Genomic DNA, 57,074 nt, shown 5'->3' with positions numbered 1-57,074 from the left:
GCTAAGCGGCCGTTTCTGAAGGCCCATATCAGCCCGGTGATTTCACCGCTGCGCTATGGCGAGGATGCGGTGGATGTTGTCTATGAATGTATCGCACATAATATCCCGATGTCCTGCATTACCGCCGCACAGGCGGGCGCCACAGCACCCGCGACACTCGCCGGGTTTCTGGCGCAGTCTTTGGCCGAGACACTGGCCAGCCTTGTTATGGTCAACGCGATCAAGCCTGGGTTTCCGATGGTGTTTTCGAACTGGCCTTTCATTGTTGATTTACGCACAGGATCCTTCGCAGGTGGCAGCGGTGAGACCGCCATCCTGAACGCTGCGTCGGCACAGATCACTAACGCACTGGGGCTGCCTTCGGGAGTGGCCGCCTCGATGACTGATGCCAAAGCTATCGACGCACAGTACGGGGCCGAGAAAGGAATGACCTCGCTCGCTGCGGCGCTGGCTGGCGGCAATCTGATCTACGAAAGCTCGGGCATGACCGCTTCGTTGCTGGGCGTCAGTTTCGAAGGGTTCGTCCTTGACGACGAAATGCACTCTCACACCTATCGCGCTTTGCGCGGCATCGAAGTGACCGACGAAAACCTGGGATTCGACGCCATTTGTCATGCGGTACTGGGCGACGGTCATTTTCTGGGAAGCGCCCACACCTATGCTGCGATGGAACGGGACTACTTCTATCCAGCGCTGGCTGACCGGAACGAACCCCGGACATGGCAGACCGAAGGAGCCGCAGATGCGTGGACGGTTGCCCGCCGGCACGCAAAGGACATCCTGGCACGACATCATCCGCAATACCTGACCGAAGAACAGGACGCTGAAATCCGCAGACGGTTTCGCATTCTCTATTAGACTTACGTCGACCGACTCTAGCCAGTAGGCTTGCAGCACATACACTCAGATGAGGCCCTCATGACAAATCCCTTCTTTCAGCCGGTCTCGGCAATGGAGCTTGCGCGTTTCGCAGGTGTCCCCACGTTCATGCGCCTTCCCGAACTGACCCCCAAGGACGACCGGATCAACGAAGTTGATATTGGGATCATCGGGATCCCGTGGGATGGCGGCACCACAAACCGCCCAGGCGCGCGGCATGGGCCTCGGCAGTTGCGCGACTATTCGACCATGATCCGCGCAATGAACCCGGTCACCGGTGTAGCCCCTTTTGCCATGGTGAATTGCGCCGATCTGGGTGATGTCGCGCCGAACCCGGTGGACATCGAAGACACCATGAACCGAGTCACGTCTTTCTATGACGATCTGACCGAACGGGGCATAACGCCGCTAACCGCGGGCGGTGACCACCTGACCACCCTGCCCGTCTTGCGCGCTCTGGCCAAGTCGGAGCCATTAGGCCTTATTCAATTCGACAGCCACACCGACCTGTTCGACAGCTATTTCGGTGGCTACAAATACACCCATGGCACACCGTTTCGTCGTGCCGTTGAAGAGGGCCTTGTGGACCCCAAGCGCTTTGTCCAAGTCGGCATACGCGGGACGGCCTATAACACAGACGATATCGATTGGGCCGAGGCACAGGGCATCCGCATCATCCGCATCGAAGAACTGTTCGACCGCGGCATTGACGATGTCATGGCCGAGGTGCGGGAGATCGTCGGAACAGGTCAGACCTATTGCACCTATGACATCGACTTTGTGGACCCCACCTATGCCCCCGGCACTGGCACGCCGGAAATTGGCGGGCCAAACAGCTTTCAGGCGCAGCAGGTGATCCGCCAGTTAAGCGGTGTCAATCTGGTTGGTGCTGATCTGGTCGAGGTCGCACCCCCCTTCGATGCCGCTGGGGGCACGGCCTGGCTGGGCATCTCACTGATGTTCGAGCTACTGTGTGTTCTGGCACAGGCCGTAGACGCCCGCCGCTAGTCGGTGTTTTCGGCAATCATCGAGATCATCTCGAACATCACCGCCGCCGCGGTCAGGGCGGTGATATTGTTGGGGCTGTCCTTAGTGGGCATCATGCAAACAACGTCACCGCCGACAATGTTCAAGCCGCGCGCGGCACGCAGGATACCAATGGCTTCGTCAATGTCGAACCCCTTTTCGCCCGGCTCCAGATTGGACACCGCCGGAGCGATTGTCGGGTCAAGGCAATCCAGATCGAAGGTGATATAGACCGGGCGGTCATCTAGAACCTCTTTGGTCTGCGCCACTACATCCGCAAGCCCGCGCTGACGAAATTCGCGCATGGTGACGATGTTGTACCCATAGTCGTAAGAAGGCTGCAACCAGTCCAGGCTGCGCGGATGGCCTCGCAGGCCGATCTGCATCGACCGGGTTGGGTCAACCTGCCCCTGATCCGCCAGATAGGCCCCCCAATGGGCGGCGGATTTCTTTGCCCCCAGAAAGTGGTCGACCTTGGTGAACACATCCGTATGCGCATCCAGATGCAGAAAACTGATCGGCCTTCCTCCGGCCAGCTTCCCACATCCCAGCGCCTGTACGATCCCGCCGGTAATGGAATGGTCACCGCCAACGGATACCGGGCGCGCACCTGCCGCATCTATGTCCTTGTAAAAGGCGGTAATGCGTTCGATGCAGTCTTCGTTATCGTTGGCGCGCGGAAAGGGTACATCGCCGACATCGGCAATCTTCGCGCGGCTCCAGGGGTCGATCTCAAAAACCGAATGGACCCTGCGCTGTACCGCCGAGACATTCCGCAAGGCGCGCGGGCCCAGATGCTGATCCCTTTCGGTTGTCCCGTTTCCGGTCGAATGCGGCACACCGACAAGTGCAATATCCTGCCCCTCGGGTCCGATATTGGGGCAGCGAAACATCGTCGGTATGCCCCACCAGTACAAATTGTCCATCATGGACTGCTCATAGCGGTCGACCATTTCATCCTCCGGTAAAAAAATGCCCCCGGCCTGAGCAGAGGGCATAGAAGTTCAGATTCTTTCGTCTTCTCGCCGGAATGCGCCCTGAACAATACGGTCCATGACCATAGCAAGGAACAAAATGGCAAAGCCGCCCAACAGGCCGGGCCCCTTGGCTGCATATTGCAACGCCTCAAGGATTTCCTTGCCCAGCCCTCCGCCACCGATCAGCGAAATGATCACCACCATCGATAGGCACATCAGGATAGTCTGGTTCACCCCGGTCATGATCGACGGCAAGGCCAGAGGTATCTCGACATCCTTCAGCAATTGCCATTTCGAGGCCCCAAAAGCCACAGCAGCCTCTTTGATACTGTCGGGCACTCCGCGCATGCCCAGCGCGGTCAGTCGGATGACCGGCGGCATGCCAAAGATGATCGTGGCCAGAATGCCGGGCGGGTTGCCGGTGCCAAAGAAGGCGATAATCGGGATCAGATAGACGAAGGCCGGCAAAGTCTGCATCAAGTCCAGCACGGGCTCTGCCGCGCGGTAGGCACGCCTGGACTTGCCAAACCAAATGCCCAGTGGAATGCCAAAAACAACGCATAACAGCACCGCCGCACCGACCAGCGCCACGGTTTCCATCGCCACATCCCAATATCCCAGCAAGGCGATATAGGCCAATGAAGACGCCGTGAAGATCGCCACTCGGGGGCCTGCAGCCCGCCAAGCCGTCACACATATCACCAGCATCACAACCGGCCAAGGCGACCCGATCAGCGCAATGGTCAGGGCATCCAGAACCGACCGAACCCCAGCGACAATCCCATCGAATACGTCCCCGCCAGCAAGAGCGGCCGCATCTATCTGCGCCTCCATCCAGCTTGCAAGGTTTGAAAACAGGGTCCCGCCGCCCTCACCCAATATCAGTGCGGACACTTCTTTTTCGGGGAATGCATCCAACATGGCCAGCGAAGCATTGACCGTGAATTTGTAGACGATCAACGGCCCAATCGCCGCAACAAGCACAGCCCCCAGCACCATATTTCGCCTGGACTGGCCACTTTCGGTACTGTCCGGATCGGTCCGCCATTTTGAATACTGTTTTTCATAGACGCGGTCGGCATAGAAGCCCTGTGCCAGTTTGAAGACCAGCAGCATCAGCAATCCGGTGATCATGATGCTCAGCGCTTCAGACTGCGCTGCCGCGGCTTTTCCAAAGCTGGCATCGGCGGCTTTCTGTATATTCGCTGCCAGCTTGGTGAAACGGTCAATATCGGCCTTCTCTGTCGCATCGGCCGCCCGCGCCAGCAGCTCGTCGGCGCGTGCCTGCTGACGTTCGGCACGTTCCACCATGTCAGCGCCCGGATTGCCCCAGGCACCACGCCCGATCTGAACCCAAGCGATGATTTCCAGGATCAGAAAGGTCCAGAACATCCCCCAGATGGCTCGTGATGCTGACCACAAAGGCCCCAGAACCCCGGCCCAGAGATTGAACGTATTCGGAACCGCGCTGGTTGCATCATGGATCTTGTGAAACGCCTTGACGTAATAGTCCCCATTCGGACCAGCAAACTCGTGAATGGACCGATCCAGTGCCTCATGGTCGACCTCGATATCCGAGGCGGCGGTGACTTTCACTTCGGTGGTTACATCAGTCATTCTTGCCCCCCTGAATTCCGCGCAGCAGGCGCGGTTTGGTCACGACGCCCACGTCCTGTCCTGCATCGGTGATGATCACCGGCAGGTCCGTGTCGACAGCCAGGTCGATCAACTGATCCAGATCGGCCCCCTCATCCGCGCGCGGCGCGCCGTCGGTCGGGCCGGAATAGCTGTCCAGTGGCTCCATGATTGAATGCGCCTTGACCAGTTTCAGTTTGGATATGCCCTGAACAAACTCGCGCACATAGTCATCGGCCGGATTCATCACGATGTCTTCCGGTGTGCCAATCTGAACGATGACACCATCTTTCATGATCGCAATTCGGTGGCCAATGCGGATAGCTTCGTCCAGATCATGGGTGATGAACAATGTGGTCTTCTGCAACTGGGCGACCAGCGCTTTGAACTGGTCCTGCAGCTGCAGCCTGATCAGCGGATCGAGCGCAGAAAAGGGCTCGTCCATTAACAGGATTTCCGGATCAGAGGCCAGCGCGCGGGCAATTCCAACACGCTGCTGCATCCCGCCCGACAATTCTTTGGGCAGGCGATCTTCGTACCCGGTCAGGTCCACCAAACCCAGCGCATGGTCCGAGACGGCCCAGCGCTTGGATTTGGACACTTTTCGAATTTCCAAAGGATAGGCCACATTGTCTCTGACAGATCGGTGCGGCATCAGCGCCATATGCTGGAAAACCATCCCGATCTGCTGCGCGCGAATACGGCGCAGCTCAGCCTCGGATATTTTGGATACGTCCTGGCCCAGAATCTCGATCTTGCCTGAGGTCGGCTCGATCAAGCGGTTCACGTGGCGCACCAGCGTGGATTTCCCGGATCCCGAAAGACCCATAATGCAGAAGATTTCGCCGCGCGGGACTTCGAAAGACGCACCCTGTACGCCGACCACACAATTATACCTTTCAAGAACTTCAGGCTTTCCAATCCCTTCATCCCGTACTGCGGTCATGGCCTCTTCTGCCCGCGCACCGAAAATCTTCCAGACATCTGTCAGCTTAACGACTGTTTCGGTCATACTTGCCCCTTCAATGCAAAACAGGCCGCCAGGCATTCCCGGCGGCCTATCTGTAATTCAGTTCCGAGCGTTACCGATCACTCTGACATCCAGTTCAGAACTGCATCTTCGTTCGCACCGACCCATTCTTCGGCATATGCGAGCGGCTCTTTGCCATCTATGACAAGCGCATAAGTCATGGCCGAGACAGCGGCAGTATCCAGTTTCATGTTGGACAACAGCCGAGCAACTTCGGGGTACTCATCCTCAAGAGATTTGGCATAGTGAAGGTGCAGATAGGCCAAATCCCAGGCGACACCTGCTTCGGATTTCTCCAGCCAATCCGGATCATCCGTGGGCTGCAGGACATTCCATTTTGCCGCGTCATAGGCCGGCTCTTCCAGGATCTGAAGATCATGCAGTTCAAACACGTAATGCGGCGTATAACAGAAACCCACCCAAGGCTCACCCGCTTTGATCGCGTTATCAAGGTTCGCATAGGCGACGGTTTCGTCTATCTCGGTCAGTTCCATGACCTGGTCATAGCCATATGATTTGGCCCGGATTTTCTCGACGTTGGTCGACGCCCAGCCGGGGGCACCGATCCATACTTCGCCCTGCCCGTCGCCATTGCTGTCGAACAGTGCCGCGATGTCGGGATTGGTCAGGTCGTCAATGGACCGAATATCATTGGCATCAGCGGTCGCTTTGTCGACACACATTCCTTGAAACGCCTCAACGCCATTGGAATTGAAGGTAACTGTACCCTTTTCGGTTACATAGGTGTCATGCAGGTTCTGCTGGTTCGGCATCCACACTTCGGGGTGTACGTGCATGGCGCCGGAATCCATCGCCTCGAACACGATCGGGTTGGTGCCATTCTGAAGCTCGACCTCTAGCCCCAGATTTTGTTCGATCGCAACCTTTAGAATGTGCGCTGTTGCATTTACCGATGGCCAGTTCGGCACACCGATCACAATGTCAGCAGCAAAAGCAGGCACAGCGACCATCATCGACGCGCCTCCCAGTAACATAGTGAGTTTGTTCATATTATTTCTCCGTGTTGGGCGTTCGTGGCGCTGTTCTTCTTACCCTATGGGCAGCGGTACGCCTACCAAACGACATCGGGATGACGTTCCATCCCCCTTTCTTAGCCAGTTACCGGGCGCGCCGGTTTGACAGGAAAATTCAAACATGCCGACACATGACCCATCAAGAACAACATGCCACAAATCAATATATGCGTCTTTCTCGAATATTAGTTTCGGTTTATTCTGATCTTGGTCGATATGAGGCCTGAAATAGGTGCAGCCGATTCTTGAGTGGGCTTGTCTGCCATCAATATCCCCTAAGCGGCGCCATCTCAGACAGGGGCACAGATTTTATCCAGTCAGTCCTCAGATCCCAGTACAAGATCCTGCTTCAGGATGAAGTCCCCAAACGCGTCCGTCAGCGTTTGAAAGCGCGAGCGTTGCGAGACATAAAGATACACCTGCCTTTGATCTTCGAGATCAGCGATAGGACGGAAGACGATAGCCTCAGGAAGAGACCGTGCAACGGTTTGCGGCAAAACCGTCACCCATTCCTCGGTGCGCACCAATGCGATCAGTGAATGGGTGTTCTGAATGGTCACACCGGCCTTCGAAATCGCCGCGTGAAACCGCGGGGACTGAACCAAATCGCACAGAGCATTGCGTATGAAGGGGACCGAAGCCACCTGTTCGATGGTTGGCATCTCTGATTGCTGTGCCAGCGGGTGTGCAGCCGTGCAAACCACCCCAAACCTGTCTTCGAACAAGGGCGTGGCTGTGACCCCGTTTAGCGCAAGATACCCGGATGCAATACCGATATCCGCTTTTCCTTGCACAACTGCGTCCAGTACCTGCTGTGTATCGGTATCGCGGAGCTCGATCCTGATATCGGGGAAATGGCTATTCATGTGACTCAGCACCTTGGGAAAGGCAAGAGCCGCCACCGACGGCACAGACACGATCCGCAACAGCCCGTACTCTGCGCTGGCTATTGCCTCGATATCCTGAACTGTTTGATCGAACTGTCTGACCTGCTTCAAAGCCAAATCATGAACCTGCCGACCCACTTCTGACAGTCGGTTTTTGCGCTCTCCCTCGAACAGCTTCTTACCCAGGTGCTCCTCAAGCTGCTTCAGCGTCATCGACACCGCCGATTGCGTTCGCCCAAGACGGTCGGCGGCCTCGGTCAGATTACCAGTCTGCACAACCGTGCAAAAACTGCGCAGTGTTTCAATCTTGATCGCCATACTTCAGTTTTTCTGCAATTTGTTTCATTTAATTGAGTTTGACTGATGTTCGCCAAAAAATCCATCCTAGGTCAAATGAAATCGCACTGGGGCGTAACGTGACACAACTGAATCTGATTGCTGGCGAATGGCTGGCAGGTGAGTCTGAAATCGAAAACCGCAATCCTTCGGACCTGAGCGATCTGGTCGGCATGTTTGCACAGGCCAGCGCTGACCAGCTTGAGGCGACGCTGGATCAAGCCCGTGTTGCACAGGCTGAATGGGCCGCCTATGGCATCGAACGGAAGCAAGCTGTTCTGAACGCTATCGGTAATGAAATGATGGTCCGGGCCGAAGAACTGGGTACGCTCTTGGCGCGCGAAGAAGGCAAGCCGCTGGCCGAAGGCAAAGGCGAAGTGTTCCGCGCCGGGCAGTTCTTTACCTATTACGCAGCTGAATGCCTGCGTCAAATCGGTGAGAACGCGGATTCTGTGCGCCCCGATATCGAAGTAGACGTTCGCCGCGAAGCTGTCGGTGTTGTCGCCATCATCAGCCCATGGAACTTCCCTACCGCGACTGCCTCTTGGAAGATTGCTCCAGCACTGTGCTATGGCAACGCGGTTGTGTGGAAACCCGCCAACATCACCCCGGCATCCGCTGTCGCACTGACCGAAATCATCGAACGTCAGGACATCCCCAAAGGTCTGTTCAGTCTGGTCATGGGTTCGGGGCGCAGCATCGGGCAACGCCTGGTCGAAAGCCCCAAGGTCAATGCAATTTCCTTTACCGGGTCAGTCCCGGTCGGCAAGGGTATCGCAGCAGCCGCCATCCAGAACCTGACCAAAGTTCAGATGGAAATGGGATCAAAAAACGCGCTGGCAGTGATGGACGATGCCGATCTGGATCTGGCCGTTACTCTGGCATTGGGAGGAGCGTTTGGCGGCACCGGACAGAAGTGCACGGCGTCTTCGCGCCTTGTCGTGCATGCGGGTATCCATGACGCGTTTGTCGAAAAGCTGGTGGCCGGTGCGCAAGCGATGAAGGTCGGCCACGCGCTGGAGGAAGGCGTGCAGATGGGTCCCGTCGTCAGCCAACAGCAGCTGAGCGAAAACCTGGCCTATGTTGATCTGGGCAAATCCGAAGGGGCCGAGCTGGCCTGTGGCGGAACCCGGCTGGAGATGCCTCATGACGGGTTCTACATGTCGCCGGGCGTGTTTCTGAACACCAACAACGACATGCGCATCAACCGCGAAGAAATGTTCGCACCTCTGACCAGTGTCATCAAGGTTGGCAGCTATGACGAAGCGCTGAGCGTCGTCAACGACACCAACTTTGGCCTGACCTCGGGCATCGTGACCAAATCGCTGGCCCGCGCCACGCATTTCCGTCGCAATGCGCGCACTGGTGTTGTGACTGTGAACCTGCCCACTGCAGGCACCGACTACCACGTGCCTTTTGGCGGCCGCGGCGACAGCTCTTACGGGCCGCGCGAACAGGGTAAGGCTGCGGCCGAGTTCTATACCACGGTCAAAACCGCCTATATCAGCGCGGGCCCCGTGTGATGCGGATCGACGGGCTACAATATGCCAACTGGTCGGAAAAGATTTTCCGCCAACTGCGTGACGGGGGCGTGGACGCGATCCACGTCACCATCTCGTACCACGAGAACTTTCGCGAAACGGTTCTGAATTTCGAGAAATGGAACCGCTGGTTCGAACAAAACCCGGACCTGATCATGAAAGGGCGCTGGGCCAGCGATATCGATACGGCTCGTAAAACGGGCCGGACGGCTGTGTTCTTTGGCTTTCAGAACCCCTCGCCCATCGAAGACGATATCGGGCTGGTCGAAATCCTGCACGATCTTGGCGCCCGTTTCATGCAGCTGACCTATAACAACCAGTCCTTGCTGGCGACCGGCTGTTATGAGGCCGATGACACAGGCATAACCCGTATGGGCAAGCAGGTGATCAAAGAGATGAACCGCGTAGGTCTTGTAGTGGACATGAGCCATTCGGCGGACCGTTCCACCATCGAGGCCGCTGAATTGTCCGAGCGTCCCATAGCCATCACTCACGCGAACCCGTATGATTGGTCGCCCGCGCTGCGTAACAAGCGTGACGATGTCATTCGTGCGGTGACGGAAAATGGCGGGATGCTTGGCTTTTCGGTTTATCCCCACCATCTGAAAGATAAATCCGATTGCACGCTGGACAGTTTTTGCGAGATGATCGCACGCGCCGCCGACAAATACGGCGCGCAGCATCTGGGGATCGGCACAGACCTGTGTCAGGATCAACCCGACAGCATTGTGGAATGGATGCGGGTTGGCCGCTGGACCAAGGAAATCGACTATGGCGAGGGATCCGCTTCGGCTCCAGGCTTTCCGCCCATGCCGGGCTGGTTTCAGGACAACCGAGATTTTGGGAACATCGAACAAGGGTTACGCGCGACCGGCCTGAACGATGACGAAGTGGCCGGGATCATGGGCAGGAATTGGTATCAGTTCTTCGCCGAGAACTTCGTCCCACAAGGGTAACACTATGTATACACGCGTGCAGACTGAAAATGTCAGACGTGATCCCGCGATGGTCATGCGGCTGTCGCGGCTGGGCTCGCTGCATCAATGCCGTCTCAGCTTTATGCGGCAACTGACCCGCCGTATGGCGCAGGAAAACTGGAGTTTTTCCCGACCTGCGTTCGAGATTGACGAACACGGCGTTGGCCATGCGGTCTATACCGCGCAAGGCCCTGATCACGCATATTCTCTGGTGGCGTTTGCCCATGATCTGCCGCCCGAAAAACGCTCGGACCGGGTCATCGCCGAGGCCTGGGATGCCACCTTCGCGCTATTTGACGGCATTCCGACGGCGGATGATATTCACCGCCTGTCGCAAAACGTACCAGTGCAAGAGGCCGGGCGCGTCAGCGAGTCAGAACTGTCATTGTCGCGCGCCAACCGGTCAGTCCGCCTGTGGGCACATGTGGTCGACCGTCTGGCCGCTGGTCAACAACCCGATCTGGAACAGATTTATCAGGTTGGCTACCTGATGCGGACAACCGCCGTGTATGGTTCCGGCAAGTTTGGGGCTGCAGATCGCGAGAAAACAGCCAGTCGCCCCGAGGTCAACGGCCCGTTCCAGACCGAGATGTTGTCGGTCTACCTGACCCGGACCTTTGTGCGCGATCTGGTGCAGCATATGGCCCAAGTGAAGGGCGGCGATCAAACCGCGCAGTTAGATCCGCAGATCGCCAGTTGGCTCGGCATTGGCAATTCCACAGGTCTGGGCATGGCCCCGTTCATCGTCAACCATCCGATCTTGTTCAATAACTGGATCATGGCGCGAGAGGAGGCCATCGCCCGGGTACGGTCGCTCTTGACCGCCTCGGAAGATGAGGCCCGTCAATTCCGTGGCATCTATGATCGTAGCAAACTCTCGATGTCCTGGTGGCAGTCTGAGCATCCGGTTCAGCGCGATAAGCTGGCGGCGCTCAACAACGATCTGCAGGCAATCTCTGGGTATCTGGACAGGGATGATCTGACGCAGAACCAACCCTGGGATCGGTTGATCCTGTGGTCGCAATCCGCGCTGAGCGAGGAGGGCCAGGAACTGCTCGCCTCGCTTATCCTTGAGCCCTATGGCGAATTGGTCGATGGGCTGAGCTGTTGTATGGCCGACAGCAATTCAAGTGCCCATGTGATTGATGGATCAATGTCGGTAGGCGCTGCGCGCGATCTGATCAGTAACAGTTTTGGCTGGGCCTTGGATCTGGATTGGAACGCAGCGGAAAACTGTGCGCGGGCCTGGTATGTCTCCGAGGAGAAGCTGGAGCCGCGACTGGGTGAGCGCTTTGAGGAACCGATAGCCGGTTACGAACAGCCCCTTGCCCCGGCCCGTGACGCCGCGATGGCGTATAAGGCGCTTGCCGAATGGGATACTCGCTCCTCCGTTGCAGAGTTTCTGCTGCGCCATCCTGAACATCGCCACACCCTGCGCCGCGCTCAAATGAGCCGAGTAGCCCCCTATGGTGAAATCCACGACAACACGATTAGCGCCACTGTCCTGCCTATCGACATGCTGCGGGCCAAGCTGTCGTTTTTTGGGGCAACCCATTTTGACCCCCGTTCGGACCGCTGGGTGCGGATCTGCATGTACTCCGGCGCACCATATCCTGATGAGCTAACGCCGGAAAATGCCGATCTGTGGGTTTATCCGGAGTTGCCGCAATGACCTATTCACTGAACGAGATCGAAGCCACCTCTAAACGCGCTGCCCGAGGGGCAGGGTATGCCTGGGGTCTGGCAGAAGAGGCCGCCAAAGCCACACGCTGGTTGTGCGGGCATGGGCTGGACGGGACGGCAGAGCTGGCCCACCTGCTGGACTTGGGTTTGGCTGCGGCGCCGGCAGATCACAGACCAGATGCGATGCAGGGCCCATGGCAGGGCAAGGGCGCTTTGTGCCCTCTGGCCACTGGCACCTTGCTGTCGGATTGTGCCGAACAGCTGCGCGCCGGACCGGTTGAGATGGCCAACATTGCAATCCCTGCCCTGTTACTGCCCTTTGCTGCCTATGCGGCACGTGAACTCAAGGGCTGTGTGGTGCTTGATTGTGATGGGCATCTGGCGGCATGTGATGGGTATTCCGTGTCGACCCCAGATACCTTACCCGCCCAGGCGCGCAGGGTGGTGGTTTCGCTGGGGGAACAGCGCACAGGCCCCAGCCCACATCAGACCCGCGCCGCCCCGACTGATCAGGCTTGGGCAACGCTGAATCGCTTTGCCCACCGCACCTATGCCCCCGCAACCGAGGAATCCCGCCTGCTGGGTGCAGGGGCCGGGCTTTCTGATAATGACTGATGAGGTACTGATTTGACCGAGACCCGGACCCTTACTCTGAACGAAATCGAAGACCTGTCGTTTCGCGCGCTTGTTGCTGCGGGGACTTCGCCGGAAAACGCCCGCCCGCTGGCGGTTGCGACCGCGGCAACCGAGGCGGACGGCGTGGCAAGCCATGGACTGGCCTATATCCCGATCTATTGTGAGCATGTCCAATGTGGCAAGGTCGACGGGCTTGCCAAACCGGTCATGACACGGCCCAAGCCAGGTGTAGTTACCGTAGATGCCGCAACCGGATTTGCCCATTCAGCCATCGATCTCGGGTATGAGACGCTGATCACCGCTGCGCGCGAACAGGGCGTTGCCGTGCTGAGCATCTGCAACAGCTATAACTGCGGCGTGCTGGGCTATCACACCTATCGTCTGGCACAGGCCGGGCTTGTCGGGCTTGGTTTTACCAACGCGCCAGCCTCGATCGCGCCATCGGGTGGCGCAAAGCCGGTTGTAGGGACCAACCCCTTTTCCGTTGCCGTACCCGGTACAGATGGGCAACCCGCCCTGCTGATCGATCAAAGCGCCAGCACAATCGCCAAGAGCGAGGTCATGAAACATGCCAGAGAAGGAAGGCCGATCCCCGTTGGGTGGGCATTGGACGCCGAGGGCAACCCGACCACTGATCCCAATGTGGGCCTCAAGGGCTCCATGGCACCTTCTGGTGGGTACAAGGGCGTCGGTGTGGCCCTTCTGACCGAAGTTATGGCGGCCGCTCTTACAGGGGCCACTCTGGGCATCAACGCCTCGCCCTTTTCAGGAACCGCTGGCGGCCCGCCCAAGACCGGACAGTTTTTCATTGCGATCGACCCTGTGGCGACATCGTCGTCGGGTGGCTTTGCTCAGGGCATCGAGGAACTCGTCGACGCCATTCGATCGCAAGACGATGCACATTTGCCTGGCGATGGCCGACGCGCAAAACGCGTCGCATCGGCCACACAAGGCGTGGCTGTAAATATTGCGACCCTTGAAAAGATCGAGGCCATCTTGGGATAAGCCGGTTTTCTTAGCCCGCAATCAGATTCTTTCTGGTTCGGGCACCCTTACCCAAACCTTCTGACCCAGCACCAATTTTCAGAACGGCTTCCAAGCCTTTAGCCAAAATTCGACCCGGGCGCAGCAGGCTCATTTTTCGTATTTCATGCTTTAGCGCAGAAAAACCGGGTTGACTCAAATCGCACTCCATATTTAGTTCGGTAACAGAACGAATAAATGGAATCGACGTGGCAACGCAGACGAAAATCTCTCGACGAATGTCTCAAAGTGCGGTCGTTCAGGCGATTGCGACCTATGGGCCCATTTCGCGCGCCAGCGTGTCGAAGCTGACCGGTCTTTCGAAACAGACAATCTCGGAAATTGTCGGAAACCTAGAAAGCGATGGCTGGGTGCGGACAGTCGGTCAGACCGAGGGGCATGTCGGACGCCGCGCTGTGGTATATGAGATCGCTCCGGATGCGGCAACGGTCGCCAGCGTCGATCTGGGTGGAACAAAGATCAGGGTCGCACTATGCGATCTGACCGGTCGCGTTCTGGCCGAGCGCGTAGAGCCGACAGAACAAAGCGGCGGCAGACAAGTGGTCGATCAGGTTGCCCGTATGGTTCGCGCAACCGCAGACGACCCCCAATGCCCGTCAGGCGAATTGAAAATAGCTGTCGTCGGTGTCCCAGGCGTGCCGGACAGCAGGACCGGCGCGGTCCTGATGGCGCCTAACATAACCGGGCTGGATCAGATTGATCTTGCTGGCACTTTGAACGAACGGCTTGGGATAGAAATCCTTGTCGAAAATGATGTCAACCTTGCCGCTCTGGGCGAGCATTGGATGGATCATCGAAGCGACCACGATGATCTGGTCTTCGTTTCCGTCGGAACCGGAATTGGTGCAGGAATCGTCGTCGGAGGTATTTTGCTGCGTGGCGCATCTGGTGCAGCTGGCGAAATAGGTTTTCTTCCCTTTGGTGCCGATCCGATTGCAAAGGAAAGCCATACTATAGGCGCACTGGAACGCGTAACCGCCACCGATGCAATCATTGGCGAATACAGGATGCTTACGGGCAAAACTTGCTCAGTTCCTGCGATCTTTGAGGCTGCCAACAACGGCGACAAAGCAGCCGAGCAAACGCTGGACAATGTCGCTTATCAGATCGCGCGGGCTTCGGCGTCGATTGTAGCGGTTCTTGATCCGTCCCTTATCGTGATGGGGGGCTCTATCGGCGCGCGTGACGAGTTGATGCACCGGATCAGACGCTTTGCCGCCCAGTGCTACCCCCGTGAAATAGAGATCCAGCCCTCAAAGCTGGGGCCGCATGCTGCCCTTGCCGGAGGTGTGTCTATAGCCCTGTCGCATTTACATATCTCTCTTTTCGCCGAGGGTCAGAAAGGTGCCGAGATCAACGTACCACCTCCAGCGCTCGATACCTTCAAGGCAAGTATGTCATGACCGCTAAGGCTCTTTCAGAACGCTTGCGTCAAGAACAGGATGCTGATGCAGACCTGACTCTGTTGCGCAATGCCCTGTCCATCGAAAGCGTGACGGGCAATGAAACACGTTTTGCGCGTTTTCTGGACCAGCAACTTATGGCCCTGGGGCTGAATACCGGACGGGGCTGTTTCGCGGGTGAACGCGAAAATGTCTGGGGAATTGCTTCTGTGGAGGGTCCCAACCTCATGATTTTGGGCCATACGGATACGGTGCATATCCGGGGCTGGGAGGAATACTGGGAAGACGATGCACGCAAAAATCCATTCGGCGCGACCGAAAAGGACGGGCACATCTGGTCACGTGGGGCAAGCGACCTCAAGGGTGGGATTTGCGCTGCGATTGCCGGGTATCGCCTGCTGCAAAAACTTGGCGTTATGCCTTCAGCCAGTCTGACCTTTGCCTTCATCGGTGACGAAGAAAGCGGTGAACCTGACAGCGGCGTTAGCGCCGGGGCGAAAGATCTGGTTGGACGTATCAAGTCCGACGAAATCCCCCGTCCTGATTTCGCGATCTATGTCGAGCCAACGAGTTTGGACATTTATTCCGCCCAGATCGGGTTCTTTATCGCCGAGATCACGATAACTGGAAAAACAGCTTATTTCGGCCGACCCGAATTGGGGGTCGATGCATTGAAAGCAACGCATACGCTTCTGTCGAAAATCTGGGATCATGAAAAAGAACTGAACGCGGGCCCGCGTCATGACCTTGTCGGTGCCTCTTCTGTTCTGGTGACGCATATCGATGGCGGCGGGTTTATCGCAGTGCCCGGAGAATGCAGGCTCTCGCTGATCCGGAAACTTAGACCTGGCGAAATGCTTGATGTTGCAGTGGCAGCATTGGAATCAGCGCTTGGCCTGGATCACCTACCCACGGGCATAGAGGTGTGCATCGACTACCCAGCCGGTCGTGATCATCCCAAGGGCGGCTCACCAGTTGAAAACGACCCCGATACTGAGGCGGTTCGCCTGTTGCAGAACTGTGTACAGCAAACTCTGTCCCGAAAAGTAGAAATCGGCGGCGCGCCCTACTGGTCTGAGATGCCATTTTTAACAGAACAGATCGGCTGTCCAACCGTTTACTGCGCACCGGGGGATATCGCCGTGGCGCATACTTTTGAAGAACGAATTGAGGTCGAAGAATACCTCGCCGCCGTCCGGGCCTTTGCGCTTTTCATAGCGCAGTTCGGTGCGTCGGACACGCTCGCAATGCATCCAACCTGAGGAGGACAAACATGTCACTTGTTAGAAGCACATTTGCCGCTACCGCGATGTTCGCGCTGGCGGGCAGCTTATACGCCGAAACCATCGGTCCAGCGGGGGAAAGTGCCACCCCTTCATCAATGGTTGTTGTCGCTGATGATGATGTCGAAAAGGTGAAAGAGGCTGGATATTCCGCTGCTTTGCTGTGGCATGACCAATCCGACTTTGTGAATGCGGTAACAGCAGGTGCCAGCGATGAATTTGCGCGTCTGGGGATAGAGGTTGTTGCCGTGACAAGCGCAGGATTTGATGCTGCAAAACAACGTAGCGATATCGAGACGGTCATGGCCAAATCGCCCAATATCATTCTGTCGCTTCCTCTGGACCCGGTGACCTCTGCCGCAGCGTTTGCAGAGGCAAAAGAGGCCGGAGTTGCCCTAAGTTTCCTCTCGAACCTGCCGGCCGGCTACAAGCACCCGGACGACTATGCGGCAATCGTGACGGATGATCTGTTTCAGATGGGCAAACAAGCGGCGGATGCGCTTGCGGCTGCCATGGGCAATGAAGGAACAGTTGGATGGATTTATCACGACGCAGATTATTATGTGACCAATCAGCGCGACAACGCTTTCAAGACCACGATTGAGAACGACTATCCGAACATCACAATCGTTGCAGAACAAGGCATTTCTGATCCTGCGCGCGCCGAAGATATTGCCAATGCTATGCTGCTGAAAAACCCAGACCTGGGTGGAATCTACGTAACCTGGGCTGGTCCGGCAGAGGGTATTCTTGCAGCGCTGCGGACGAACGGAAACACCTCGACCAAGATCGTGACATTGGATCTGTCAGAGCCGATTGCCCTTGATATGGTTCAGGGTGGGAATGTCGCGGCGATTGTTGCCGATGAAGCCTATGAACTGGGGCGTGCAATGGCCGCCAGTGCCGTGCTCGACCTGCTGGGCGAGGACGTACCATCCTTTGTTGTAGCCCCTGCATTGACAGTGACAGCGGACAACGTTGCCGATGGATGGCAAAACTCGCTGAATATTGATGCACCAGCCAGTCTGACATCGAAGTAGAGACCTGATGGGCAGGTCGCCTCTGGCGACCTGCCGCAACCGGATATTCCCAGAGGCATCCATGGAACAGGCTTTTCAACGTATGCGCGACTTGGATCTACAGCGCTGCGTCATTTATTTCGGCTTTCTTGCGATCTTTCTGTTTTTTGGGATCACTCTCTACGATGACGGGTTTCTGACCAGTCGGAATCTGACAAATATCGTCCTTCAGACAGCCCCAGCCACGATCATGGCCATCGGATTGGTCTTTGCCCTGTCAGCCGGAGAGATCGACCTGAGTTTTGGCTCTGTCGTTGCAGTTGCAGCCCTCTCGGCAGCTGTTGCGATGCAGAACGGCCCTATGATCCTGGGTGTCGCAGCGGGGCTTGGCGCAGGCATTCTGATCGGCGCATTCAATGGTGCATTGGTGGCCTATCTGCGGTTGCCATCATTTCTGGTGACCTTGGCCACCATGGGGTTATTTGCCGGAATTGCGCGTTCAATGACCGATCTGCGATCCATTCCTGTCGTTAACGGGACTTTCAACGGGGTCTTCGGCTCGGGCAAGCTGTTTGGTGTACCTTCACTTGTCATCTGGACCGTGATTGCAGTGCTGATTGGCCATGTCATCTACCGACACACACGTTTTGGCGCACACGTTCTGGCCGTTGGGGACAATGCCCGCGCAGCCCAAGTCTCTGGCATCAGGGTTCCCCGTATCCGGCTGTTGGTTCTGACCTTGTGCGGCGCAACCGCTGGGCTGGCTGGTTTGCTCTATGCCGGGCGTATTCAAGCCGCCAAATATACAATGGGCGAAAGCGATCTGATGACGGTCATTGCCGCTGTCATCGTAGGTGGCACTGCGCTTAATGGCGGCAAGGGATCCATAATAGGTGCGCTTTTGGGCTCGCTCATGATGGGAATGCTGAATAACGGGCTGATCCTGATGGGGCTTCAGGTCTCGGACCAGATGATCGTACGCGGGCTGATCATACTGATCGCCGTAGCAATTTCACTCCGCGAAATCCGCCGATAGACACCGGAGCAACCCAATGTTTCTTGATCTTCTCATACGTCGCAACCCCAAGTTCATCGAGGCCGCCATGGCCTTGCATCAACAAGGGAAGATCCCCGCAAACGCCTATGTGCTTGACCTGGATGCCGTCGAACGCAACGCGCGCCTTTTCTCTGATGTGGCCCGTGGGCATGGCCTTACAACTTTTGCCATGACCAAACAGGTGGGTCGCCATTCCGGCTTTTGTCAGGCGGTCATGCGCGGTGGCATCAGCCGGTCCGTCGCCGTGGATATGGCCTGCGCCTTGGCATGTGACCGCGCTGGCTTAAGGACAGGTCATTTGGGTCACCTTGTACAGGTGCCCCGCCAAGAAGCTCTCTTCGCCGCAGCCAAACTACGCCCGGACTATTGGACGGTATTCTCGGACAACAAGGCAAAAGAGGCGGCGGACGCCTCTGCTCGGGCCGAGAGAGAACAGGCACTGATGGCGCGCATCCAGACCGAAGGGGATACGTTCTATCGTGGCCACGAGGGAGGATTTGACGCGAATGATATCCTGGCGGTGGCCGACCGTTTGGATGCGCTGCAGGGCGGGCGCTTTGCAGGCATTACAACCTTTCCCGCCCTGCTTTTCGACCAGGATGCCCGCAAGGTTGTGCCGACCCCAAACCTCCACACGCTCAACATGGCTGCAGAAGCTCTGGCGCGTGCTGGGCGTACGGAGATCGAAATCAATGCCCCCGGAACGACATCTTCAGCTGTTCTTCCAGCATTAGCCGAAGCCGGGGCCACGCAGGTTGAACCGGGCAATGGCCTACATGGCACGACGCCTCTCCATGCGGTAGAAGACCTTCCTGAGGATCCCGCCGTACTTTACCTTTCCGAGGTCTCGCACCATCACGGCGGGAAAGCCTATTGCTTTGGCGGCGGGCTCTATATCGATCCGGTTTTCCCGAAATACCAGGTTCGGGCGCTGGTCAGCAGCAGCCCGACAATCAGCCGGTCAGCCCTGCGAAATGTCGAAATTCCTGATTATTCCGCAATAGATTACTACGCCATGATCGACAGCGACAGCGATCAAAACCCCGCACCAGGCGACACGGTTGTCTTCGGTTTCCGTGGGCAGGCCTTTGTGACCCGCGCTTTGGTTGCCGGGATAAAAGGCGTAGACAGCGGAATGCCAGAGCTTACCTCAATCGAAAACGGCTTTGGCGACCACGTCAGCTGGCCGGGAGCCTTTGCGCAATGACTCCGGTTCTTTCCCTCAAGCAAATCCACAAATCTTTTGGCGGAGTGGTCGCGATCCAGAATTTTTCACTGGACCTCTACCCCGGTGAAATCGTGGCTCTGGTCGGTGATAATGGCGCGGGTAAATCCACGCTCGTCAAGATCATCTCTGGCGTGCATCGACCAACCAGCGGTGAGATCGCGCTTGACGGCGAAGAAGTCGGTTTTTCGGATGCAAGCGCGGCTCGATCACATGGTATTGAAGTGGTCTATCAGGACCTCGCATTGGCTGACGAACAGCCGGTTTATATGAACATGTTTCTGGGCCGCGAACTGACGCGCAAACCTTTTGGACTGCTCGATAAAGCACGCATGCGTGCCGAAACCCAAAGCCTTGTTGATCAGCTTGACGTGCGCATCCCCTCTGAGCGCGCAGCCATACGTGATTTGAGCGGAGGCCAAAGACAGGGCATTGCTATCGCGCGCGCAACCCATTGGGCCAGCAAATTGATCCTTCTGGATGAACCCACTGCAGCACTTGGCGTTGCAGAGACTGCGAAGGTTGAGGACCTTGTCGCGTCACTTAAGGATCGCAATCTGGCAATCTTGATCATCAGCCATTCCCTGGATCAGGTTTTTCGTCTTGCCGACCGCATCTGTATTTTACGCCGGGGTGAACAGATAGGCGTCAGGACAACTGCCGAGACCGACAAGAACGAAATTGTCGCCATGATCACCGGTGTTCATAGTTGATGGCGCAAAGCGCAGCCGTGTCCCCATCTTTACGAAGGGGCCCTTTGGCTCGATCGGATATGGCACTTATTGCTGCCCGATGATTTCGAAAGTATAATCTCGTCTCACCCCTGCCGGAGGTGGCGGGAAGGGTGCAGCCGCTTTCACCTGGGCAAGGGCGATCTGATCCAACCGCTTTGACCCTGAACTGCGTACTATTCCAACCGCCTGTAATGTCCCGTTCTCAGCTATTCGAAAGGCCACCAACGCGGCACCTCGAATATTGGCGCTCTTTCTCCGGGCGCGGATAATCTTGCGTTTAATCTGTCCGGCGTAGTTGCTGGCGTCGGCATTGCCGGATGCGGTCAGCGCTGACGTGGATGTAACAACCTTTGCCGCGCCTTTCGTGGTTTTCCCGGTGGCGTCGCCTTTTTTCCCCGATTGTTTCGCGTTGCCATGCGCGGTGGCAGTTTGATTGCTTGCCTGTTTCTTCGGTTCCGGCGGCTTGGCATCCTCGGTCGGCGACACCGAAGCAGCATCACCCTGTCTGTTCGGTGTTTCAGCGTCCTGAGGCCTGAGAGGGCTTGGCGCAACAGCGGTCGCGGCCGTAGCGCTGCTCACAACCGGGCTGAGAGTTTGCGGCGACGTTGTGCGCTGCGGCTTGACAGGGCGGGCCTTGGGTTGCAACCGATGAGGTGCTGCCGGTTTCTTGCGCGTGCTGGCCGGTGCTGGTGCATTTGTTCCGGCGACGAAGTCCTTGAATACAGATCCCAGCGCGGCGGCCCTCTCTTCTCCGCCACCTTCGACCTGCACCTGTTCGGCGGTCGAATAATCCAAAAGCGCAAGGCCATGTGTCGCTACGGCCAATGCGACAGAAATCACAACTACCACGCGGGATTTGGTTATCACCGTAATCCCCTTTCGGTCACGACATAAACCTGACTTGCACCCAACCCGCGCAAATCATCGCTGATCTGTTTGAGCGCAACCGCAGGCAAGGATCGATCCGGCACGATCCGAACCGCATCAAGGGGCAGATCAACAGCCGCCCGCTCGACATAGGCCGCAGCATTGGTCAGCTCTGCCCCGCGATATTCAAGTGTGCCATCCGCACGGATAACCAATGCATCAGGTGGCTCGCGCCCCTCCAGATCCATGGTTTCGACAAGCTGAACCGATCCGTTGAGCGGCGGCGTAAGGGTGCCTGCGATCATGAAGAATATGAGCATCAGGAACACGACATTGATCAGCGCAATGGTTGGCTCTCGGCTTTGTCTGGGCTTCGATTTCAACTGCATCAGCCCAAAACCTGAGTGCGCAGGTTTTCGACAGGTGCCAGCACGATGAGCAGATCAATAAGCTGCTGAGAGGTTGCCCTCGGACCCAGGCTGATAAGCGCGATTTGGGATTTGGCGTCGAGCAGCATTGGGGCCACCTGCGCCAATGGTACAGGCGCACCATCGACCAGAATTCGGTCTGCATCCAGTTTAATAAACCGGATGGCTTGGTCTGGCTCCGCGCCGCCGACAGAGGCCGTCGAAAACTGAATCTCGGCGAATTTCGAGAATGTGGATGTCAGCATGAAAAACAACAGCAGCAAAAAGATGACATCTATAAGCGACGTCATTGACAGGCGTTTGCGCCGCTTTCTTTGCACATTAAGCGCCATGTACCAGCGCCGTAATTGACGCCCCTGCCGTTTGCTCGGCCTCCTCGGCATGGCCGGGGGCAAATATTGTTCTGAGCGCACGGTTGGTAAAGACGCGTTCTCGGTTCACGCGGGCCTCAAACCAGGTCAGGATCAGTGACGTCGGCATGGCTACGGCCAGCCCCGCTGCTGTTGTCATCAGCGCCACCCAGATGCCCCCAGCCAGCAGCGACGGGTCAACGGCGTTGCCCGCCCCCTGCAGAGTCTGGAAAGCTTCGATCATGCCCAGCACCGTGCCGAACAATCCGAGCAGGGGCGCAAGTTGCGAGACGATGTCCAGTACATTGAGGCCCTGTTCCAGCTGAGCAAATTGCGTCTCAGCCTCGGCATCGACCCGCTCGGACAAGGTGCGATCATTCCCGGACAATGCCATTGCGATCACCGGCGCCAGATAACTACGGCTTTTGTTCAGGTATGTTCTGGCGGCCGTGGGGTCTTCTCGGTCCCATGCGTCGATCGCCCTGGACAATTCGACGTGACGGCCGACCCCCGCCGCTTTGTATTGCCAGATTTTGTAAAAGACCAAGGCGAGAGTCGCGATTGAGGCTGCAATCAGGATCGCCACCACCGGGCCCCCTAATTGCAGGATTTCCATCAGTTTTTGCAGCATTTTGGACATGGCTTTATCCTATCATCTCAGTTTCAAGGCGGCTTTTTAGACTGAGGCCATTCATGCAGGCATCTTTGTTACCGCTCTGGGTCATGCATTCCTGCACGCCGTTGAACAGAATCCGGCTGATCTGGTCACAGGCCATGTCGGTGAATTGAAACTGCCTGACCCGTGGGCGGCCTGCGGGCAGTTCTTCGAAATCCAGCAGGGTAATTAACGCGACCGCACCGTTTTTGCCAAACAGGACGGTTTCATAGACCGCACCGTTGATGTCGACCTCATGCATGTTTTCGGCGACAAAGCTGAGCAGACAGTTTTGCCCCCTTGCTTCGGCAGAGCTGAGTTCGATTGATACGCCGCCAGTCTTGGGCACGTCTTCTGCGTTGGCGATCCCTGCCCCCAAGACTGAGAGCAGGGTCGACAGGACAGCGCTGGCTTTGTTTGCTGCCGCACTTCGCATAACGGGTCCTTTCCTTGGGATCAGAAGGTTTTGGCCAGGCCGAGCTTGAAGGTCCGGCCCGTCGAATTGCGGGTCGACAGGTTCGGGCGGTAGTCCTTATCAAGGATGTTCTCGATACCGGCGCGCAGCTCAAAGCCTTCAAACACACCATCTTGCGGCATGTAGGTCGCACGCAGAGAGTTTACTCCGTATCCCGCGGTCGCTTCTCCGCTCGAGTCCGTTCCGGCCCGGGCACCGAAGATTTCCCAGCTGACGTCCAACGTCTGACCGAACCGCTTGCCCAATGTCAGGCGCGCGGAATCCGACGGCTCATTCCGCCAACGCGAGTCATCGCCGGTGGCGCTGGTTTCCGTACCCGTCACGATGTTCGAGTTGAAATCGACGTAGAACCCACCCGCATTGGCATAAGAGGCTTCGATTTCGGCACCTTTCGTTTCCACTTCGGACAGGGGTTGAGACGGGGTGCCAGAGACGTAGGAGGTGATATCCCACAGGGTCGTTTGATAGAAATTGACCTTGGCGCGGATCACGTCGCCCTCGGCAAACACGTCACCGCGATCATAGGAAAAACCAGCTTCCCACGTGCGGGATCTCTCGGGTTGCGTCATGTAAAGCGGCGTGCCCAGATCATCGATGATCGGCAGGCTTTCCGTGTAGGCCGCACCACCAAAGATCGCGAAACCGCTGTTGAACGCGTACCGCGCCGACAACCCGCCCATAAGCGCGTTGTTGTCATAGCTTTCGTTGAACGGGGCCGCGGCGGCGTCATCACCGTCGATGTCCTGCATCTCATATCGCACCGCGGGGGTAATCGTCAGATTGTCACCGATCTGCACATCGTCCACAGCAAACAGGGCAAATCGACGGTCGGTTCCACCCGGGGCCGATGCCGCGTCCAACCGTTCGCGGTTGATGAATTCAATCCCAGCCCGCAGATCATGCGAGGCGATGCCGGTCTGGAAATACGACGTGTTCTTGATCGTCAGCTTTGTCGTTTCATAGTTATGTGTGGCATCTGCCAGGGCCTGAATGCCGGGGAAGAATGGCGTGCCTTCAAGGCTGGAAGACCCGGGAACATAGCTGCTTTCGATCGCCTGCTCAGAATAGCTGAGGTTCACATCCAGATCGACCAGATCATTTCCAGTGGGTTGATATTGATACCGCAGGATACCGATCTTTGTTTCGATATCACGGTCTACATTACCAAAGGCATCCGACGTGGTGCCAAACGAGTCATAAGGGACGTCGCGCTCTTCAGATGTGGACTGGTTGTAGGATGCGGTGAACGAATGTTCGAGATCGTTGCCGAAACTGTATTTGCCCTTAGCCAGAAGCGACGGCAGCGTGAACGCGCTGTTGCCGATCGTATTGCCGTTTCCATCCTCCTGATCGTCCTGATCGCGATAGGTGTAGTTGAACAGGAATTCCGTTTGGGTATTCGGCTGCCAAGCCAGGATAGAGGACGAGGCAAAACCGTTGCCGTTGGAATACCCTTCAAAGGTTTGACGGAAACGGAAACCCGGCTCTCCACCGGTGAAATCTGACGCGTCCTTGGTTTCCAGCTGAACGACACCACCAACAACCCCGGACCCATATTCGAATGACCCGACAGTGCCCCGAATGACCGAGACGCTTTTGTAAAGCTGGGGGTCAGTAAAAAGCTGGTTGCCGATCCGATACAGCTCTTCCGCGCCCGTTGTGGCGCCATCGACCAGGATCAGTACCTTCTGGTCGGTTCCGAACGTGCCGTTTGCACCATAGCCGCGAATATTGATGCCCGATCCCTGAGGGGTCGAGCCGTTCACCAGGCTTACCCCCGGAACCGAGTCGATCAGCTCAGCAACCGTATTGGCCTGCCGGTCGTTGATCTCTTCCTGATCAATATTTGTGACCGGCACGGCAGTGTCTGTCTGAATCTCTCGTTTGCTTTCCCCAAGTATCAGGGTGCCCAGGAAACCGTCATTCTGTTCTTGCGCCCTAGCGCCAGCCGCAATCATGCTGAGGCACGAAGCCGTTCCCAGCAAAGCTATCTTCCGTATTTGCACACGCATCTCTGTCCCTTCGAAACAGTAGGAGGACCTGAAATGCTTGCGCCATGCTGGCTTTGGTCAGTCTGTTTTATTGTTTTTTGGAGCCGCCTTTTTTTGGCGACTTGTGCTCGTTAATAAAGGTTACTAAAACAGTCAACAATAAATCGCAGTCGCATCGCCGACTCTCGCCAGCGGGCACCCGAACAATTCGGCTGCCGGGCCAGCACCTCTGAAAATCAACTCGAAGATGGGAAAACCCATGACGGAACAGGTGCCTAACACCCCGGCTCAAATTCGTGCAGCCTATGCGCAAAACAGCGGCAAACGTGACCGCGATCTGGCAGAATCGATTGGACTTACCGAAGGCCAGTTGGTCGCTGCCTTCGCCGGGAACGACGTTACACGGCTGACGACAAAACTTGATGACCTTTTTCCAAGGCTTAACGGTCTGGGAGAGGTTATGGCTTTGACGCGCAATTCCTCATGCGTGATCGAAAAGGTCGGACAATACGACAATTACCATTCGGGCGCGCATGCCTCGATGGTTCTGACGGATGAGATTGATCTGCGCATGTTTCCCAGCCACTGGGTCCATGCCTTTGCGATCGAACGCAAAACCGACAGCGGTGTGAAACGCTCGCTTCAAGTCTTTGATGCCGCAGGCGATGCGGTGCACAAGATATTCCTGCGCGAAAGATCGGATCTGGACCATTGGGATAAGCTTGTCAGCGCCCTTGCGTCTGAGGACCAATCGCAAACTCTTGATTTAGAACCGCGCCGACCGACCGAAGCGCCCAAGGCCAACCCCGAAAAGACGGAAATCCTACGTGCGGAATGGGCCAAGATGACGGACACCCACCAGTTCATGCGCTTGACCTCAAAGCTCAAGATGAACCGATTGGGGGCCTATCGCATCGCCGGCCAACCGCTTGTCAGGGAACTGACGCCGTCGGTAATATCACCAATGTTCGAACAGGTGTGCGACAAGGAAATTGAGGTGATGATCTTTGTTGGCAATCGTGGATGTATCGAAATTCACGGTGGCCTTATCGGAACGATCAAGCAGATGGGACCCTGGTTCAATGTGCTTGACCCGCGTTTCAATCTGCATCTGAGGACGGACCATATTGCAGAGGTCTGGGCTGTCACCAAACCGACGCAGCGCGGCCCCGCCGTCTCTGTCGAGGCGTTCGATGCCGAAGGTGGGCTGATCTTCCAGATATTCGGTCTGCGCACTAGCGAAACCGACCATCGCCCGGTCTGGGACGCGCTGGTTGCCGAACTTGAACCACAACCCGAGGCCGCGCTGACATGAACAGGATGCGAGTGATCTGGCCTGCCTTGGCTATGCTGCTAAGTACACAGGTCGCGCAGGCTGCGGACGACGAACCAAAGCGGATCATCGCGATCGGCAGTTCCATCACTGAAATCGTCTACGCTCTGGGTCAGCAAGACAGGCTTGTTGGTCGCGACCGAACATCAACCTACCCGACAGAAGCGATGAACCTGCCCGATATCGGATACCGACGCGCGCTGTCGCCCGAAGGCGTTTTGTCGGTAGAACCAGACTTGATCCTGGCGCTTGAAGGTTCAGGACCACCAGAGGCGATTGCGGTTCTGCAGGAAGCGGGCGTGCAATACGTCACGATCAAGGATGAGTTCTCTCTGGAAGGCGTGGTCGAAAAAATCCAAACCGTTGGGGCCGTGCTGGGCGCTGACGTTGCTGCCGAGGGATTGGCAGCGCAAACCATACGCCAGATCAATCAGGCGGAATTGGCGGCTAGTAGTGCCGCAGGATCCAACCCGAAACGGGTTCTGTTTGTTCTGTCGGTGCAGGATAACCGGATCACAGTGGGAGGTGTGGATACCCAAGCAGACAGCATCATTCGATTGGCTGGCGGTGTAAATGCCGCCGCCAAAGTGTCAGGTTACAAGCCAATGACGCCTGAAGCGCTGGTGTCGGCTGCGCCTGATGTCATCCTTATGATGGATCGGCTGGGTGATCATAATACCGAGGATGCCGCGCTCTTTTCACTGCCCGCAGTCAAGCTGACCCCGGCGGGCCAGAACAAGATGCTGATCCGCATGCAGGGTGCATATCTTCTTGGGTTTGGACCTAGAACCGCCAGTGCCATTTCTGATCTGTCAGCAGCCCTGCAGGATGAAGGTGGCTCATGACGCTGACGTTGGATCATATGAGCGCCGAGGCACCTGGGTACAATCGGCGAGCAACCGCACGGCGGGTTACTTTGGCCTTACTGGTATTGCTTGGCCTGACCAGCGCCGCAAGCATTTCAGTCGGTGCTTCGGATGCGTCGTTAAACATGGCGGTGATCGACCTAATCAATGGGCGGTCCCTGTCTGACCTGAATCGGATTGTCCTTTGGGACATACGCTTGCCCCGGCTTGCCATGGGGATTCTGGTCGGTGCCGCGCTGGCTGTTTCAGGGGTGGTCATGCAAGGGCTTTTCCGAAACCCGTTGGCGGACCCCGGAATTGTCGGCGTCAGCGCGGGCGCAGGTCTGGGCGCAATTTCAGCCATCATCCTTGGCAGCCACTTGCCAGTGTCGGTTTTGGTCTGGACAGGAAACGGGTTAGTGGCCATTGCTGCTTTTCTTGGTGGCTGGGCGTCTGTTCTGATCCTATACCGTGTCTCGACCAGCGGGGGGCAGACTTCGGTCGCAACCATGCTACTGGCCGGCATTGCATTAGGTGCCTTATCCGGCGCCGCATCGGGTGTTCTGGTATACATGGCCGATGATCAGCAATTACGCGACCTGACGTTCTGGGGAATGGGATCGTTAGCTGGGGCAACCTGGACCAAAATCGCCTCGGCTGCGCCAATCATTTTGGTTGCCCTTGCAAGCACACAATTTCTGGCTCGCGCGCTTAACGGCCTGGCGATGGGAGAGGCTGTGGCCCATCACATGGGCATCCCGGTTCAGCGCAGCAAGAACATCGCCATTCTTGCAGTTTCCGGTGCAACAGGGGCCGCTGTTGCCGTGTCCGGCGGCATCGGATTCATCGGAATTGTGGTCCCCCATTTGCTACGTCTGGCAACCGGGCCGGACCACCACAGGCTTTTGATGAATTCCGCCCTGCTGGGTGCCAATCTGCTGCTATGCGCCGACATGATCAGCCGGGTCGTGGTGGCCCCGGCGGAACTGCCAATCGGGATCGTCACGGCAATTCTCGGCGCACCGGTCTTTCTTTGGATCCTCCTGCGCCGCCACGGCATTATGGGAATGTAAATCATGCAAGGTAAGAATATCTGCGTCAGTCTGGGCCGAAAGGACATCTTGCACGACGTGAATTTCAAGGCCGATCCCGGTCAGGTCACCGCAATCATCGGGCCCAACGGATCGGGCAAGTCGACCTTACTAAAGGCATTGGCCGGAGAGATTGCCTCGACCGGAACCATCACCCTGAATGGCCACGACATCTCAGAGTTAAAGCCCTGGCAACTGGCCGCAAAACGGGGCGTGCTGCCACAATCGACCAGCGTGGCCTTTCCTTTCAAAGTGCACGAGATTGTCAGACTGGGGCTGGCAAACGGGTTGGCCGCACAAGATGACAGTTCGGTCACTACCGCCCTGGCACATGTCGACTTAGCCGGGTTCGAGCAGAGGTCTTACCAGACCCTGTCCGGGGGTGAACAGCAGCGCGTACAGTTAGCCCGTGTTATGACGCAGGTCTGGCAGGCACAACGGGCCGATCATCCCAGTTGGCTTTTACTGGACGAACCGGTTGCCAGCCTGGATATCGCGCATCAATTTACGGTCCTTGGTATCGCAAGCGATTTTGCCGCCCAAGGTGGAGGTGTGGTGGTGGTGATGCACGATCTGAACCTCACCGCGCTATTTGCAGACTGTGTTTACGTGATGTCACAGGGCACTGTCTGGGGCTCTGGTACACCTTCAAATATCCTCACCGACGACCTGATGCAGCAAGTTTACGGCATCAACCTACCGATCGGCATTGTGCCGACCGGCCCGCTTCCTTTTGTACTGCCTCAGGCAATGCACAAATGCATCGAGGCTTGATGTTGTGCAAACAGATACGTTGCCTCAGACAGCGCGGGTCAATCCCCCATCAACGCGCAAGTTTTGACCCGTCATATAGCCACCGCCTTCAGACGCCAGCCATGAGACAAGCGAAGAGACCTCCGCAGCATGACCGTAACGTCCCATCGGAATCCGGGCTTTGCGGTCTTCTGTTTCGGGCAAGCTGTCGATGAAACCCGGCAGGATGTTATTCATGCGAATATTCTCTGCGGCATATTTATCGGAATAGAGTTTGGTAAAGGCGGCCAATCCTGCCCGGAAGACGCCTGATGTTGGAAACAGCGGATCGGGCTCGAACGCCGCGAAAGTAGAGATGTTGATAATCACCCCCCTGCCCTGTTGCTGCATCAAGGGTGTCACCAGCCGTGTTGGGCGGATCACATTCATCAGATAGACTTCCATCCCTTGATGCCAGTCATCGTCACCGATCTCTAATACAGGCCCTTTCGGGCCATGACCGGCGGAATTGACCAAGACATCGACGCGGCCCCAACGCTCCGTCGCGCCCGTGACCAAAGCAGTCAGATCGTCACCACTGAGGTTAGAACCAGTGACGCCAAAACCACCCAGCTCGGCGCCGAGTGCTTCGCCTTTACCCGAAGAAGAGAGGATGCCGACTTTGAAGCCATCTTTGGCAAGCCGGCGCGCCGCGTCAGCCCCCATGCCACTCCCGCCCGCGGTAATCAAAGCTACTTTTTCTACTGCCATCTGACGATTCCCCTTATGTATTCTGCGAAAATATCCTGTTTCGATGGGTCATTCGATTGAGATTTGATGTTTCATTACAGTAGAAATACTATTGTCTCATGGCTGATCTTCCTCCCCTCAACGGTTTACGGGCATTCGAAGTCTCTGGGCGCCGCCTCAGTTTCCGCGCCGCTGCCGATGAGTTGGGCGTAACACAAGGGGCGGTGGCGCAGCAGGTGCGACTGCTGGAAGCTCACCTAGAAGTCACATTGTTCGAAAGGGTGCCCAAAGGATTGGAGTTCACCTCGGTTGGCCGTAGCTATCACGCACGTATATCGGTTGCCTTTGCGAGCCTTAGATCTGCAACCGCCGAGCTAAAGCCGGAACCGGACAAGGTTATAATAAGCGTCACCCCGACTTTTGCTGCCAGATGGTTGATCCCGAATCTGCCGGACTTTGCAGAGAGCCATCCGGAAATCGACTTGCGGATCATGGCCACTGAAAAAGTCTCCAGCTTTCACAGCGACGGGATCGACCTTGCCGTCCGGCAGGGATCGCCGCCGTTTGGCGCCGCGCTTCGGGCGGCGCTTATTTTCAGACAAGAGGTGATTGCCGTAGCCGCACCCGAGTTTATCAGCGACGCATTCGATTCGTTAACACCAGATGACCTTGCAAGCCTGCCCAAAATTCATGACACGCATGACCTTTGGCCGCGATACCTTGCAGACCTAGGGGTTCGTGACAAATCGCAACGCGGCCTTCGATTAAGCCAGACAGCGCTTGCAGTTGACGCTGCCATCGCGCGACAGGGTGTGGCCCTTGTCAGCCGTTTCATGGTTTCCCGAGATCTTGAGGCAGGACGCCTGGTAGAGGTTGGTGCGGCAAGAGACATCGGTGGTAGCGATTTTTACCTCCTCATAGAGCGTTCGGCCGCAAACCAACACGCGGTGATGCAAGTCGTAAACTGGCTAAAATCGCGGTCGGCAAAAGAAACGTGATCGGCTTTCGATTCCTGCAAAGCGCACGCATGCGGGTCTGAAATGGATGGTTGCTTAGGTTTCCCAACGCTTCCCAATTCAGGGTCTTTGCACTCTCGAACCTGCGGGCAAACACCTCGGGCCGCTGGCGCAGTCGAACACAGCGTCCGGGGCAAAATAATTCGTAGCGGCATCCGGATTGTTTGCGTTAGAGGCGTTACCGACGGCATTCACATTTGTTCCGTTGCTTCAGGTCAGTTTCGTCCGACCAACCTGAGCAAGTGCACTGGACAACTCTTCGCTGAGGATGTTCCACAGTCTATGCAAACCTTCTTCGCCGGCCGCGGCGATGGCAAATTGCAATACGCGGCCAAAGAACACATAATTTGCACTTTGATCGAGGGCTTTCAGAACGTCTTCGCCAGATCGTAAGCCACTGTCGTAAAATAGCGGAAAATCCGCACCAACGCTGTCTCGTATCCGGCCCAGCGCGTGAACGGCAGCGGGTGCGCTTTCAAGTTGCCGTGCGCCATGATTTGACACTTGAATGGCGTCAACGCCTTCGGATTTCAGCTGCAGCGCATCCTCGGCGTTGGTCACGCCTTTTACTACCAGGTTGCCCTGCCACAAATCGCGCAGAGCCTTCAATGTTGTCCAAGTCGCCCTCGCGCGGCTTTCGGTGCGGTCGAACTCAAAGCCCGGCATCTCGAAATTTGCCATCTGCGGACGACCTGCGGCAAGTGACATAAGCGACCATTGCGGGTGCAGGGCAAAGTCCAGAAATTGGCGGGGTCCGATACGGAATGGCATGGTAAAACCATGGCGCAACTCACGCGGTCGGCGACCAACCTCGGGCACGTCAACCGTGACGATCAGGGTGTCGTAACCGGCATCTTGCGCACGCTTTGCCAGCTTGAATGACCCCGTTCCGTCCCCGCTGAAATAAAGCTGGAACCACGCGTGCCCTTCGGCAACCTCGATCATTTTTTCCAGCGGGGTTGAGGCCACGGTCGAGACCCCCAAAGGCACGGATTCGCGCGCGGCCAACCGCGCTAGCATCAGATCGGCACCAGGTCTGGACAGGTTGCACATCCCCATCGGCGCAATGCCAAAGGGCCGCTTGGCAATCTTGCCAAACAGCGGCATGTCCAAAGACCGATGGCTGACATCTTTCAGTATCCGGGGTTCAAGGCAAATGCCATCCAGAGCAGCGCGGTTACGCGCAGCCCCCGTTTCTGACCCTGCGGCCCCATCGATATAGTCAAACACCATCCAAGGCAGACGTGCCTTGGCCAAACGCCGCGCATCCTCACTGGAATGAATTCGCGCGGCGCGGTTCATCAACCAGCCACTGCTTTCATAAAGCGATCCTTGATGATCACCGGGTCCATCGTGATGACCGGCATCTTGGCATTTCCACTGTCGCACTTCACGATCATGACGGTGCCAACCTGCGCGTCCATCGCCTCTTGCAATGCTTTCCCGGTATCAACATCCTGCACTTCAACGACATTGTCACATCCGGCCGCACGCGCCATGCCCGCCAAGTCGGTCTTGCGCCCGGTATAGGTCGGCTGATCACCGGTTGATCCATATGATCCATTGTCGATGATCATCAGGATAAAGTTCGGAGGCATATTGTTCCCGATGGTCGGTAAAGTGCCCAGATTGGTCAACACCGACCCGTCGCCATCAATGGAGATCACGGTTTTAGGCTGCGCCAGCGCCAAACCCAGCCCGATGGACGAGGCAAGGCCCATCGTGCCCAGCATGTAGAAATTCGTTGGTTGATCGTCGATGGCATGCAGTTCTTGGCTGGGGATGCCAATGTTGCAGACCACTAGTTGATCACGAAGTTGAGGTGCAATTTCCTTGAGGATTTCAGAACGGATCATTGGTCGCCATAGCCTCCCCAGAAATTGGCATCGGTCAGGATTGCCACGGGTTTGTTGCACATAAAGGTATACTTCAGGATCATATCGAGCTCTTCCACATCCTTCTGGTGATGGAAGTGGTAGGTGGGGATATTCATCTGCGCCAGCAGCGCCTTGGTATGCACCGCCATTTCCACCTGGCAAGCCACGGGCTCACGCAGCTCTCCGCGGTAGCTGATCAACATCGGCAGCGGCATCCGGTAATACTGGATCAACGTCGCAAGAGTGTTGATCGTCACCCCAATGGCTGTGTTCTGCATGATGATCGCAGGGCGTTTTCCACCCATCCACGCACCGGCACACAGGCCCATGCCCTCGTCTTCCTTGTTCGACGGAATATGGAAGATATCGGGGTGTTGGTCTATTTCCTCGATAACGCCCGCAAGCTGTTTGCAGGGCACCGTCGTCACGAACGAGATGTCATTCGCGACAAGATCATCGGTGATCTTCTTGTCTATGTTCATGTTGCAGAAGGGCCTTTCTTGAAAGGAGAGGAGAGCGTCATCAAGAGGACGCGCGACGCACATGGACGGCACAGCCTGCGTGCCGCACGACGCGAGCAGCTGTGGAGCCCAGGAAATAATCTCTCAGACCAGGTTTGTGGGATCCAAGCACGATGCAGTCGATGCCATGCGCCTCGGAATAGTCGATGATAGTGCGGGCCGAATGTCCTTTTACAATCACAGGCGTGACACCGGGATGTCCAGACAATTTGCCCTCAAGATCAGCACGCGCTTTTTCAAACCCGGCGGCAACCATCTCTTCGTCCAGATACGCACTAACAGAGCCTTGGGGCGCCTCATGAACGTGAAGGGCGAAGATCTGGGCATCCTTTGCACGCAGCGCGTTGGCTATCTCAAGTGTATGAGTCGACACGCCATGGTCCAGCGCCATCGGGACGAGGATTTTATGGTACATGAAGTGTCTCCATTTAGTTGGTGATCATAAGTGTCAGGCCCACGGGTCGAGGATGATCTTGGGGACTGCAACCACTCCCGATCGTAGATCGGCAAATGCCTGCGGTCCATCATTCAGGCTGCGATGTTCTGCCCAGTCTAGCGGGCCAAGCGCACCATCGAAAAGCGCGGTGCAGGTATCCCGGAAGTCCTCCGGTGTGTAGGTATAGGTTCCAATGAACGTCACCTCTTGCAAGGTCATCCGCCGGATATCGAGGCCACCCGTGTCTTCGCCCAGGCCGATGTGGACAATGACACCCCCCGGTTCAGCCATGGCAGAAGCTGCCGCGCGTGTTGCCGCGTATCCGACGGCGTCGACCACGATGCCGTACTGCCCTGCCCCTGCGGGTACAGATTTCACTAGGCATTGATCTTCCAGGAATGTGCGTCGCTTGTCGCTTGGTTCAGCAACAGTTACGTCATCGACCCCCTGCGCCTTGAGGGCAAGGGCCGCGGCAAGACCAATAGCCCCGCCCCCCAGTACAAGCGCGGTGCGGCTGGCACCCGGATCAAGCGCCGTCAGCCCCAACCGTATGGAATGCCAACTGACGGCCAGAGGTTCGGCCAGTGCAGCCTTTTGCAACGGAACATGATCCGGCACCACGATAAGATTGCTGCCTTGCATTGCCACATATTGAGCAAAGGCCCCTTCGCGCGGCGGCATAGAGATGATCATACGGTCCGGGCACAGGTTATCTCGGCCGGTCCGACATGCGGGACAAGTGCCACAGCTGACCAGCGGATTGATCGTGACCCGTTCGCCGTCACGCGCGCCGCCCTCAATCACACCCGCAGCCTCATGGCCCAGAATCAAGGGCGCAGGACGCCTGTCGTCATGGCCGAGGTAGGCGTGCATGTCCGACCCGCAGATGCCCGAGGCCTCGATACGAACCAGCGACTGGCCCTGGCCGACCGTCGGGTTGGGGACTTCGCGCACACCAAGCGTTTCGACACCTTCGTAGACCAACGCTTTCATTTTGCTGTGAACCCTCCGTCGACCATCAAGGTTTGTCCGGTCACGTAACCGGACGCGTCCGAGCAGAGAAACAGCATGGGGCCGTCCATGTCTTCCAAACGGCCATTGCGTCCGATGCAGGTCTGGACGGCATTGCGCGTGGCTCGGTTCGGATCGGCAAAGACGGCCTCGGTCAGTTCTGTCGGAAAAAACCCAGGCCCAATCGCATTGGCTGTGATGCCATAGGTCGACCACGCCTCGGCCATAGCGCGGGTCAGTTGGGCAATGCCCGCCTTGGTCGTCCCATAGGCGATGCCACCGGGAAAAGCGCGCGTGGTTTGGAGCGAGGCAAAATTCACGATCCGCCCCCACCCCTTGGCCTTCATCGCGGGCACCAGTGCCTGGCTCAGAAAAAACGGAGCCGAGATGTTCAGCGCCACGGTCTGATCCCAGCCTTCCGGGGTCACGTCATCCGCCGTCTGACGGATGTTGATGCCAGCGGCGTGCACAATGATGTCTGGCGCTCCGAACGGTGCGCTGACCGCTTCTACCAAGTGTGAGAGTGCATCACGGTCGGCGACATCCGCTGCAACGTAACCCACATCTTTGCCGACCTCGTTTTGCAAGCGCTGCAGGGCGTCCTCGCGCCGGGCTACGCCCACCACGCGGGCCCCGGCGCTTGCCAGTGCGATGACCGCACGCCGCCCGAGGCCGGAGCTGGCGCCGGTTACACAGGCCACGCGGCCAGTCAGGTCAAACAGAGATCTTGGATCAGCCATTTGCGGTCAGGTCGAATGCTTCATCCGGGAAATACTTGGCCAGACGAACATCCGCAGCACGGGCGTGCCCCTCCATCCCTTCAAGGCGGGAAATGCGCGCTGTGGCTTCGGCCACCTGCTTGGCACCTTCGCGTGTGGCGCGCTGCCAAGTGACGATCTTCATGTATTTATGGACCGACAAACCGCCAGTATAGTTGGCGGCCCCTGACGTTGGCAGCACATGATTGGTACCCGTCGCTTTGTCACCATAGGAAACGGTCGTCTCTTCCCCAAGGAACAGCGAGCCGTAACATGTGAGCCGCTCAAGCCACCAATCCAGATCTTCGGCCTGCACTGTCAGGTGTTCGGGCGCGTAATCATCGGAGCAAACAGCCATTTCTTCGCGATCTGAGCATACGATCACTTCGGCATAGTCACGCCAAGCGGCAAAGGCGTTGTCGCGGTTCACCTCGGGCAGATCATCAATCAGGGCAGGCACAAGCTCCATCACCTTTTCGGCCAACACCCGGTCATCTGTGACCAGCCAAACAGGCGAGTTGTAGCCATGTTCGGCCTGACTTACCAAATCCGTTGCCACGATATGCGGATCAGCTGTTGCATCTGCAAGGATCAAACTGTCCGTTGGGCCCGCGATCATGTCGATCCCGACACGGCCAAAAAGAATGCGCTTGGCTTCTGCAACAAACTGATTGCCGGGGCCCACGAGGATGTTGGCCTTGGGCAGGCCAAACAGTCCGAACGTCATTGCAGCCACACCCTGAACGCCACCAAGTGCCATAATCTTGTCCGCGCCACACAGGTTCGCGGCATAAATGATGGCCGGGGCAACTCCTACACCGGGACGGGGTGGCGAACAGGCGGTTATGTGGCGACAACCTGCAACTTTGGCCGTTGTCACAGTCATGATGGCCGAAGCAATGTGGCTATAGCGACCGCCGGGCACATAACAGCCCGCCGCATCAACAGGGATAGCCTTTTGCCCCGCAATCATGCCCGGTACGATTTCAACCTCGACATCGGATACTGTGGCCTTTTGCGCCTCGGCAAACCGTTTGACGTTGTCATGCGCAAACCGGATGTCCGCTTTCAGCCTCTCCGGCACAAGCGCTCCTGCCGCCTCGATTTCTTCGGCAGTCAAAAGGACATTGCCCTCGTACTGATCGAACTTGGCGGCGTATTCCATAGCCTTTGCATCTCCGCCTGCCTCAATATCAGCCAGAATTGTCCTGACCGTCTCGTGGACTTCGGAAGCATCCGATTTAGCGGTTAGGGTCGCTTTTTTCAGGTATTCACGTTTCATCTTAGCGAGGTCCTACTTGTAGATTTCGGGCAAGAACGTAGTCGAAATCGCTGGCATATAAGCAATCAGCAACACAACCAAGAACATGCAAAGAACAAAGGGAACGGCACGGGCGGCAATCTTGAGGATGGATTCCCCGGTTATGCCAGACACCACGAACAGGTTGAGCCCCAATGGCGGCGTGATGAAGCCTACGCCAAGAGCTGTGATCATCATGATGCAGAACTGTATCTCGTTCATGCCGATGTTGTCCGCGAGTGGTTTCAGGATAGGCGCAAGGATCACGATATTCGGCGTGGTTTCCATAACGCAACCGGCGGCGATCAGGATTCCGATCATCAGCAGGATCAGTAACCATGGTTCATCCGTCAGCCCGGTCACCGATGTCACAAAACCTTGCGGCACGCCCATGATGGCCAGCGCTTCGGCCAGCGGAGCCGAGAAAGCGATTATGGGAAGGATGACGCCGTTCACCTTTGCCGAACTGACCAGCATGGCGGGAAAATCCGCAAGGGACAGCGTCCGCAGAATAAAGCCCATGATGATTGTCACGACTACGGCCGTTGCACCCGCTTCTGTTGGTGTCAAGCGGCCCGAGAATATGCCGTAAAAGATGATGCCCGGCACGATAAACGCATACCAACCGGATTTTAGAGCACGGCCCAGATTACCCAACCATTCGGCCATCGTCATCTGTCCGCCACCTTCATAGGCGTAGATGCGGTTCACGATCAGGTTCGTGATCAGGATCGACAACAGGATCGCGATCCCCGGGATCAAGGCCGCAAGGAACAAGGTCGATGCGGATATCCCCAGAACAAGGCCGATGATGATATAGGCGATCGACGGTGGGATCAAAATGCCGGTACAGGCGCCTGCCGCCACCAGAGCGCAGGCATAGGGGCGCGGATAGCCGCTTTCGACCAAGCGTGCGATAGTCATACGTCCGACCGCGGCCGCACCAGCTGCGTCCGATCCCGAAATGGCCGCAAACATGCCACAGACAAGAACCGTGGCAGACCCGAAACCACCCTTGGTGAAACACGTCAATGCCTCGGCAACATCAAGGAATTTTCGACTGAGCCCGGTTCGTACCAGCACGTCCCCTGTCAGGATAAACAGCGGCACCGCCGTCAGCGCAAAGGCATCAATGCCGGTGAACAGCTTTTCACCAACAAGGCTCAGGGGAAGGTCGCCGGACATGACCAGCATCAGGATCGCCGAGGTCCCGATGGCGGCCCAAACCGGAACCGCCAGTGCAATCAGCGAGACGAATATGATAACGGGCAGATAGAAATCCCAACCCAGCTCGACGGTTTGATCAAAGGTTTGCCAAAGCATTCAAATCATCCCTCAATCAAAGAGTGTATCGCCCTCAAAAACGGGTTTGCCCGTTCTGAGAGAATGGATGTCGCGCAGTAGAGATTGAATCAGCCGCAATATGATCAGGCCGAACCCCAATGGAACCGCCATCAGGAACCATACTTTGGAAATGCGCAGCCCGTCCGTGACCGACCCGAATTTGGCAGACACATGCACGGCTTCGTAGGACCAATAGAGGGCAATCACAGCAACACCGAACATCACCAGGTCGCCAAAGATATACAGCAAAGCCTTCGGACGCGGCCCAAGGTAGTGCATCAGCACGTCAATGCGGATATGCGCGCGCTCTTTCACTGCAGCCGCAGCACCAATCCATGCGAGATAGATGAAGGAGTACCGCACAATTTCTTCGCCCCAGATCGAGGAAAAAGAGAATATTTCCCGGCGCAGCACCTCGATCGCCATGGTGATGACAAGCATCACGTAGAAGACCAGAAGCAACCAGCGCTCGGCGTCTCTATCAATTCGGCGCAAAAAGCTCATGTGAGAACCTGCTGATTTGCCTAGCAAAACGCACCGCGCTGACGCGTTTGGATTTTACTGAGGCGGGAGAATATTGGTGATCGGGCGCGTGTGGAGGCACGCCCGACCCGACTGTTAAGCGTCATGCACGTAGTACTTACCTTCGGTACCTGCGGCTTCTTCCATCTTGGCGAAGTTGTCCATGGACCCGGCCAGATCGATCTTGAACTCGTCCCATTCGGACCGTTGGTAGCCACCAGCGGCTTTCCATTCGGCCAGTTGCTCTTCGCTGAGCGAGTGGAATTCGACACCTGCTTTGATCAGTTCGGCCATAGCGTAGGCGCGGGCCGATGGCACTTTGGCAAGGTTCTGGTGCGAGGTCATCTCGGACCCCCACATGATCCCTTCCTGCACGTCGGCGGGCATTGAGTTAAACCATTCCAGGTTGCACGAATAAACTTGGCTGTCTGGCACGGCCTGGGTGAAAGTCACATGGCTCAGGATATCTTTGAAACCAAAGACTTCGAGCGCACCCACGGACGGGTCAAGCGCGTCAGCGACGCCCTGTTTGATCGCAGACGGGGTTTCTCCCCAGGCCACAGGCGTCGGATTTGCACCAACCATGCGGTAGTATTGCTGCAGCATCTTCGAGCCGGGAACGCGGAACTTGACGCCGGACAGGTCGCCAGGTGTCAGGACCGGTCCGGGGCCACCCTTGCGGATGGCAACGACACGGGGGTCGATGTTGATATAAAACAGCGCCTTGAAGCCGTTTTCTTCGACCTTCGGCTCGACCGTGTCCTTCCAGAACTGCGAGTTGACGAGGTTTGTGAAACGCTGGTTTGACCCGCACAGATACGGCATGTTGATCAGGTCAACGGTCGAGGCAAATGGCGCGAAGTTCGAAAGCGAATGCTGTGCTGCCTGAATTGTGCCACCCTGCACCGCCTGCACCAGCGCGCCGCCTGCACCCAGCTGCCCGCCAGGCGCGAGTTTGACATAGACCTTGCCGTTGGTCGCGTTCTGGATGTTTTCCTTCAGGTCCAGCTGCATGATTGGATAACCACGCGACGCACCGACCGGATAGGCAGTTGCCAGAACCATGATATGGTCCGCGGCAGCCTCACGGTCGCGCTCTTCGCTGGCACTTTGCGCTGCAGCTTCAGTTGACCACAACGTCCCCGCAGCACCAGCTACCATGGCCGCCGTGAAGCCGCCTGTTGCCGTCAATTTCAGAAAATTTCGGCGTGCTGCCGACGCAAGGTCCTTGCGATCTTTGTCCATTATGTTTCCTCCCAGAAATCCTTAGCTGCCGTTCTTTTTGTTTCGGTCAGCCTCTTTTTGAAGAATGGCGACGACAAACAATATCGACGCGGCAAACAGAACCAGCATTTCGCCCACGTCCCCAAGGAATGCGCTTGCTGCAAAGGCCCCCAGAGCGACGTTGGCGAAGTAGATGACAAAGACGATCAGCGAGGCGGTAAGGAACATAAAACAGGATCCGAAAAGGTTGCAGTTCTGAGCGACACTGTAAGCGCTTACATTTGATTCGTGCAAGCGCTTACATTGAGGCGCATTTTTTGGCGCTCTCGGCGATTGCGGACAGGAAGACCCCAAGCAGCGACCAAAGTAATACTATTATGGTCGGATACATTCTGAAAATTCATCGTGTTAGCCAAGTCGCCGTACAACAAGAACGGTAGGCCGGGTTCCACACCGCTGCATCAGCCGATGCGCGGGATATCAAAAGCCCCGACCGTGAACTTATGGAGAAAATCAATAAATGAGATGACCAATCTGCAGGCGGTAGCGAGTATCTCGCCCCCTGCATCCCGCTATGGCAATTTGATCGGAGGCGACTTTTGCAAGCCAAAGGCAGGCAGGTAATTTGAGAATCTAAGTCCGATCACCGGCCAGCCCATTGACCAGATCGCACGGTCTGATGCTTCAGTCGTTGAGGCCGCGCTGGACCCAGCGCATTCGGCTGCCGATGCCTGAGGTTCGACCAGCGTGGCCGAGCGCGCGAATGTTCTCATGCGGATAGAGCAAAAGCTGGAAGACAATCTGGAGCTGCAGGCTATTGCGTGGTCCTGAATTCGGCCAAGCAACGCCAGCGACAATCATGGTGTTCTGTGAACTGATCGCGGATATCCTGCCTGCTGGCGTGTTGAATATGGTTAACGGATTTGGCCTTGAGGCGGGTATAGGGCCCTGCGGCGTTCATTTCGCATATAATACGTTTTCTTCAATTCTGATTGAATTCTCTCAAGACACGGAAGCCGGACAGTTTTGACCGCCAATCAATGCCTAACCTCGTTACGAACCATGACGAACTCAAAGCCAAACTATATGGCAGAGCGGTTGGAGAAGGCTCATGCCATCGCCGAATTCACTGACCTGTATATGACAGAAATTGCATTGGCCTGTGGATTTGTTTCCTGTACGACGCTTTCGCAGCGATACAAGCGAAGATTTGGTAGAACACCAGTCGATCAGCTCATGAAGCAGAGCGCATAGAGGTGCAAAATCATATGTGTCTACAAGGCGTTTTCGCTGATTGCGACGAGCAATGACAGTACATGCGATCCTCATCGTACTGTTTGCGGCTTTCCTTCATGCGCTGTGGAATGCGGTCGTAAAGGGCGCGCCTGACAAGGCCATTATGTTGGGATTAATCTCGATCGGGCATGCCATACCTGCGCTTGCCGTGCTTCCTTTTACGGGCTTTCCAGTAATGGCTGCAATTCCATACATTATTGGTTCCACCTTGATTCATTGGGGATACTACTGGTTTCTCAACACCGCCTACCTTTACGGCGATTTATCGGTGGTGTACCCCATCTCGCGCGGGATAACGCCCATATTAGTGGCGTTGGGAGCGGTCTTTCTTGCCGGTGAATTCCTTCCTCCAGGCGCGTGGATCGGTATTGTCTGCATTTCGGCCGGCATCGGTTGCCTGTCTTTTGGCGGACTTGGAAAGGGCACGAACTGGGTAGGCATCGCGGCGGCATTCGGAACTGGTTTGATGATTGCTTCCTACTCTTTGGTTGACGGTATTGGCGTGAGATTGTCAGGGAATACGCTTGGATATATCACGGTATTGTTCGTGGCCGAGATCTTCGTGGCGGGGTTCATCTTCTCGACCCGATGGGAACGCCTCATCGCACTTCCAAAGAGATATGTCTGGTCAGGCTTAGCAGGAGGAATCATTTCCGGCTTAGCCTATGGTCTGGTGCTCTATGTTAAGAGTTTCGCACCGTTGGGTGTCGTATCGGCGCTCCGAGAAAGTTCGGTCATCTTCGCTTCAATAATTGGTGTGATGTGGTTTGGAGAGGGTCCAAAATCCAACAGGCTCCTGGCGGCGATAATCGTGGCAGTTGGAATTGTGGTTCTGGCCCTAACAAGATGACGTACAAGTTGGACTAAGGAGAAGGAAGTTGCGGGATAACGAGTCCAAGGCGCAGGTCTTTAACTTCGGATAAGGTCGCCGCACGTATCTTATAGCCCGCGAGGCGCTTCTTGCCAGCTTCAAGGAGTTCTTTGGACCAGCTATAGTACAGACTCTGAGCGATGCCTGCCCGGCAGCACAGCGCCGCAATGCTGTCTTCACCCTAGAGCCTGTCCAGAACGATCCTGATCTTCTCTTCCGCTGAATAGTGCTTGCGGGTAGCAGTATGTAGCCTCGGATTTCGTAGCCCACCGCCCGTTCGATGGGCCAATGCCGAAGCGTACTGATTTGAACGGAACTCTTGGGTGACTGGTGCAGGGAGAGTTCCTATCTCATATCAATGGGGTATGACACTCAATTCCGAGCGCTAGGGCGGATTGCCTTACATAGGTTTTGCTTATGATGTGGAAGGTATAATCGATTTTTCTTGATCTATTTATCTGTCACACTGCCGGGGCATGGAACTGCAAATAAGCGCTGCTCAAGAATGGCGTTCCCGAAAATAATCAACCGACAGAGGATCACGATGAAACATAAGACCAAATTTCTTGCAGCCCTGGCCGTAAGCTCCTTGACTGCTACAGTTGCGTTATCTGAAACCGAATTGACAGTTTACACAGCCGTCGAAGCTGAAGACCTGGCGCGCTACGCTGAGACGTTCAATGCGAGCAATCCGGACATCAAAATCAACTGGGTGCGGGATTCGACCGGGATCATCACCGCCAAACTGTTGGCCGAGAGGGACAACCCTCAGGCAGACGTCGTGTGGGGTCTCGCAGCCACTTCGCTGTTGTTGCTCAAGTCCGAAGGTATGCTGGAGCCTTACGCGCCTGCGGGTGTTGGCGACCTAGACGCGAAATTTGTCGATGGCGACAATCCTCCGGCGTGGGTTGGCATGGACGCTTGGGTTGCGGCAGTTTGCTACAATACCGTCGAGGCCGAGAAAGCGGGACTGACGCCGCCGACATCGTGGAAGGATCTTACAGACCCCATGTATAAGGATCAGGTGATCATGCCAAATCCGAACTCGTCGGGCACTGGTTTCCTTGATGTTTCAAGTTGGCTGCAGATGTTCGGCGAAGAAGGCGGCTGGGAGTACATGGACGGATTGCACGAGAACATCGCGCGATATACCCACTCTGGTTCAAAGCCGTGCAAACTGGCTGCTGCAGGTGAGATCCCGATTGGCATTTCTTTTGCTTTCCGTGGTGCTAAGTCGAAAGCTGATGGTGCGCCGCTTGAGATTATTGTCCCGTCAGAAGGTGTCGGCTGGGACATGGAAGCGACCGCTATTGTTGCCGGTACTGCAAATCTCGAAGCCGCGCAGAAACTGGTTGATTTCACCGTCACCAAGGAAGCCAACGAGATGTACAACACAGGGTACGCCGTTGTCGCCTATCCTGGCGTCGCAAAACCGGTCGAGCACTTCCCTGAAGGTCTTCTGGATGCGATGATCGACAACGACTTTGAATTTGCCGCCAACAACCGCGCGGCGATACTGAAAGAATGGCAGTCTCGCTATGACGGGAAGTCTGAAGCGAAGTAAACCAACCTGCAGAAGAGGTGTAAGCACCTCTTCTGCACACCACTCTATTTTTCCAAACAACGCGACCAGCGCGCCCGGCTTCAACCGGCCCAGATCGGCCGTTCCCGAGGTGCAGATATGAGGACCGCTCCCGTGCTTCAGAAAACCCCACCCGGTGAACTGTATCTAAGCATCCAGAATTTGTGGAAGGCGTTCGGCAGCTTTCTTGCACTCAAGGACATATCCCTCGAAATCAACGAAGGCGAATTTGTCTGCTTTCTGGGGCCGTCGGGTTGCGGCAAAACAACCTTGCTCCGGGCGATTGCGGGTCTCGATCTGCAAACCAAGGGCACTGTCATGCAAGACGGCAAGGATGTGTCAAATCTGCCGCCGTCAGAGCGTGATTTCGGAATTGTGTTTCAGTCTTACGCCTTGTTCCCGAACCTGACGATCGAAAAGAACATTGCTTTCGGCTTGGAAAACACTGGTCGCAGCAAATCGGATATTGCCGTTCGTGTCAGCGAACTGCTTCATTTGGTTGGGTTGCCTGAACAGGGTAAAAAGTATCCTGCGCAATTGTCCGGTGGCCAGCAGCAGCGGATTGCGTTGGCCCGCGCCATTGCGACCAACCCCGGTCTCTTGTTGCTGGATGAGCCGCTTTCGGCATTGGACGCAAAGGTGCGCGTCCATCTACGTCACGAAATCAAAGAGCTGCAGCGCAAACTGGGTGTGACTACTGTGATGGTTACGCATGATCAGGAAGAAGCGCTGGCGATGGCGGACCGGATCGTGGTCATGAATCATGGGGTTATCGAGCAGGTGGGGTCACCTACAGAAATTTACCGAGAACCCGCAAACTTGTTCGTGGCAGACTTCATCGGGGAAATGAACCAGATCCAGTCTCAGGTCACCAAGGGTGGTCGACTGAGCGTCGGCGAAAAGACCTTTGCGTGCCTCAGCCACACGTTCAACGACGGAATGCCAGCGATTGCGGCGATCCGACCCGAGGATATCATCCCGCATGAGGCTGGTTATCTCGATACCGGCGGCAACAGGAATTGCATCGACGTCACTCTCGATGAAATGGAATTCCTCGGTTCATTCTGGCGATGCCGCTTGAGCAACGAGCGATTTGGATCTTCGGAACTGATCGCAGATTTTTCGATCAATGCCGTGCGCCGCCTAGAACTGGAAGAGGGTAGGACCATGGTGATTGAACTGCCCGAAAACCGGCTAATGGCCTTTGATGTTCCGGAGACGGCAGCATGAGCGAGATTTCAACCAACCCGGGGACTCTTCCAGCCGGGCCTGACATCAAACCCAAGCTCAGCAGGGATGACATCCTGATGCGCGGCAGCATGTTCGTGATCGCACTCTATCTGGTCGCGACGTTGGTCCTGCCACTTTACACGATGCTTTCCAAGTCATTCTCGACCTATCGGATGGAGTTGTCGCAATACGAGTTTCAGGTCAGTGACGAGGCGGGGCAATTTGACGGAACCATCCTGTCAGCCGACACACTGAACGAACAAATCGGGGCTTTTTCAGGCACCGATCTGTCTACCGGCTCAGACGGGCGGCTATCAGTAACCGAGCTTTTTCCCGATTTCAGCTTTCGCAGTCCGGTCATGTACCAAATCCGTAACACAAGCGACACCGGGCGGTTTCTTGTCGGTTCTACGCTACAAGACAATACGGATTGGGTCACGCTCGATTCCAATCAGTTCCGCCGGGTTCAGCTGAGGCCAGTTCAATCGCGAGGCTTGGAAAATTTCGTCAACTACTTCTCAACCCCGGCACTGTTCAATTCTATCAAGAACTCCCTTTGGATTTCTGTAATTAGCACCATTGTCACAGTAACTTTGGCGTTCTGGTTCGCTTATGCGCTGAACCGGAGTTGCATGCGGTTCAAGGGTGTGTTTCGTCTGATTGCGATGGCTCCGATCCTGGTGCCTTCGCTGTTGCCCGGGATCGCGCTGGTCTATCTGTTCGGCAATCAGGGCATGATAAAAGAGTTGCTGTTCGGCGCCAGTATCTATGGTCCGATTGGCATCGTGATAGGCTCGGTGTTCTTCACCTTCCCGCACGCCTTCCTGATCATTTCAACGGCGCTGGCGATCTCTGATGCACGACTATACGAAGCTGCAGTCAGCCTGCGTTCAACGCCGTGGCGTACTTTTTGGACGGTCACCGTTCCCGGCGCGCGATATGGTCTGATCTCGGCCGCTTTCGTTGTATTTAATCTGGTCATAACTGATTTTGGTCTGCCAAAAGTTATTGGAGGTCAGTTCAACGTTCTGGCGGTTGATATCTACAAGCAGGTGATCGGCCAGCAGAACTTTGAAATGGGTGCCGTAGTCTCGGTCGTTCTGGTTATCCCGGCAATCCTGGCGTTCGCCATCGACCGCATGGTGCAATCAAAGCAGGTTGCCTTATTGTCGGCCCGGTCGGTCCCTTACCAGCCAACCCCAAATCGAAAGGCAGATCGGTTCTTTCTAGTCTATTGCTGTCTGATCGGTTTGTTCATCGTTGGGCTCCTGGCTGTGTGCCAATTCGCGGCGCTCATCAAGTTTTGGCCCTACGACCTGAGCCTGAGCCTGAAGAACTACGATTTCAACAAGATGGATGGTGGCGGTTGGGGCTCTTACATTAACTCGATCAAGCTGGCGCTTTTGACGGCGGTGATCGGTACTTCAGTCGTCTTCTTTGGTGCCTATCTGGTTGAAAAGTCGAACGGGTTCAGAACAGGTCGATCGATCTTTCAGATGTTCGCGATGCTGCCAATGGCGATCCCGGGCATGGTGCTGGGCCTGTCATACATCTTCTTCTTCAATAGCCCGTCTAATCCGCTGAACGGTATCTACGGAACAATGGCAATTTTGGTGATCTGTACGGTGACACACTTCTATACTGTGTCGCACCTGACGGCAGTGACAGCGCTCAAGCAGATGGATAGAGAATTCGAGTCGGTATCAGCCTCGCTCAAGCAACCGACGATGAAGTTGTTTGCCCGTGTCACGGTCCCTGTTTGCCTGCCAGCCGTGTTGGACATATCAATCTATCTGTTCGTAAACGCAATGACGACGGTATCTGCGGTTGTGTTCCTATACTCGCCCAAAACCACGTTGGCATCTATTGCAGTGCTAAACATGGACGATGCGGGCGATATTGCGCCAGCTGCCGCAATGGGGATGATGATCTTCTACACAAACGCCGCGGCACGGATCATCCACCTGATTGCTTCCAAAGGCGTCCTCGGTCGCACGCAAGCCTGGCGAACCCGCTAACAAGAAAACCCATTTAGGCATCTCCCCACCGATCACTGATTGGTGGGGTTTTGTTTTTCTTCTAGAACAGAATTGGCGAATTTCATGAAGGCGCGAATGGTCTTCACCTCACGCCGTTGGGACAGATAGATCATACTTTCTCCCATTTGCAGGTCGACGTCTTGCAGCTTGATTTGTCTGAGTCGGTCGTCGTGACCGTATTCTGCCTGGGACACGAACCCGATACCTGCACCTGATGCCACCAACTCTCTGACGGCCTCTCTTCCTTCGGCCACAATCGCCGGTTTCAGCGGCACCCCCCGTTTACTGGCTTCATCTTCGAGCTTTTGGCGTGTTTTTGATCCCTGTTCCCTGAAGATGAGAGGCAACTCCGCCAGCTCTGCGAGGGACAATGTAGGTTTTGAGGCGAGAAGCAAACTGCGGGCCGTGAATGCCACGATCTCGGTCGAACCGAGGCTAAGAACACTCATGTCCTTGCCGGGAGACACGCTGCCAACAACACCAATTTCTGCGTTGTAAGATCTGAGTTCCTCCAAAATGTCCTCGGTGTTGCCAGCGCGGACGGTAATCGTAATGTTTGAATATTTTTCTCGGAACGGCCCCAGAAAGTCGGTCAAGTGGTGCGCGGAATCGGCAAGGATCCGCAGCTCGCCGTCGATCGCAGCCCTCGTTTCAGACAGATAGTCCTCGATCTGATCCTCGATCTCAAAATACTGCTTGGTGTACCGGTAAAGCTGCGTCCCCTCCGGGGTTAGGTTCACTCTTTTTCGCTCACGCTTGAACAACAACAAATCATGATCCTGCTCAAGTTTGCGAACCTGCTCTGAAATTGCTGGCTGCGTCAAAAAAAGCGCCTCTGCAGCACGCGAAAACCCACCATATTTGGCTACGAAATGAAAGGCTTTGAGCTGGCTATGTCGCATTTCAAACTCCTGAAGGTTCGAGCATAGGCTGAGCTTATAATTAGATTGATATTTGCAATTTCACATATAGCTGCGGTTGCTGCAACTGTGTCTTTGAAACGTTGATCTGGAGCTTGGTTATGACGTCTTCTTTTCCTCAAATTGAACAACCGCGTCTCGGCGAGCCCTATTTACTAACTCCTGGCCCCTTGACCACGTCAAACGCCGTGAAAGAAGCCATGTTGAGGGATTGGGGAAGCTGGGATGATGACTTTCGGGGTATGACCCAGGAGTTGCGCTCCAGTCTTTTGGCATTGCTTGGCGAGGGCGCCGATGAGTTTGACTGTGTACCGATGCAGGGGAGCGGATCGTTTTCAGTAGAGGCGATGCTGGCTTCGTTCATTCCGCGCGATGGCAAGGCATTGGTGCTGGCCAATGGTGCTTACGGTCAACGCTCGGCGCAAACGCTCGAGTATCTGGAACGCGATCATGTTGTCCTGGACAAGGGCGACTATCTGCCGCCGCGTGGTTCAGAAGTTGCCGAGATTCTGGCGAATGATTCCGCGATCACCCATGTCGTTGCTATCCACTGCGAAACAAGCTCGGGCATTCTGAATCCGGTAGAGGAAATATCGGAGGCGGTTTACGCCGCTGGTCGCAAGCTTCTTGTCGACTCAATGTCAGCCTTTGGTGCGATCGAGTTGAAGCCTACGGAAGTCCGCTATGAGGCAATGGTTTCGTCCGCCAACAAGTGTATTGAGGGTGTTCCGGGGTTTGGGTTCATAATCGCGCGCAAGAACGAGCTTGAGGATGCCAAGGGTAACAGTCATTCGCTGTCTCTGGACGTTCACGCGCAGTGGGCGCATATGAACAAAACCGGTCAATGGCGATTTACGCCGCCCACCCATGTGGTTGCCGCTTTCATCGAAGCCCTCAGGGCACATGCGGCTGAGGGCGGCGTTTCCGGTCGCGGAGCCCGATACACCAGCAACAGGGATGTTGTGGTCGCCGGCATGCGTGAGCTGGGTTTCGAAACTCTGCTCGACAATCGCTGGCTGAGCCCAATCATCGTAACATTCTTCTGCCCGGCCGATGAAAACTTTGTCTTTGATCAGTTCTACAATCTGATGAAAGAAAAAGGGTTCATCATTTACCCGGGCAAGTTGACCGTCGTCGACAGCTTCCGCGTTGGGTGCATCGGTCAGATGGACGACAAGGTTATGCGGAAAGTTGTAATTGCCGCCAAGGAAACTTTGGAAAAAATGGGTGTGTCGAGTGCCACACCTCCTCTCCAAGCTTTAGAAGAACGCGCCAAACTGGCCGCTTAAGGATCAAGGAACAAACCAAATGACCATCCACACCCCTGTTGAAGCCAACGAGCGTGTCTACCCGATGCCCAAAGTTCCCGCCATTGCCATCTGCCTTGACGGCTGTGAGCCAGAATACCTGGACAAAGCTATTGCTGACGGTCTGATGCCGACGCTCAAGCGGATGCGCGAAACCGGCACTGACCGGCTGGCCCATTCGGTGATCCCGTCGTTTACTAACCCTAACAATCTCAGCATTGCGACTGGCCGTCCGCCTATCGTGCACGGCATCTGTGGAAACTATCTGATTGATCCGGACAGTGGTGAAGAAGTGATGATGAACGATGTGCGCTTTTTGCGTGCACCGACCGTGTTCAAGCAGTTCTATGACGCTGGCGCCAAGGTGGCCATAGTCACCGCGAAGGACAAGCTGCGCGCGTTGTTGGGGGCGGGTCTGAAGTTCGACGACGACCGGGCCAAATGTTTCTCTGCGGAAAAGTCCGACACGTCGACCCAGGCTGAGCATGGTCAGGAGAAAGCAAGCGCATGGTTGGGCATGGCCCAACCCGAGGTCTATTCGGCAGAGTTGTCCGAGTTTGTCTTTGCTGCGGGTGTCAAGTTGCTGAAAGAGTGGAAACCAGATGTGATGTATCTGACCACCACCGACTACGTGCAGCACAAATACGCACCCGATCAGGCCGAGGCCAAGGCATTCTATGAGATGTTTGACAAATATCTGACCGAACTGGACGCCATGGGCGCTGCCATCGTGGTCACCGCCGACCACGGCATGAAGCCCAAGCACCACGCCGATGGCTCGCCCAGCGTGGTATATGTGCAGGATCTGGTGGATGAATGGCTGGGCAAGGACGCGGCCCGTGTCATCTTGCCGATCACGGACCCCTATGTGGTGCACCACGGCGCACTCGGGTCGTTTGCCACCTGCTATCTGCCCGAAGACGCGGATCGCAACGACATCATCGGCAAACTGAAAGCTACACCCGGCATCACCCACGTGTTGACCAAGGAAGAAGCGATCAAGCGTTTTGAACTGCCCGGTGACCGCATTGGTGATATCGTGATGGTCTCGGGTGAAAACATCTGTATCGGTACCTCTGAAGACCGCCACGATCTGGCCGCTCTCAACGAGCCGCTGCGCAGCCACGGTGGACTGACCGAGCAGGAAGTTCCATTCATCGTAAACCGGGTTATCGACTTGGGGACTGCGCCCGAGTTGCGCAATTTTGATGCGTTTTTCTATGCAACTACAGCGGCGGCGCAGTAATCCATGAAAGATCAAACCATGTCTAAAATCGAAATCCGCAATGAAGGAATGCGCATCGGGGGCGAGATCGTCTTTACCGACGAAACGGTGCCGGTTCTGTACCCATACACAAACGAGATTGTCGGGCATGTACCCGCCGGCAAGGCAGAACATGCGCGCAAAGCGTTCGAAGTCGCGGCGAATTACACTCCAAAGCTCACACGGTATGAGCGCAGCCAGATCCTGCAGCGTGCGGGCGAGTTGATTGGTGAACGTCGTGAATACCTTGCCAAATGGCTGACGTTGGAACTGGGTATCTGTCACCAGCATGCGATTTATGAGACCAAGCGTGCGCAAGATGTCTATCAGTTCGCCGCCGCTGAGGCGATGAAGGATGATGGCGAGATCTTTTCATGCGACCTGACCCATAATGGCAAAGATCGAAAAATATTCACCATGCGCGAGCCGGTGAATGCGATTTCGGCAATCACACCATTCAATCATCCACTTAACATGGTCAGCCACAAGATCGCGCCATCAATCGCGACCAACAACTGCATGGTGTGTAAGCCGACGGAACTGACGCCACTGACGGCGCTGACATTAGCTGACATCCTCTACGACGCGGGTCTACCACCCGAGATGTTCCAAGTGGTTACCGGCTGGCCAGGTGACATTGGCGACGAGATGATCACCAATGAAAACATCGACATCATCACATTCACCGGCGGCGTGCCGGTGGGTAAGATGATCGCCGAAAAAGGCGTTTACAAGCGGCAAGCTCTGGAACTGGGGGGCAATGACCCTCTGATCGTTTTGAACGATCTTTCTGACGCGGACCTTGAGAAGGCCGCGACCATTGCTGTGGCAGGCGCCACCGGCAATTCGGGTCAGCGCTGCACTGCGATCAAACGTATTCTGGTGCAAGAAAGCGTGGCCGACAAGTTTGTGCCATTGGTTCTGGAAAAGGCGAAGAAGATCAAGTTCGGCGACCCACAAGACCCCGAGACCGAACTGGGCTGTGTCATCCATGACAAGGCAGCTGAACTGTTCGAAAAACGCGTTTACATGGCCGAGGCCGACGGCGCAGAAATCCTCTATCATCCGGGCCGTCAGGGTGCACTACTGCCGCCCATCGTGGTCGATAAGGTCCCCCATGACAGCGAGCTGGTGATGGAAGAAACCTTTGGCCCCATTGTGCCCATCGTTCGGGTTCCGGACAATGACGACGAGGTGATGCGTATTTCGAACGGTACCGAATTCGGCCTCAGCTCAGGCGTCTGTACGAACGACTTGAACCGTGCGATTGCCTTTATCAACGGTCTGAACGTGGGCACCTGCAACATTTGGGAACAACCCGGATACCGTATCGAAATGTCCCCCTTCGGAGGCATCAAGGACAGCGGTAATGGGGTTAAAGAAGGTGTCATCGAGGCAATGAAGTTTTTTACTAACGTAAAAACTTACTCGCTGCCCTGGCCACGCTAGTTTTTGTGCCCCGTCCCGACCCGGGTCGGGGCACCACAAGTTCCTCCCTGGTACTGGCGGACTTTGCGAGGTCCGCATTTTTTCACAAGCGGCGTTGAGGAAAAAGCATGTCACAAATCGTCCACACGGAAGGCGAATCCAATACTTCCAGCGCGCGAAAAGCATGGATGAAGGAATCTATAGGGCCTAAATCTTCACCCTTGCTGAAACGCGACGCTAACGCGTTTCTCCACCAGTCACTGTCCTCGCCATGCGTTAGCACCATTGCCAAAGCTGAGGGGATTTGGGTCGAAGACCTGGACGGCCGCCGTTACATGGATTTCCATGGCAATTCAGTGCATCATATCGGTTACGGACATCCCCGTTTGATCACCGCGATCAAGGCGCAACTGGATGACCTGTCTTTCGCACCCCGTCGCTTCACTAATGATCCCGCGGTTGAATTGGCCGAAAAGCTCGCCGAAATCGCGCCAGACGACCTTGGGAAAATGCTGTTTACGACCGGCGGCTCTGATGCAAACGAGGTCGCTCTCAAGATAGCGCGCGCTGCCACCGGTCGGTTCAAAACAATTAGCTTCTGGGATGCCTTCCACGGTGCCGGTTTTGGCGCCGCAAGCGTCGGCGGCGAGGCGACATTTCGCAGCCATATAGCCGGCCCGCTTCTCCCGGGTGCAGAGCACGTGGCACCTTTTGCCTGTTACCGATGCCCGTACAATCACGCCGGCCCAGATACCTGTGGGTTGGCTTGTGCAAAAATGGTCGAGTTCGTTCTAGAACGCGAGGGAGACGTAGCTGCGGTCATCGCTGAGCCTATGCGCGCGGTGCCTTATGTGCCGCCACCGGGCTTCTGGAAAGCTGTGCGGGAGGCGTGTAATCGTCACGGGGCTCTCTTGATCATGGACGAGATTCCCACGGGGCTTGGAAAGACCGGCAAGATGTTTGCCTTTGAGCATGACGAGATTATCCCTGACATCGTCACCTTGGGTAAGGCACTTGGCGGAGGCATCCTGCCGATTGCAGCTTGTATCGCGCGAACCAAACTGGACGTCTGCGGAGACTTTGCCATTGGACATTATACACACGAAAAAAACCCGGTGACTGCACGCGCCGCGCTTACCACAATACAAATCATCGAAGATGAGGGGTTGGTTGACCGGGCGGCTGAGTTGGGCGAGCACGCTATGGATCGTCTGATGGGTGAGCTTCAGAATATCCCGATCGTCGGTGACATTCGCGGCCGTGGTCTGATGTTTGGTGTCGAAATTGTCGATGACCGTGCCGACAAGACACCTGGAAATGCACGAGCCGAGCGGATCTATTATGCTTGTTTGGAAGCTGGCCTAAGCTACAAAATCAGTCAGGGGTGTGTGCTTACATTGTCACCGCCGCTAACGATCACGCGCAAGGATCTCGACTGTGCAATCGACATTGTTGTCAACGCGATTAAGGACGAATGTTAATCTTTGTGGCCATACCTTTAGAGCAAAACACGCCGTTGCTCTCTCTGCTTCCAGGAAAACAGTGGTCAATGGACGTGGAGATCAATTCTCAATTATGGCGCCAAGGGCCACTGCCTACCACCAAGAAAGTGAATGCGTTTTCCCGGTGGAACAGGCGCGTCCGATTTTTTTCAGCAAACTCGGGCGCTGAGCGTTTTATCGAAATTACTCGTCCGCAAAATCACCGGGTCGGTCTCCGGTCGTTGGTTGGCAGGATTGCAGCGCACCCTGTTATTCCAAGCAAACCCTGGGAGTGAGGTAGAGCATGGCGATAGTCAGCTTTTTAATCAGCCTTGCTGGCGCGACGATGTTGCTACTTTTTGCAGTTCGAATGGTACGCACTGGAATTGAGCGCAGCTATGGAGCGTCGTTCCAGCGCGTTTTGACGCGACAGCACAGTTACCTGCAGGCCTCACTTGTGGGTCTGATGATGGCGGTTGTACTGCAAAGTTCGGCGGCAGTGGCGCTGTTGACCTCTGGGTTTGCTGCCAGTGGAATGTTGAGTTTTCCTGCCGGTCTGGCGATTGTGCTCGGAGGCGATCTAGGTTCAGCACTGATCATCCAGATTCTTACGTTCCGGTTGGACTGGCTTATTCCAATGCTGCTGGCGATTGGAGGCTATCTATTCGTCAAGACCGAAGCCAAAAAAGCCCGACAACTAGGGCGCATTCTGATGGGCGTTGCCTTTATCCTGATCTCACTTCGGTTCCTTCGTGAGGCGATGGACCCAATTCGGGACAGTGCATTTTTACCCACAGTCGCGGATTACTTGTCGCGCGACTATATCACTGCATTTCTTGTCGGGAGTGCCTTAGCCTTCGTCATGCATTCCTCGGTTGCGGCCATCCTTATGTGTGTGACACTTGTGCAAATTGGAGCGATCCCATTTGCCGCCGGAATGTCTTTGGTTTTTGGCGCGAACTTTGGCTCGGCCTTCATTCCGGTATGGCTAACCCGAGGAATGCCAGTGACTGCCCGACGAATACCCTATGCAAATTTGGCGCTGCGAGGCAGTTGGGCGTTGGCTAGTTTGTTTGCAGCTAATTTTGCCCTACGAACCGGGCTTTTGGGCGACCCGCAAGGGGGGCAAATGCTAGTCAACGTGCATCTTGCTTTCAACCTGTCGCTTTTGGTTTTAGCCCTTCCGTTTTGTGGACACTGGCAGAACTTGCTCGAAAGGCTCTTGCCAGACCAGCAGAAAGTACAGAAGTCGCAACCCGCACAACCGGTCAGCGCATTGGACATGGAAGATGTGGCAAATCCCAATCAGGCCTTGCCGAGCCTCAAGCGTGAGCTGCTGCGGATGAGCGACCTTCTCGAAACCATGTTCCGTCCTGCTCTTGAACTTTACCGCAGCGGAGACAAAGAACAGATCCGGTCAGTTCAGGCCATTGACGAGGACGTAAACCGGTGCCTCTCGGGTATTCGAGCCTTCGTCGCCGCGATACCCCCTGAGCTATATGAAAAACACGATGCTAAAACCGCACGCGACCTTATGGAGTTTGCGATCAGGCTTGAAACGGCGGGTGACGTTGTTGCCAAACGCCTGACTGTATTGGCCGGTGAAATGCGGGCCAAAGGCTCAAGCTTTTCGCAAGATGGCTGGTCCGAACTTGTTCAGATGCATGAAGGTATTCTTGCGAACATGAAACTGGCATCAAATGTACTTGTTTCAGACGATCTGGAAAGCGCCCGGCTTCTCAGCCTTGAGAAAACCGAAATCAAACGCGTGGAACGTGAAAGCCGCAAGCGTCACCTGCGCCGGTTGCAGCATGGAACAACGGAAAGCTTCGAAACCAGTGATATTCATCTAGAGACATTGCGGGCTTTCCGGGAGTTCAACAGTCATATTGCATCGATTGCTTACCCGATCCTATACCAGAACGGTCAACTTCTCGAGACACGATTGATCAACGAAATTGCTGAATAGGCCCGAGCCGGTCTCAATGCGAAGACAAGAAAAGAGCGAGAACAAAGGCGACTGGAAACGCCGAAGTGAGTTCGTTCTCGAAATCAAATTTTGAAATTGTTCAGTGTCTTCCAAAACCTGAGCCCAGCACTGCGCAGTGCACAAGGGTCTAAGTAACCGGATTGAAGGATCCCACCAATCAACCCGAAAACGCGAAAAGATCATCGGTCCCGACAAGTCACTCTGGCAGACTCAGAGATTTCTGGTAGCCCATGACCAGATCACCATCAGCTCCCGTCTCCCCGCTATCAACTTACTTCAGCTTTATACCACCATGCCCGATCAGATGCCTTCCAGTTTTGGATCAGCTATGCCCGCGAAATGTCCTCCTGACGACATAGGCGCCGACGTTCTTCAATCTTGCTCAAGCAAGTTGGCAATCCCGGCAGAGTTCTTAGGTATTGGGTATTCCGTTCTAGTACCATTCATCCGGCATTCGCGCTTTGCGTTCTGACACGAAGTCTTCAAGCGCGGCTTGTATGCCGGGTTTCATTTCAGGACGCTGGTAATCGTTCAACATCTGATGCCACCGCGCGGTGGCGCGTTGATCTGACGTGAGAGCACCATTTTCAGACCAAGTCTCGAATGGCCCTGCGTCAGAAATTTGTGGCTCATAATTTGCTGCCGCATAGTGGCGCAGCGTGTGTTTGGTCGACAGGAAATTTTCGCCCGGGCCCGTTTCAAAATAGGCATCACGGCCAAATGCCTCCTCATTCGTTTGGAAGCCCTGCAGCAGTTTCAGCATCGCGCCACAGTGGTCGAGATCCATGATGAATTTCTCGTAGGACATCACAAGCCCACCTTCGAGCCAGCCTGCCGCATGCCAGACCTGATGGGCTCCGGACAAAAGCGTGGACCACATGGCACCGGTGCTGTCCTGCATCGCTTGCCCATCTGGCGCATTGGAGGCGGTGATCTGCCCACCGCCAGAGCGCACAGGTACGCCAAGCCTTCGTCCCAATTGTGTCAGCGCCATCGTGGTCATGTTCGCCTCGGGCGATCCAAAGGTTAGAGCGCCCGTGCGCAAGTTCATTGTGGAGTGGAACGAGCCGAACACCACCGGACAACCGGGGCGCACCAGTTGCGCAAGCGCAATGCCAACCATCGCTTCTGCCAGAGTTTGCGCCGCCACAGCCGCCGGCGAAAGCGGCCCCATGGCACCCGCGAAAATCGCAGGGGAGACGCAGACACATTGGCCTGCCTCCGCATAGATACGCAGAGCCGTTGACATGGTATCATCATAAATCAATGGCGAATTGACGTTGATATTGGCCTGCATCACCGCGTGGTGCTCCATGAAGTCGCGTCCAAAGACGAGGCGTGCCATCTCGATACTGTCACGCACGCGCTCGGGTGCCGTAACAGAGCCCATAAAGGGCTTGGTTGAGAGTGTCAGATGCGCCAGCATCATGTCCAAATGCCGTTTATTCACCGGCACATCTGTCGGTTCGACAACCGTGCCGCCGGAATGATGCAAGGCAGCCGCACTGTAGGCCAGTTTGACGAAATTGCGGAAATCCTTCAGCGTCGAATATCGTCGGCCCTTCACCAGATCGCTGACAAAGGGAGAGCCGTATCCCGGCATCAGCACAACGTTGTCACCGCCAAGTGTCACCGTTCTGACCGGGTCTCGGCCATGCTGTCCGTCGTCAGAGATATTCGGAGAGGTGAAGCGTTTTCGTAACAGAGGCTCTGGTTCGGTTTCTGTTTGAGTTT

Annotated in this window: 54 protein-coding genes and 1 pseudogene (1 of these 55 running past the window's edge); 28 read left to right on the top strand and 27 right to left on the bottom strand. The window is 56.0% G+C overall.

The features are described 5' to 3' along the window. Positions 1–858 carry the 3' portion of a trimethylamine methyltransferase family protein gene (locus AC2FFF_RS11655; RefSeq protein ID WP_281973178.1) on the top strand. It extends 660 nt beyond the left edge of the window, so 858 of the gene's 1,518 nt are visible here — the last part of the coding sequence; the start codon falls outside the window, past its left edge; the stop codon is at positions 856–858. Positions 859–918: 60 nt separating this feature from the next. After that, entirely contained in the window at positions 919–1,887 is a 969-nt protein-coding gene (gene speB, locus AC2FFF_RS11650; RefSeq protein WP_281973179.1) for an agmatinase, read from the top strand. On the opposite strand, the gene AC2FFF_RS11645 is transcribed toward speB, so the two are convergent. The 5 genes from AC2FFF_RS11645 to AC2FFF_RS11625 all read right to left on the bottom strand — a co-directional run bounded on the left by AC2FFF_RS11645 (position 1,884) and on the right by AC2FFF_RS11625 (position 7,786). Beyond that, positions 1,884–2,858, bottom strand: coding sequence for an arginase family protein (locus AC2FFF_RS11645; RefSeq protein ID WP_281973180.1), 975 nt, complete (start codon positions 2,856–2,858; stop codon positions 1,884–1,886). The genes speB and AC2FFF_RS11645 overlap by 4 nt on opposite strands. A 51-nt stretch (positions 2,859–2,909) precedes the next feature. Next, entirely contained in the window at positions 2,910–4,499 is a 1,590-nt protein-coding gene (locus AC2FFF_RS11640; RefSeq protein ID WP_271949986.1) for an ABC transporter permease, read from the bottom strand. Next, entirely contained in the window at positions 4,492–5,529 is a 1,038-nt protein-coding gene (locus AC2FFF_RS11635) for a quaternary amine ABC transporter ATP-binding protein (protein WP_142637767.1), read from the bottom strand. Before AC2FFF_RS11635 ends, AC2FFF_RS11640 begins: the two co-directional genes overlap by 8 nt. A 77-nt stretch (positions 5,530–5,606) precedes the next feature. Further along, on the bottom strand, positions 5,607–6,557 hold the full coding sequence (locus AC2FFF_RS11630; protein WP_142637765.1) for an ABC transporter substrate-binding protein: 951 nt from the start codon (positions 6,555–6,557) through the stop codon (positions 5,607–5,609). A gap of 341 nt (positions 6,558–6,898) precedes the next feature. Then, on the bottom strand, positions 6,899–7,786 hold the full coding sequence (locus tag AC2FFF_RS11625) for a LysR family transcriptional regulator (RefSeq protein ID WP_142637763.1): 888 nt from the start codon (positions 7,784–7,786) through the stop codon (positions 6,899–6,901). 98 nt (positions 7,787–7,884) lie between these two features. On the opposite strand from AC2FFF_RS11625, the gene AC2FFF_RS11620 reads away from it, so the two are divergent. The 11 genes from AC2FFF_RS11620 to AC2FFF_RS11570 all read left to right on the top strand — a co-directional run bounded on the left by AC2FFF_RS11620 (position 7,885) and on the right by AC2FFF_RS11570 (position 20,385). Continuing rightward, a complete protein-coding gene (locus AC2FFF_RS11620) occupies positions 7,885–9,327 on the top strand; it encodes an aldehyde dehydrogenase family protein (protein ID WP_271949981.1) in 1,443 nt (480 codons plus the stop codon). Beyond that, positions 9,327–10,301, top strand: a complete 975-nt coding sequence (locus tag AC2FFF_RS11615; protein ID WP_281973181.1) for a membrane dipeptidase — start codon at positions 9,327–9,329, stop codon at positions 10,299–10,301. The genes AC2FFF_RS11620 and AC2FFF_RS11615 overlap by 1 nt, the downstream gene beginning before the upstream one ends. A 4-nt stretch (positions 10,302–10,305) precedes the next feature. Then, the gene (locus tag AC2FFF_RS11610; RefSeq protein WP_496729084.1) at positions 10,306–11,994 is read left to right on the top strand and encodes a hypothetical protein; all 1,689 of its coding nucleotides are present in this window, start codon (positions 10,306–10,308) and stop codon (positions 11,992–11,994) included. Then, entirely contained in the window at positions 11,991–12,620 is a 630-nt protein-coding gene (locus tag AC2FFF_RS11605) for a DUF3726 domain-containing protein (RefSeq protein WP_142637755.1), read from the top strand. Before AC2FFF_RS11610 ends, AC2FFF_RS11605 begins: the two co-directional genes overlap by 4 nt. Before the next feature lie 12 nt (positions 12,621–12,632). Continuing rightward, complete coding sequence (locus AC2FFF_RS11600) at positions 12,633–13,646, top strand: Ldh family oxidoreductase (RefSeq protein ID WP_281973183.1); 1,014 nt, start codon at positions 12,633–12,635, stop codon at positions 13,644–13,646. A gap of 257 nt (positions 13,647–13,903) precedes the next feature. Next, positions 13,904–15,088 carry an ROK family transcriptional regulator gene (locus AC2FFF_RS11595; protein WP_281973184.1) on the top strand — a complete coding sequence of 395 codons (1,185 nt, stop codon included), beginning with the start codon at positions 13,904–13,906 and terminating at the stop codon, positions 15,086–15,088. Further along, positions 15,085–16,350, top strand: coding sequence for a M20 family metallopeptidase (locus tag AC2FFF_RS11590; protein ID WP_281973185.1), 1,266 nt, complete (start codon positions 15,085–15,087; stop codon positions 16,348–16,350). Before AC2FFF_RS11595 ends, AC2FFF_RS11590 begins: the two co-directional genes overlap by 4 nt. Positions 16,351–16,361: 11 nt before the next feature. After that, a complete protein-coding gene (locus AC2FFF_RS11585) occupies positions 16,362–17,411 on the top strand; it encodes a substrate-binding domain-containing protein (protein WP_496882947.1) in 1,050 nt (349 codons plus the stop codon). Between the two features lie 61 nt (positions 17,412–17,472). Next, positions 17,473–18,426: an ABC transporter permease gene (locus AC2FFF_RS11580; RefSeq protein ID WP_496750847.1), complete on the top strand. Its 954-nt coding sequence runs from the start codon at positions 17,473–17,475 to the stop codon at positions 18,424–18,426. A gap of 16 nt (positions 18,427–18,442) precedes the next feature. Then, complete coding sequence (locus AC2FFF_RS11575) at positions 18,443–19,654, top strand: alanine racemase (protein WP_142637745.1); 1,212 nt, start codon at positions 18,443–18,445, stop codon at positions 19,652–19,654. Further along, complete coding sequence (locus AC2FFF_RS11570) at positions 19,651–20,385, top strand: ATP-binding cassette domain-containing protein (RefSeq protein ID WP_271949965.1); 735 nt, start codon at positions 19,651–19,653, stop codon at positions 20,383–20,385. Before AC2FFF_RS11575 ends, AC2FFF_RS11570 begins: the two co-directional genes overlap by 4 nt. A gap of 66 nt (positions 20,386–20,451) precedes the next feature. Here AC2FFF_RS11570 and AC2FFF_RS11565 read toward each other — a convergent pair whose 3' ends face one another. Genes AC2FFF_RS11565 through AC2FFF_RS11540 form a run of 6 tightly spaced genes read right to left on the bottom strand, consistent with a single transcriptional unit; the run spans position 20,452 to position 25,193 of the window. Further along, on the bottom strand, positions 20,452–21,273 hold the full coding sequence (locus AC2FFF_RS11565) for an energy transducer TonB (protein ID WP_281973188.1): 822 nt from the start codon (positions 21,271–21,273) through the stop codon (positions 20,452–20,454). Next, a complete protein-coding gene (locus AC2FFF_RS11560) occupies positions 21,270–21,662 on the bottom strand; it encodes an ExbD/TolR family protein (RefSeq protein WP_142637739.1) in 393 nt (130 codons plus the stop codon). Before AC2FFF_RS11560 ends, AC2FFF_RS11565 begins: the two co-directional genes overlap by 4 nt. Beyond that, positions 21,662–21,991, bottom strand: a complete 330-nt coding sequence (locus AC2FFF_RS11555) for a biopolymer transporter ExbD (protein ID WP_425595599.1) — start codon at positions 21,989–21,991, stop codon at positions 21,662–21,664. The genes AC2FFF_RS11560 and AC2FFF_RS11555 overlap by 1 nt, the downstream gene beginning before the upstream one ends. Positions 21,992–22,022: 31 nt before the next feature. Continuing rightward, positions 22,023–22,691 (bottom strand): MotA/TolQ/ExbB proton channel family protein, encoded by a 669-nt coding sequence (locus AC2FFF_RS11550; RefSeq protein ID WP_281973190.1) that lies wholly within the window; start codon positions 22,689–22,691, stop codon positions 22,023–22,025. A gap of 4 nt (positions 22,692–22,695) precedes the next feature. Continuing rightward, positions 22,696–23,142, bottom strand: a complete 447-nt coding sequence (locus AC2FFF_RS11545; RefSeq protein WP_281973191.1) for a hypothetical protein — start codon at positions 23,140–23,142, stop codon at positions 22,696–22,698. Positions 23,143–23,162: 20 nt separating this feature from the next. Then, entirely contained in the window at positions 23,163–25,193 is a 2,031-nt protein-coding gene (locus AC2FFF_RS11540; RefSeq protein ID WP_281973192.1) for a TonB-dependent receptor domain-containing protein, read from the bottom strand. A gap of 238 nt (positions 25,194–25,431) precedes the next feature. Here AC2FFF_RS11540 and AC2FFF_RS11535 point away from each other — a divergent pair, with 238 nt between their 5' ends. From AC2FFF_RS11535 to AC2FFF_RS11520, 4 genes are read left to right on the top strand one after another with little or no spacing between them, the layout of a single operon-like run. Then, positions 25,432–26,487, top strand: a complete 1,056-nt coding sequence (locus tag AC2FFF_RS11535) for a hemin-degrading factor (RefSeq protein WP_281973221.1) — start codon at positions 25,432–25,434, stop codon at positions 26,485–26,487. Then, positions 26,484–27,350, top strand: coding sequence for a heme/hemin ABC transporter substrate-binding protein (locus tag AC2FFF_RS11530; RefSeq protein ID WP_281973193.1), 867 nt, complete (start codon positions 26,484–26,486; stop codon positions 27,348–27,350). The genes AC2FFF_RS11535 and AC2FFF_RS11530 overlap by 4 nt, the downstream gene beginning before the upstream one ends. Beyond that, complete coding sequence (locus tag AC2FFF_RS11525; RefSeq protein ID WP_281973194.1) at positions 27,347–28,423, top strand: FecCD family ABC transporter permease; 1,077 nt, start codon at positions 27,347–27,349, stop codon at positions 28,421–28,423. Before AC2FFF_RS11530 ends, AC2FFF_RS11525 begins: the two co-directional genes overlap by 4 nt. 3 nt (positions 28,424–28,426) lie before the next feature. After that, a complete protein-coding gene (locus AC2FFF_RS11520) occupies positions 28,427–29,215 on the top strand; it encodes a heme ABC transporter ATP-binding protein (RefSeq protein ID WP_281973195.1) in 789 nt (262 codons plus the stop codon). A 24-nt stretch (positions 29,216–29,239) separates the two neighbouring features. On the opposite strand, the gene AC2FFF_RS11515 is transcribed toward AC2FFF_RS11520, so the two are convergent. Then, on the bottom strand, positions 29,240–29,944 hold the full coding sequence (locus AC2FFF_RS11515; RefSeq protein WP_281973196.1) for an SDR family oxidoreductase: 705 nt from the start codon (positions 29,942–29,944) through the stop codon (positions 29,240–29,242). A gap of 98 nt (positions 29,945–30,042) precedes the next feature. Here AC2FFF_RS11515 and AC2FFF_RS11510 point away from each other — a divergent pair, with 98 nt between their 5' ends. Further along, a complete protein-coding gene (locus AC2FFF_RS11510) occupies positions 30,043–30,921 on the top strand; it encodes a LysR substrate-binding domain-containing protein (protein ID WP_281973197.1) in 879 nt (292 codons plus the stop codon). Between the two features lie 228 nt (positions 30,922–31,149). Here the strand turns inward: AC2FFF_RS11510 and AC2FFF_RS11505 are convergent, their stop codons facing one another. The 12 genes from AC2FFF_RS11505 to AC2FFF_RS11450 form a co-directional block, all read right to left on the bottom strand. Continuing rightward, the gene (locus tag AC2FFF_RS11505) at positions 31,150–32,241 is read right to left on the bottom strand and encodes an alpha-hydroxy acid oxidase (RefSeq protein ID WP_281973198.1); all 1,092 of its coding nucleotides are present in this window, start codon (positions 32,239–32,241) and stop codon (positions 31,150–31,152) included. Then, positions 32,241–32,795 carry a sulfopyruvate decarboxylase subunit beta gene (comE, locus tag AC2FFF_RS11500; RefSeq protein ID WP_142637717.1) on the bottom strand — a complete coding sequence of 185 codons (555 nt, stop codon included), beginning with the start codon at positions 32,793–32,795 and terminating at the stop codon, positions 32,241–32,243. Before comE ends, AC2FFF_RS11505 begins: the two co-directional genes overlap by 1 nt. Next, positions 32,792–33,298 carry a sulfopyruvate decarboxylase subunit alpha gene (gene comD, locus AC2FFF_RS11495; protein WP_142637714.1) on the bottom strand — a complete coding sequence of 169 codons (507 nt, stop codon included), beginning with the start codon at positions 33,296–33,298 and terminating at the stop codon, positions 32,792–32,794. Before comD ends, comE begins: the two co-directional genes overlap by 4 nt. A 40-nt stretch (positions 33,299–33,338) precedes the next feature. Beyond that, complete coding sequence (locus AC2FFF_RS11490) at positions 33,339–33,752, bottom strand: universal stress protein (RefSeq protein ID WP_496750853.1); 414 nt, start codon at positions 33,750–33,752, stop codon at positions 33,339–33,341. A 33-nt stretch (positions 33,753–33,785) separates the two neighbouring features. Further along, positions 33,786–34,766 carry a zinc-dependent alcohol dehydrogenase gene (locus tag AC2FFF_RS11485; RefSeq protein ID WP_281973200.1) on the bottom strand — a complete coding sequence of 327 codons (981 nt, stop codon included), beginning with the start codon at positions 34,764–34,766 and terminating at the stop codon, positions 33,786–33,788. Next, positions 34,763–35,524, bottom strand: coding sequence for an SDR family NAD(P)-dependent oxidoreductase (locus AC2FFF_RS11480; protein ID WP_281973201.1), 762 nt, complete (start codon positions 35,522–35,524; stop codon positions 34,763–34,765). The genes AC2FFF_RS11485 and AC2FFF_RS11480 overlap by 4 nt, the downstream gene beginning before the upstream one ends. Then, positions 35,517–36,824: a histidinol dehydrogenase gene (hisD, locus tag AC2FFF_RS11475; RefSeq protein WP_142637705.1), complete on the bottom strand. Its 1,308-nt coding sequence runs from the start codon at positions 36,822–36,824 to the stop codon at positions 35,517–35,519. Before hisD ends, AC2FFF_RS11480 begins: the two co-directional genes overlap by 8 nt. Before the next feature lie 12 nt (positions 36,825–36,836). After that, complete coding sequence (locus AC2FFF_RS11470; protein ID WP_142637703.1) at positions 36,837–38,165, bottom strand: TRAP transporter large permease; 1,329 nt, start codon at positions 38,163–38,165, stop codon at positions 36,837–36,839. Positions 38,166–38,177: 12 nt separating this feature from the next. After that, on the bottom strand, positions 38,178–38,690 hold the full coding sequence (locus tag AC2FFF_RS11465; protein ID WP_281973202.1) for a TRAP transporter small permease: 513 nt from the start codon (positions 38,688–38,690) through the stop codon (positions 38,178–38,180). Positions 38,691–38,804: 114 nt separating this feature from the next. After that, complete coding sequence (locus AC2FFF_RS11460) at positions 38,805–39,953, bottom strand: TRAP transporter substrate-binding protein (RefSeq protein ID WP_281973203.1); 1,149 nt, start codon at positions 39,951–39,953, stop codon at positions 38,805–38,807. A 21-nt stretch (positions 39,954–39,974) separates the two neighbouring features. Then, positions 39,975–40,160 carry a hypothetical protein gene (locus tag AC2FFF_RS11455; RefSeq protein WP_142637697.1) on the bottom strand — a complete coding sequence of 62 codons (186 nt, stop codon included), beginning with the start codon at positions 40,158–40,160 and terminating at the stop codon, positions 39,975–39,977. 344 nt (positions 40,161–40,504) lie between these two features. Next, complete coding sequence (locus AC2FFF_RS11450) at positions 40,505–40,705, bottom strand: hypothetical protein (protein WP_281973204.1); 201 nt, start codon at positions 40,703–40,705, stop codon at positions 40,505–40,507. Between the two features lie 289 nt (positions 40,706–40,994). Here AC2FFF_RS11450 and AC2FFF_RS11445 point away from each other — a divergent pair, with 289 nt between their 5' ends. Together AC2FFF_RS11445 and AC2FFF_RS11440 are read left to right on the top strand one after the other, a co-directional pair. Further along, a complete protein-coding gene (locus AC2FFF_RS11445; protein WP_425595857.1) occupies positions 40,995–41,186 on the top strand; it encodes a helix-turn-helix domain-containing protein in 192 nt (63 codons plus the stop codon). Between the two features lie 52 nt (positions 41,187–41,238). Further along, complete coding sequence (locus AC2FFF_RS11440; RefSeq protein ID WP_281973205.1) at positions 41,239–42,078, top strand: DMT family transporter; 840 nt, start codon at positions 41,239–41,241, stop codon at positions 42,076–42,078. Between the two features lie 49 nt (positions 42,079–42,127). Here the strand turns inward: AC2FFF_RS11440 and AC2FFF_RS11435 are convergent. After that, positions 42,128–42,388: pseudogene (locus tag AC2FFF_RS11435) on the bottom strand (transposase); the annotation flags it as partial. A 156-nt stretch (positions 42,389–42,544) separates the two neighbouring features. Between AC2FFF_RS11435 and AC2FFF_RS11430 the strand changes: the two are divergent. The 3 genes from AC2FFF_RS11430 (at position 42,545) to AC2FFF_RS11420 (ending at position 46,929) form a co-directional block, all read left to right on the top strand. Next, a complete protein-coding gene (locus tag AC2FFF_RS11430) occupies positions 42,545–43,663 on the top strand; it encodes a putative 2-aminoethylphosphonate ABC transporter substrate-binding protein (RefSeq protein WP_281995494.1) in 1,119 nt (372 codons plus the stop codon). A 132-nt stretch (positions 43,664–43,795) separates the two neighbouring features. Further along, the gene (locus tag AC2FFF_RS11425) at positions 43,796–44,911 is read left to right on the top strand and encodes a putative 2-aminoethylphosphonate ABC transporter ATP-binding protein (RefSeq protein ID WP_281973207.1); all 1,116 of its coding nucleotides are present in this window, start codon (positions 43,796–43,798) and stop codon (positions 44,909–44,911) included. Then, positions 44,908–46,929 (top strand): putative 2-aminoethylphosphonate ABC transporter permease subunit, encoded by a 2,022-nt coding sequence (locus tag AC2FFF_RS11420; RefSeq protein ID WP_281973208.1) that lies wholly within the window; start codon positions 44,908–44,910, stop codon positions 46,927–46,929. Before AC2FFF_RS11425 ends, AC2FFF_RS11420 begins: the two co-directional genes overlap by 4 nt. Positions 46,930–46,961: 32 nt before the next feature. On the opposite strand, the gene AC2FFF_RS11415 is transcribed toward AC2FFF_RS11420, so the two are convergent. After that, positions 46,962–47,852: a LysR substrate-binding domain-containing protein gene (locus AC2FFF_RS11415; RefSeq protein WP_142637687.1), complete on the bottom strand. Its 891-nt coding sequence runs from the start codon at positions 47,850–47,852 to the stop codon at positions 46,962–46,964. 119 nt (positions 47,853–47,971) lie between these two features. On the opposite strand from AC2FFF_RS11415, the gene AC2FFF_RS11410 reads away from it, so the two are divergent. The 5 genes from AC2FFF_RS11410 to AC2FFF_RS11390 all read left to right on the top strand — a co-directional run bounded on the left by AC2FFF_RS11410 (position 47,972) and on the right by AC2FFF_RS11390 (position 55,319). After that, positions 47,972–49,159 (top strand): 2-aminoethylphosphonate--pyruvate transaminase, encoded by a 1,188-nt coding sequence (locus AC2FFF_RS11410; protein ID WP_271949913.1) that lies wholly within the window; start codon positions 47,972–47,974, stop codon positions 49,157–49,159. A 19-nt stretch (positions 49,160–49,178) separates the two neighbouring features. Then, positions 49,179–50,423 carry a phosphonoacetate hydrolase gene (gene phnA, locus AC2FFF_RS11405; protein ID WP_271949911.1) on the top strand — a complete coding sequence of 415 codons (1,245 nt, stop codon included), beginning with the start codon at positions 49,179–49,181 and terminating at the stop codon, positions 50,421–50,423. A 3-nt stretch (positions 50,424–50,426) separates the two neighbouring features. Then, positions 50,427–51,890, top strand: coding sequence for a phosphonoacetaldehyde dehydrogenase (gene phnY, locus AC2FFF_RS11400; protein WP_271949908.1), 1,464 nt, complete (start codon positions 50,427–50,429; stop codon positions 51,888–51,890). 107 nt (positions 51,891–51,997) lie between these two features. Further along, positions 51,998–53,350, top strand: coding sequence for a (R)-1-hydroxy-2-aminoethylphosphonate ammonia-lyase (gene pbfA / locus AC2FFF_RS11395; protein ID WP_281973209.1), 1,353 nt, complete (start codon positions 51,998–52,000; stop codon positions 53,348–53,350). Positions 53,351–53,654: 304 nt separating this feature from the next. Further along, complete coding sequence (locus AC2FFF_RS11390) at positions 53,655–55,319, top strand: Na/Pi cotransporter family protein (protein WP_281973210.1); 1,665 nt, start codon at positions 53,655–53,657, stop codon at positions 55,317–55,319. 454 nt (positions 55,320–55,773) lie between these two features. On the opposite strand, the gene AC2FFF_RS11385 is transcribed toward AC2FFF_RS11390, so the two are convergent. Next, the coding region (locus tag AC2FFF_RS11385; RefSeq protein WP_496882946.1) for a trimethylamine methyltransferase family protein at positions 55,774–57,074 on the bottom strand (1,301 nt) is incomplete at its 5' end.

Source organism: Ruegeria sp. YTSA226, assembly GCF_059609905.1.
This window is presented reverse-complemented; position numbering and strand designations above follow the sequence as displayed.

What these genes read in the sequence shown, in the direction of transcription:
- speB (WP_281973179.1), top strand. Translation starts at nt 919, where the DNA reads ATGACAAATCCCTTCTTTCAGCCGGTCTCGGCAATGGAGCTTGCGCGT.
- AC2FFF_RS11645 (WP_281973180.1), bottom strand. Translation starts at nt 2,858, where the DNA reads ATGGTCGACCGCTATGAGCAGTCCATGATGGACAATTTGTACTGGTGG.
- AC2FFF_RS11640 (WP_271949986.1), bottom strand. Translation starts at nt 4,499, where the DNA reads ATGACTGATGTAACCACCGAAGTGAAAGTCACCGCCGCCTCGGATATC.
- AC2FFF_RS11635 (WP_142637767.1), bottom strand. Translation starts at nt 5,529, where the DNA reads ATGACCGAAACAGTCGTTAAGCTGACAGATGTCTGGAAGATTTTCGGT.
- AC2FFF_RS11630 (WP_142637765.1), bottom strand. Translation starts at nt 6,557, where the DNA reads ATGAACAAACTCACTATGTTACTGGGAGGCGCGTCGATGATGGTCGCT.
- AC2FFF_RS11625 (WP_142637763.1), bottom strand. Translation starts at nt 7,786, where the DNA reads ATGGCGATCAAGATTGAAACACTGCGCAGTTTTTGCACGGTTGTGCAG.
- AC2FFF_RS11615 (WP_281973181.1), top strand. Translation starts at nt 9,327, where the DNA reads ATGCGGATCGACGGGCTACAATATGCCAACTGGTCGGAAAAGATTTTC.
- AC2FFF_RS11610 (WP_496729084.1), top strand. Translation starts at nt 10,306, where the DNA reads ATGTATACACGCGTGCAGACTGAAAATGTCAGACGTGATCCCGCGATG.
- AC2FFF_RS11605 (WP_142637755.1), top strand. Translation starts at nt 11,991, where the DNA reads ATGACCTATTCACTGAACGAGATCGAAGCCACCTCTAAACGCGCTGCC.
- AC2FFF_RS11595 (WP_281973184.1), top strand. Translation starts at nt 13,904, where the DNA reads ATGTCTCAAAGTGCGGTCGTTCAGGCGATTGCGACCTATGGGCCCATT.
- AC2FFF_RS11590 (WP_281973185.1), top strand. Translation starts at nt 15,085, where the DNA reads ATGACCGCTAAGGCTCTTTCAGAACGCTTGCGTCAAGAACAGGATGCT.
- AC2FFF_RS11585 (WP_496882947.1), top strand. Translation starts at nt 16,362, where the DNA reads ATGTCACTTGTTAGAAGCACATTTGCCGCTACCGCGATGTTCGCGCTG.
- AC2FFF_RS11580 (WP_496750847.1), top strand. Translation starts at nt 17,473, where the DNA reads ATGGAACAGGCTTTTCAACGTATGCGCGACTTGGATCTACAGCGCTGC.
- AC2FFF_RS11575 (WP_142637745.1), top strand. Translation starts at nt 18,443, where the DNA reads ATGTTTCTTGATCTTCTCATACGTCGCAACCCCAAGTTCATCGAGGCC.
- AC2FFF_RS11570 (WP_271949965.1), top strand. Translation starts at nt 19,651, where the DNA reads ATGACTCCGGTTCTTTCCCTCAAGCAAATCCACAAATCTTTTGGCGGA.
- AC2FFF_RS11560 (WP_142637739.1), bottom strand. Translation starts at nt 21,662, where the DNA reads ATGCAGTTGAAATCGAAGCCCAGACAAAGCCGAGAGCCAACCATTGCG.
- AC2FFF_RS11555 (WP_425595599.1), bottom strand. Translation starts at nt 21,991, where the DNA reads ATGACGTCGCTTATAGATGTCATCTTTTTGCTGCTGTTGTTTTTCATG.
- AC2FFF_RS11550 (WP_281973190.1), bottom strand. Translation starts at nt 22,691, where the DNA reads ATGTCCAAAATGCTGCAAAAACTGATGGAAATCCTGCAATTAGGGGGC.
- AC2FFF_RS11545 (WP_281973191.1), bottom strand. Translation starts at nt 23,142, where the DNA reads ATGCGAAGTGCGGCAGCAAACAAAGCCAGCGCTGTCCTGTCGACCCTG.
- AC2FFF_RS11540 (WP_281973192.1), bottom strand. Translation starts at nt 25,193, where the DNA reads ATGCGTGTGCAAATACGGAAGATAGCTTTGCTGGGAACGGCTTCGTGC.
- AC2FFF_RS11535 (WP_281973221.1), top strand. Translation starts at nt 25,432, where the DNA reads ATGACGGAACAGGTGCCTAACACCCCGGCTCAAATTCGTGCAGCCTAT.
- AC2FFF_RS11530 (WP_281973193.1), top strand. Translation starts at nt 26,484, where the DNA reads ATGAACAGGATGCGAGTGATCTGGCCTGCCTTGGCTATGCTGCTAAGT.
- AC2FFF_RS11525 (WP_281973194.1), top strand. Translation starts at nt 27,347, where the DNA reads ATGACGCTGACGTTGGATCATATGAGCGCCGAGGCACCTGGGTACAAT.
- AC2FFF_RS11520 (WP_281973195.1), top strand. Translation starts at nt 28,427, where the DNA reads ATGCAAGGTAAGAATATCTGCGTCAGTCTGGGCCGAAAGGACATCTTG.
- AC2FFF_RS11515 (WP_281973196.1), bottom strand. Translation starts at nt 29,944, where the DNA reads ATGGCAGTAGAAAAAGTAGCTTTGATTACCGCGGGCGGGAGTGGCATG.
- AC2FFF_RS11510 (WP_281973197.1), top strand. Translation starts at nt 30,043, where the DNA reads ATGGCTGATCTTCCTCCCCTCAACGGTTTACGGGCATTCGAAGTCTCT.
- AC2FFF_RS11505 (WP_281973198.1), bottom strand. Translation starts at nt 32,241, where the DNA reads ATGAACCGCGCCGCGCGAATTCATTCCAGTGAGGATGCGCGGCGTTTG.
- comE (WP_142637717.1), bottom strand. Translation starts at nt 32,795, where the DNA reads ATGATCCGTTCTGAAATCCTCAAGGAAATTGCACCTCAACTTCGTGAT.
- comD (WP_142637714.1), bottom strand. Translation starts at nt 33,298, where the DNA reads ATGAACATAGACAAGAAGATCACCGATGATCTTGTCGCGAATGACATC.
- AC2FFF_RS11490 (WP_496750853.1), bottom strand. Translation starts at nt 33,752, where the DNA reads ATGTACCATAAAATCCTCGTCCCGATGGCGCTGGACCATGGCGTGTCG.
- AC2FFF_RS11485 (WP_281973200.1), bottom strand. Translation starts at nt 34,766, where the DNA reads ATGAAAGCGTTGGTCTACGAAGGTGTCGAAACGCTTGGTGTGCGCGAA.
- AC2FFF_RS11480 (WP_281973201.1), bottom strand. Translation starts at nt 35,524, where the DNA reads ATGGCTGATCCAAGATCTCTGTTTGACCTGACTGGCCGCGTGGCCTGT.
- hisD (WP_142637705.1), bottom strand. Translation starts at nt 36,824, where the DNA reads ATGAAACGTGAATACCTGAAAAAAGCGACCCTAACCGCTAAATCGGAT.
- AC2FFF_RS11470 (WP_142637703.1), bottom strand. Translation starts at nt 38,165, where the DNA reads ATGCTTTGGCAAACCTTTGATCAAACCGTCGAGCTGGGTTGGGATTTC.
- AC2FFF_RS11465 (WP_281973202.1), bottom strand. Translation starts at nt 38,690, where the DNA reads ATGAGCTTTTTGCGCCGAATTGATAGAGACGCCGAGCGCTGGTTGCTT.
- AC2FFF_RS11460 (WP_281973203.1), bottom strand. Translation starts at nt 39,953, where the DNA reads ATGGACAAAGATCGCAAGGACCTTGCGTCGGCAGCACGCCGAAATTTT.
- AC2FFF_RS11455 (WP_142637697.1), bottom strand. Translation starts at nt 40,160, where the DNA reads ATGTTCCTTACCGCCTCGCTGATCGTCTTTGTCATCTACTTCGCCAAC.
- AC2FFF_RS11450 (WP_281973204.1), bottom strand. Translation starts at nt 40,705, where the DNA reads ATGAGAACATTCGCGCGCTCGGCCACGCTGGTCGAACCTCAGGCATCG.
- AC2FFF_RS11445 (WP_425595857.1), top strand. Translation starts at nt 40,995, where the DNA reads ATGACGAACTCAAAGCCAAACTATATGGCAGAGCGGTTGGAGAAGGCT.
- AC2FFF_RS11440 (WP_281973205.1), top strand. Translation starts at nt 41,239, where the DNA reads ATGACAGTACATGCGATCCTCATCGTACTGTTTGCGGCTTTCCTTCAT.
- AC2FFF_RS11420 (WP_281973208.1), top strand. Translation starts at nt 44,908, where the DNA reads ATGAGCGAGATTTCAACCAACCCGGGGACTCTTCCAGCCGGGCCTGAC.
- AC2FFF_RS11415 (WP_142637687.1), bottom strand. Translation starts at nt 47,852, where the DNA reads ATGCGACATAGCCAGCTCAAAGCCTTTCATTTCGTAGCCAAATATGGT.
- AC2FFF_RS11410 (WP_271949913.1), top strand. Translation starts at nt 47,972, where the DNA reads ATGACGTCTTCTTTTCCTCAAATTGAACAACCGCGTCTCGGCGAGCCC.
- phnA (WP_271949911.1), top strand. Translation starts at nt 49,179, where the DNA reads ATGACCATCCACACCCCTGTTGAAGCCAACGAGCGTGTCTACCCGATG.
- phnY (WP_271949908.1), top strand. Translation starts at nt 50,427, where the DNA reads ATGAAAGATCAAACCATGTCTAAAATCGAAATCCGCAATGAAGGAATG.
- pbfA (WP_281973209.1), top strand. Translation starts at nt 51,998, where the DNA reads ATGTCACAAATCGTCCACACGGAAGGCGAATCCAATACTTCCAGCGCG.
- AC2FFF_RS11390 (WP_281973210.1), top strand. Translation starts at nt 53,655, where the DNA reads ATGGCGATAGTCAGCTTTTTAATCAGCCTTGCTGGCGCGACGATGTTG.